General features: G+C 50.7%; 59 protein-coding genes (1 of these 59 running past the window's edge). 23 read left to right on the top strand and 36 right to left on the bottom strand.

The features are described 5' to 3' along the window. Positions 1-346: 346 nt before the first annotated feature. From JK223_RS12445 to JK223_RS12460, 4 genes are all read right to left on the bottom strand, one after another. Positions 347-826 carry a DUF943 family protein gene (locus tag JK223_RS12445; protein WP_212714503.1) on the bottom strand — a complete coding sequence of 160 codons (480 nt, stop codon included), beginning with the start codon at positions 824-826 and terminating at the stop codon, positions 347-349. Continuing rightward, positions 823-1,638 carry a DUF3289 family protein gene (locus JK223_RS12450; protein WP_212714504.1) on the bottom strand — a complete coding sequence of 272 codons (816 nt, stop codon included), beginning with the start codon at positions 1,636-1,638 and terminating at the stop codon, positions 823-825. Before JK223_RS12450 ends, JK223_RS12445 begins: the two co-directional genes overlap by 4 nt. A gap of 124 nt (positions 1,639-1,762) precedes the next feature. After that, entirely contained in the window at positions 1,763-1,945 is a 183-nt protein-coding gene (locus tag JK223_RS17190) for a DUF3289 family protein (protein WP_212714505.1), read from the bottom strand. Positions 1,946-2,729: 784 nt separating this feature from the next. Then, complete coding sequence (locus JK223_RS12460) at positions 2,730-3,593, bottom strand: YicC/YloC family endoribonuclease (RefSeq protein ID WP_212714506.1); 864 nt, start codon at positions 3,591-3,593, stop codon at positions 2,730-2,732. A gap of 145 nt (positions 3,594-3,738) precedes the next feature. Between JK223_RS12460 and JK223_RS12465 the strand changes: the two genes are divergently transcribed. Beyond that, positions 3,739-4,197 (top strand): DUF3574 domain-containing protein, encoded by a 459-nt coding sequence (locus JK223_RS12465; RefSeq protein ID WP_212714507.1) that lies wholly within the window; start codon positions 3,739-3,741, stop codon positions 4,195-4,197. A 48-nt stretch (positions 4,198-4,245) separates the two neighbouring features. Here JK223_RS12465 and JK223_RS12470 read toward each other — a convergent pair whose 3' ends face one another. Next, entirely contained in the window at positions 4,246-5,433 is a 1,188-nt protein-coding gene (locus JK223_RS12470) for a NupC/NupG family nucleoside CNT transporter (RefSeq protein WP_212714508.1), read from the bottom strand. Positions 5,434-5,979: 546 nt separating this feature from the next. Between JK223_RS12470 and JK223_RS12475 the strand changes: the two genes are divergently transcribed. The 5 genes from JK223_RS12475 to pyrE all read left to right on the top strand — a co-directional run bounded on the left by JK223_RS12475 (position 5,980) and on the right by pyrE (position 10,455). Next, positions 5,980-6,945 (top strand): HlyD family secretion protein, encoded by a 966-nt coding sequence (locus tag JK223_RS12475; RefSeq protein ID WP_249213609.1) that lies wholly within the window; start codon positions 5,980-5,982, stop codon positions 6,943-6,945. Next, positions 6,938-7,858 carry an ABC transporter ATP-binding protein gene (locus JK223_RS12480; protein ID WP_212714509.1) on the top strand — a complete coding sequence of 307 codons (921 nt, stop codon included), beginning with the start codon at positions 6,938-6,940 and terminating at the stop codon, positions 7,856-7,858. The genes JK223_RS12475 and JK223_RS12480 overlap by 8 nt, the downstream gene beginning before the upstream one ends. Next, entirely contained in the window at positions 7,839-8,978 is a 1,140-nt protein-coding gene (locus JK223_RS12485) for an ABC transporter permease (RefSeq protein WP_212714510.1), read from the top strand. The genes JK223_RS12480 and JK223_RS12485 overlap by 20 nt, the downstream gene beginning before the upstream one ends. A 74-nt stretch (positions 8,979-9,052) precedes the next feature. After that, positions 9,053-9,769 (top strand): ribonuclease PH, encoded by a 717-nt coding sequence (rph, locus tag JK223_RS12490; protein ID WP_025902426.1) that lies wholly within the window; start codon positions 9,053-9,055, stop codon positions 9,767-9,769. 44 nt (positions 9,770-9,813) lie between these two features. Then, the gene (gene pyrE, locus JK223_RS12495) at positions 9,814-10,455 is read left to right on the top strand and encodes an orotate phosphoribosyltransferase (protein ID WP_212714511.1); all 642 of its coding nucleotides are present in this window, start codon (positions 9,814-9,816) and stop codon (positions 10,453-10,455) included. Between the two features lie 38 nt (positions 10,456-10,493). On the opposite strand, the gene slmA is transcribed toward pyrE, so the two are convergent. The 3 genes from slmA to coaBC form a co-directional block, all read right to left on the bottom strand. After that, the gene (slmA, locus tag JK223_RS12500; protein ID WP_212714512.1) at positions 10,494-11,090 is read right to left on the bottom strand and encodes a nucleoid occlusion factor SlmA; all 597 of its coding nucleotides are present in this window, start codon (positions 11,088-11,090) and stop codon (positions 10,494-10,496) included. Between the two features lie 181 nt (positions 11,091-11,271). Then, positions 11,272-11,730, bottom strand: coding sequence for a dUTP diphosphatase (dut, locus tag JK223_RS12505; RefSeq protein ID WP_212714513.1), 459 nt, complete (start codon positions 11,728-11,730; stop codon positions 11,272-11,274). Beyond that, complete coding sequence (coaBC, locus tag JK223_RS12510) at positions 11,708-12,928, bottom strand: bifunctional phosphopantothenoylcysteine decarboxylase/phosphopantothenate--cysteine ligase CoaBC (protein WP_212714514.1); 1,221 nt, start codon at positions 12,926-12,928, stop codon at positions 11,708-11,710. The genes dut and coaBC overlap by 23 nt, the downstream gene beginning before the upstream one ends. Positions 12,929-13,174: 246 nt before the next feature. Here coaBC and radC point away from each other — a divergent pair, with 246 nt between their 5' ends. From radC to mutM, 4 genes are all read left to right on the top strand, one after another. Further along, positions 13,175-13,831, top strand: a complete 657-nt coding sequence (gene radC, locus JK223_RS12515) for a DNA repair protein RadC (protein ID WP_212714515.1) — start codon at positions 13,175-13,177, stop codon at positions 13,829-13,831. A 258-nt stretch (positions 13,832-14,089) separates the two neighbouring features. Then, positions 14,090-14,326 carry a 50S ribosomal protein L28 gene (rpmB, locus tag JK223_RS12520; RefSeq protein WP_025902420.1) on the top strand — a complete coding sequence of 79 codons (237 nt, stop codon included), beginning with the start codon at positions 14,090-14,092 and terminating at the stop codon, positions 14,324-14,326. Positions 14,327-14,337: 11 nt separating this feature from the next. Continuing rightward, on the top strand, positions 14,338-14,505 hold the full coding sequence (rpmG, locus tag JK223_RS12525) for a 50S ribosomal protein L33 (RefSeq protein ID WP_002436700.1): 168 nt from the start codon (positions 14,338-14,340) through the stop codon (positions 14,503-14,505). 80 nt (positions 14,506-14,585) lie between these two features. After that, positions 14,586-15,395 carry a bifunctional DNA-formamidopyrimidine glycosylase/DNA-(apurinic or apyrimidinic site) lyase gene (mutM, locus tag JK223_RS12530; RefSeq protein ID WP_212714516.1) on the top strand — a complete coding sequence of 270 codons (810 nt, stop codon included), beginning with the start codon at positions 14,586-14,588 and terminating at the stop codon, positions 15,393-15,395. Between the two features lie 4 nt (positions 15,396-15,399). Here mutM and coaD read toward each other — a convergent pair whose 3' ends face one another. The 5 genes from coaD to rfaQ form a co-directional block, all read right to left on the bottom strand. Next, on the bottom strand, positions 15,400-15,882 hold the full coding sequence (coaD, locus tag JK223_RS12535) for a pantetheine-phosphate adenylyltransferase (protein WP_212714517.1): 483 nt from the start codon (positions 15,880-15,882) through the stop codon (positions 15,400-15,402). Positions 15,883-15,893: 11 nt separating this feature from the next. Beyond that, positions 15,894-16,658, bottom strand: coding sequence for a glycosyltransferase family 2 protein (locus tag JK223_RS12540; RefSeq protein ID WP_212714518.1), 765 nt, complete (start codon positions 16,656-16,658; stop codon positions 15,894-15,896). Beyond that, positions 16,658-17,935 (bottom strand): lipid IV(A) 3-deoxy-D-manno-octulosonic acid transferase, encoded by a 1,278-nt coding sequence (gene waaA, locus JK223_RS12545; protein WP_371813130.1) that lies wholly within the window; start codon positions 17,933-17,935, stop codon positions 16,658-16,660. The genes JK223_RS12540 and waaA overlap by 1 nt, the downstream gene beginning before the upstream one ends. A gap of 131 nt (positions 17,936-18,066) precedes the next feature. Continuing rightward, positions 18,067-19,194, bottom strand: a complete 1,128-nt coding sequence (locus JK223_RS12550) for a glycosyltransferase family 4 protein (RefSeq protein ID WP_212714519.1) — start codon at positions 19,192-19,194, stop codon at positions 18,067-18,069. Continuing rightward, positions 19,191-20,264, bottom strand: coding sequence for a putative lipopolysaccharide heptosyltransferase III (gene rfaQ / locus JK223_RS12555; protein ID WP_212714520.1), 1,074 nt, complete (start codon positions 20,262-20,264; stop codon positions 19,191-19,193). The genes JK223_RS12550 and rfaQ overlap by 4 nt, the downstream gene beginning before the upstream one ends. Positions 20,265-20,812: 548 nt before the next feature. Between rfaQ and JK223_RS12560 the strand changes: the two genes are divergently transcribed. Continuing rightward, positions 20,813-21,922 (top strand): glycosyltransferase family 9 protein, encoded by a 1,110-nt coding sequence (locus tag JK223_RS12560; RefSeq protein ID WP_212714521.1) that lies wholly within the window; start codon positions 20,813-20,815, stop codon positions 21,920-21,922. Positions 21,923-21,953: 31 nt separating this feature from the next. Here the strand turns inward: JK223_RS12560 and JK223_RS12565 are convergent, their stop codons facing one another. Further along, entirely contained in the window at positions 21,954-23,039 is a 1,086-nt protein-coding gene (locus JK223_RS12565) for a glycosyltransferase (RefSeq protein ID WP_212714565.1), read from the bottom strand. 168 nt (positions 23,040-23,207) lie between these two features. Between JK223_RS12565 and JK223_RS12570 the strand changes: the two genes are divergently transcribed. Next, entirely contained in the window at positions 23,208-24,179 is a 972-nt protein-coding gene (locus JK223_RS12570; protein WP_212714522.1) for a deacetylase, read from the top strand. Between the two features lie 8 nt (positions 24,180-24,187). On the opposite strand, the gene JK223_RS12575 is transcribed toward JK223_RS12570, so the two are convergent. From JK223_RS12575 to envC, 7 genes are all read right to left on the bottom strand, one after another. Then, the gene (locus JK223_RS12575; RefSeq protein ID WP_212714523.1) at positions 24,188-25,378 is read right to left on the bottom strand and encodes an O-antigen ligase family protein; all 1,191 of its coding nucleotides are present in this window, start codon (positions 25,376-25,378) and stop codon (positions 24,188-24,190) included. Then, positions 25,356-26,264: a sugar glycosyltransferase gene (locus JK223_RS12580; RefSeq protein ID WP_212714524.1), complete on the bottom strand. Its 909-nt coding sequence runs from the start codon at positions 26,262-26,264 to the stop codon at positions 25,356-25,358. Before JK223_RS12580 ends, JK223_RS12575 begins: the two co-directional genes overlap by 23 nt. A 6-nt stretch (positions 26,265-26,270) precedes the next feature. After that, positions 26,271-27,242: a lipopolysaccharide heptosyltransferase RfaC gene (gene rfaC, locus JK223_RS12585; protein WP_212714525.1), complete on the bottom strand. Its 972-nt coding sequence runs from the start codon at positions 27,240-27,242 to the stop codon at positions 26,271-26,273. Continuing rightward, complete coding sequence (rfaF, locus tag JK223_RS12590) at positions 27,243-28,289, bottom strand: ADP-heptose--LPS heptosyltransferase RfaF (RefSeq protein WP_212714526.1); 1,047 nt, start codon at positions 28,287-28,289, stop codon at positions 27,243-27,245. Positions 28,290-28,303: 14 nt separating this feature from the next. Further along, positions 28,304-29,236 carry an ADP-glyceromanno-heptose 6-epimerase gene (gene rfaD, locus JK223_RS12595; protein ID WP_212714527.1) on the bottom strand — a complete coding sequence of 311 codons (933 nt, stop codon included), beginning with the start codon at positions 29,234-29,236 and terminating at the stop codon, positions 28,304-28,306. Between the two features lie 243 nt (positions 29,237-29,479). Continuing rightward, entirely contained in the window at positions 29,480-30,364 is an 885-nt protein-coding gene (locus JK223_RS12600) for a divergent polysaccharide deacetylase family protein (RefSeq protein ID WP_212714566.1), read from the bottom strand. Between the two features lie 40 nt (positions 30,365-30,404). Next, positions 30,405-31,706, bottom strand: a complete 1,302-nt coding sequence (envC, locus tag JK223_RS12605) for a murein hydrolase activator EnvC (RefSeq protein WP_212714528.1) — start codon at positions 31,704-31,706, stop codon at positions 30,405-30,407. Between the two features lie 252 nt (positions 31,707-31,958). Here envC and JK223_RS12610 point away from each other — a divergent pair, with 252 nt between their 5' ends. The 5 genes from JK223_RS12610 to cysE all read left to right on the top strand — a co-directional run bounded on the left by JK223_RS12610 (position 31,959) and on the right by cysE (position 35,081). Beyond that, positions 31,959-32,390, top strand: a complete 432-nt coding sequence (locus JK223_RS12610; protein WP_212714529.1) for a rhodanese-like domain-containing protein — start codon at positions 31,959-31,961, stop codon at positions 32,388-32,390. 19 nt (positions 32,391-32,409) lie between these two features. Continuing rightward, on the top strand, positions 32,410-32,664 hold the full coding sequence (gene grxC, locus JK223_RS12615; protein WP_025902403.1) for a glutaredoxin 3: 255 nt from the start codon (positions 32,410-32,412) through the stop codon (positions 32,662-32,664). Positions 32,665-32,706: 42 nt separating this feature from the next. Further along, positions 32,707-33,165 carry a protein-export chaperone SecB gene (gene secB, locus JK223_RS12620; protein ID WP_025902402.1) on the top strand — a complete coding sequence of 153 codons (459 nt, stop codon included), beginning with the start codon at positions 32,707-32,709 and terminating at the stop codon, positions 33,163-33,165. Next, positions 33,165-34,184 carry an NAD(P)H-dependent glycerol-3-phosphate dehydrogenase gene (gpsA, locus tag JK223_RS12625; RefSeq protein WP_212714530.1) on the top strand — a complete coding sequence of 340 codons (1,020 nt, stop codon included), beginning with the start codon at positions 33,165-33,167 and terminating at the stop codon, positions 34,182-34,184. Before secB ends, gpsA begins: the two co-directional genes overlap by 1 nt. 75 nt (positions 34,185-34,259) lie before the next feature. Continuing rightward, entirely contained in the window at positions 34,260-35,081 is an 822-nt protein-coding gene (gene cysE, locus JK223_RS12630) for a serine O-acetyltransferase (RefSeq protein ID WP_212714531.1), read from the top strand. A gap of 27 nt (positions 35,082-35,108) precedes the next feature. Here the strand turns inward: cysE and trmL are convergent, their stop codons facing one another. The 3 genes from trmL to cpxR are packed head-to-tail and all read right to left on the bottom strand — an operon-like array spanning position 35,109 to position 37,688. Continuing rightward, positions 35,109-35,582, bottom strand: a complete 474-nt coding sequence (gene trmL / locus JK223_RS12635) for a tRNA (uridine(34)/cytosine(34)/5-carboxymethylaminomethyluridine(34)-2'-O)-methyltransferase TrmL (protein ID WP_212714532.1) — start codon at positions 35,580-35,582, stop codon at positions 35,109-35,111. A gap of 37 nt (positions 35,583-35,619) precedes the next feature. Next, on the bottom strand, positions 35,620-36,996 hold the full coding sequence (gene cpxA, locus JK223_RS12640) for an envelope stress sensor histidine kinase CpxA (RefSeq protein ID WP_212714533.1): 1,377 nt from the start codon (positions 36,994-36,996) through the stop codon (positions 35,620-35,622). Further along, positions 36,993-37,688: an envelope stress response regulator transcription factor CpxR gene (cpxR, locus tag JK223_RS12645; RefSeq protein WP_025902397.1), complete on the bottom strand. Its 696-nt coding sequence runs from the start codon at positions 37,686-37,688 to the stop codon at positions 36,993-36,995. The genes cpxA and cpxR overlap by 4 nt, the downstream gene beginning before the upstream one ends. Positions 37,689-37,929: 241 nt before the next feature. Between cpxR and JK223_RS12650 the strand changes: the two genes are divergently transcribed. The 5 genes from JK223_RS12650 (at position 37,930) to JK223_RS12670 (ending at position 42,711) form a co-directional block, all read left to right on the top strand. After that, the gene (locus tag JK223_RS12650; protein WP_343871096.1) at positions 37,930-38,310 is read left to right on the top strand and encodes a Spy/CpxP family protein refolding chaperone; all 381 of its coding nucleotides are present in this window, start codon (positions 37,930-37,932) and stop codon (positions 38,308-38,310) included. 349 nt (positions 38,311-38,659) lie between these two features. Continuing rightward, entirely contained in the window at positions 38,660-39,562 is a 903-nt protein-coding gene (gene fieF / locus JK223_RS12655) for a CDF family cation-efflux transporter FieF (RefSeq protein WP_212714535.1), read from the top strand. A gap of 207 nt (positions 39,563-39,769) precedes the next feature. Further along, positions 39,770-40,732, top strand: coding sequence for a 6-phosphofructokinase (gene pfkA / locus JK223_RS12660; protein ID WP_212714536.1), 963 nt, complete (start codon positions 39,770-39,772; stop codon positions 40,730-40,732). Positions 40,733-40,867: 135 nt separating this feature from the next. Then, a complete protein-coding gene (locus JK223_RS12665) occupies positions 40,868-41,857 on the top strand; it encodes a sulfate ABC transporter substrate-binding protein (RefSeq protein WP_212714537.1) in 990 nt (329 codons plus the stop codon). A 71-nt stretch (positions 41,858-41,928) separates the two neighbouring features. Beyond that, entirely contained in the window at positions 41,929-42,711 is a 783-nt protein-coding gene (locus JK223_RS12670; RefSeq protein WP_212714538.1) for a CDP-diacylglycerol diphosphatase, read from the top strand. A gap of 29 nt (positions 42,712-42,740) precedes the next feature. Here the strand turns inward: JK223_RS12670 and tpiA are convergent, their stop codons facing one another. From tpiA to JK223_RS12700, 6 genes are all read right to left on the bottom strand, one after another. Further along, the gene (tpiA, locus tag JK223_RS12675; protein WP_212714567.1) at positions 42,741-43,511 is read right to left on the bottom strand and encodes a triose-phosphate isomerase; all 771 of its coding nucleotides are present in this window, start codon (positions 43,509-43,511) and stop codon (positions 42,741-42,743) included. A gap of 121 nt (positions 43,512-43,632) precedes the next feature. After that, positions 43,633-44,235, bottom strand: coding sequence for a DUF1454 family protein (locus JK223_RS12680; protein WP_212714539.1), 603 nt, complete (start codon positions 44,233-44,235; stop codon positions 43,633-43,635). Positions 44,236-44,317: 82 nt separating this feature from the next. After that, on the bottom strand, positions 44,318-45,064 hold the full coding sequence (gene fpr, locus JK223_RS12685; protein WP_212714568.1) for a ferredoxin--NADP(+) reductase: 747 nt from the start codon (positions 45,062-45,064) through the stop codon (positions 44,318-44,320). Positions 45,065-45,327: 263 nt separating this feature from the next. Next, the gene (glpX, locus tag JK223_RS12690; protein WP_212714540.1) at positions 45,328-46,314 is read right to left on the bottom strand and encodes a class II fructose-bisphosphatase; all 987 of its coding nucleotides are present in this window, start codon (positions 46,312-46,314) and stop codon (positions 45,328-45,330) included. 115 nt (positions 46,315-46,429) lie between these two features. Then, positions 46,430-47,947 (bottom strand): glycerol kinase GlpK, encoded by a 1,518-nt coding sequence (glpK, locus tag JK223_RS12695; RefSeq protein ID WP_212714541.1) that lies wholly within the window; start codon positions 47,945-47,947, stop codon positions 46,430-46,432. 28 nt (positions 47,948-47,975) lie between these two features. Further along, on the bottom strand, positions 47,976-48,830 hold the full coding sequence (locus JK223_RS12700) for an MIP/aquaporin family protein (RefSeq protein WP_212714542.1): 855 nt from the start codon (positions 48,828-48,830) through the stop codon (positions 47,976-47,978). Positions 48,831-49,254: 424 nt separating this feature from the next. Here JK223_RS12700 and zapB point away from each other — a divergent pair, with 424 nt between their 5' ends. Beyond that, entirely contained in the window at positions 49,255-49,494 is a 240-nt protein-coding gene (zapB, locus tag JK223_RS12705; protein WP_025902383.1) for a cell division protein ZapB, read from the top strand. Between the two features lie 57 nt (positions 49,495-49,551). On the opposite strand, the gene rraA is transcribed toward zapB, so the two are convergent. From rraA to priA, 6 genes are all read right to left on the bottom strand, one after another. Continuing rightward, on the bottom strand, positions 49,552-50,046 hold the full coding sequence (gene rraA, locus JK223_RS12710; RefSeq protein ID WP_212714543.1) for a ribonuclease E activity regulator RraA: 495 nt from the start codon (positions 50,044-50,046) through the stop codon (positions 49,552-49,554). A 328-nt stretch (positions 50,047-50,374) separates the two neighbouring features. After that, positions 50,375-51,706, bottom strand: coding sequence for an HslU--HslV peptidase ATPase subunit (hslU, locus tag JK223_RS12715; RefSeq protein ID WP_212714544.1), 1,332 nt, complete (start codon positions 51,704-51,706; stop codon positions 50,375-50,377). An 11-nt stretch (positions 51,707-51,717) separates the two neighbouring features. Beyond that, positions 51,718-52,248 carry an ATP-dependent protease subunit HslV gene (gene hslV / locus JK223_RS12720; protein ID WP_212714545.1) on the bottom strand — a complete coding sequence of 177 codons (531 nt, stop codon included), beginning with the start codon at positions 52,246-52,248 and terminating at the stop codon, positions 51,718-51,720. Between the two features lie 86 nt (positions 52,249-52,334). Continuing rightward, positions 52,335-53,375: a cell division protein FtsN gene (gene ftsN, locus JK223_RS12725; RefSeq protein ID WP_212714546.1), complete on the bottom strand. Its 1,041-nt coding sequence runs from the start codon at positions 53,373-53,375 to the stop codon at positions 52,335-52,337. Positions 53,376-53,537: 162 nt separating this feature from the next. Further along, the gene (gene cytR / locus JK223_RS12730) at positions 53,538-54,566 is read right to left on the bottom strand and encodes a DNA-binding transcriptional regulator CytR (RefSeq protein WP_371813131.1); all 1,029 of its coding nucleotides are present in this window, start codon (positions 54,564-54,566) and stop codon (positions 53,538-53,540) included. Positions 54,567-54,725: 159 nt separating this feature from the next. Further along, positions 54,726-56,603, bottom strand: the 3' portion of a protein-coding gene (priA, locus tag JK223_RS12735; protein ID WP_212714547.1) for a primosomal protein N'. The gene runs 318 nt beyond the window's last position; only the last 1,878 of its 2,196 coding nucleotides appear in the window; its start codon lies beyond the right edge, outside the window; it ends in the stop codon at positions 54,726-54,728.

Raw genomic sequence — 56,603 nt, forward strand, 5'->3', positions numbered from 1 at the left:
GCAGTCTCTGTGTGCAGAGTACGCCGGGCAGCAGGGAAGTGCCAGTGCCCGGGGGAAAATCAGATTCCTGCCTGATCGGTAAGCGTATTAGTCAGGTAAAAATATATTCAACACCTGTGTAAGACAGAGTCTCAGGCTTTTCTTCCTTTCAGCTAATGAGGTCGACCGGCATGAAAAGACACATTATATCCAGGACGTGAAATCGTCATCCTGGAAGAATCAGTCCGCTGAAAAAGGACCACATTCTGAATGTAAGTTTTTGGTTATCAATAATCAATGGTTTTACTATGCAATATACTTCGTGCCCGGATATAGGAAAAGTGCTACCATTATCCCTGATAAATTTTTATTTTATTTTTGTTTTAAATATTTCTCCTTTCATCAATTCTCCTGAAGGTTTGAGATAATAAGATCTTCCGCCCAGTTGATAATAAGTATAGCCATCTTTCGATTTCGTAATGTCCATGATCCAGTTTGATTTATCTATGCAGCTTTTATCACTCTTAACATCATCAAAGCATAGCAAGTAATCTGTATCGTGATCGGGGAACAATCCAGAATCTTTAGGTGCCAGCTTTAGATATGTTCCGTCGAAACGCCAAAGTGATACGGAATATACCTGTGATTTATTAAAAAACTTTTCACTATTTCTCTCCCACCATTTTATCTTTTCACTGTCAGTAAAAGGTATGTTTTTAATTAATACTTCTTTGATATCATCTGTACCATGAATGGCAAGCACTTTGGGTACATGAAAAAAATTCATATAAACAAACAGTACTATTACCAATGCAGCAATAAAAAAGATGATTTTTTTTATTCTCATCTATTCCTCTGACTATTTATTTGAAATTCCGCTTTCATGTTGGTGAAAAATGGTTGAAAACCAAACTTCTCCCACCGTTGAAGGATGAACCATATGCGGAATGCCCGGATATAATGAAACTTTCTGTTCATAATATCAATTCTGTCAAGGCCGAAATGGTCTTGTGCAGTGAACTTTACTTTTGTAATATAAGAATTATTGGTTATCTTTAATTCCGTTATTTGTATTTTTGTTGCGTAAATATCATGTATATATATACCTAACCCATTGATACAGTCAGCCCAGCGGTTGAATTTCGGCAGTATTGATTTTCTAATGGCTTGAGTCATTAAATTCTTTTCAATATCAGAAAAGCTTCTTTGTTCGGTGATTATTGATCTATCTAATGAAGATTTAATTATGTTGAGAGAAGAAAATGCTGACGATTGACCATTTATGATTAGCTCTTTATAAGCACTGTCAAGGAAAGGGCTGGAGTAATCATTTCCTCTGCCTCGATAAAAGTGATTAACGATATTTTTAAATAATTGGTGTCGGCCTAAATAATAGGCTGGCATTGACAGACGAAGAAATTCGTTGAAAAGAAGATCAACTATTTCTGATTTAGATTTAGGTCGGGATTTTCTGAATGTATTGAATATTGACACTTCCTGCCCGGTCCAGGGGTTGACGATGTCAGACACGTCATCCAGGTCGAAGCTTCCTCTCAGTTGCGTTTCAGTAAGATCCCCGTAACGCATATCGTCAGTACTGTTATCATTAAACCTGTGTTGTGTCTGATAAATAGTACACGGTAATTTCAATAGTGGCATATAAAAGTCCTTTTAATATAAATATTTCACTAAATTTAAAATTCCAATTAAAAAGCACACCGGTAAGATCAAGCATACGTATTCAGAAATTTTTTGTGATCCTGATACTATAAATTAATTATATTTATTCAACTTTAAGCGATGGCGTCAGTAAAGTGCATGGTCCTTTTTGCAGGGATGCTTGCGGTAGGGATGTTCTTAGTTGGGTTTCGGTTAACTCTCCACAGCGCATATCGCTGGCACTGTAGTCATCCATTCGCTTCTGTGTCCTGAAGAGGGTACAGGGGAGTTGCAGTGCATTTATCATGATCTGTTCCTTAGATCGTGCTGGCTAAAAAGTAGCCACCAGATGCAGAGTACGCCGGGCAGCAGGGAAGTGCCAGCGCCCGGGGGGAAAATCAGATTCCTGCCTGATCCGCTGTGAATGTTGTCAGTTAAAAATGAAGTAAACCTGGGGTGATGCGTGCGGGCAGATCCTATGGCTTTGACCTCGTCCGGACGGATATTCTCTCCGGGGATTAATGTCCTTGTCGATGCGGAGGCGGAGTATATCGTGTGGGGGACCGCATGAGTCTCTGGCGCTCGACGTCATATAACATTTCAGAAACGCACATTGTGTTTTTCTCCGTTTCCATCTTCGCCTGTGATTCGGTTTTTCTTTCCTGCCTGCTCCGGCAATATCATCGCTCAGTGACATCCGTACGAACAATTCTTTTGCGATCTCGCGGGCTTTGGATAGTCAGATTCCGGTGTATAAGCCGATTATCATGGGGCAGGATTTTCCTGTGAACTTGTCCCCGAACCTCCAGCCAGTCATCTGGCCTGCAGGCGATAGATCTCAAAGACAGTTCGTTACTGTCTGCGCGGCCTTCAAAACGCTCATTGGTCTTTATTCATGCCCCGCTATGGATATCCGTTCGCTTTGTTATTCAGAATATCTGAGAGAGGGTGGTCCAAAAGCATGTACCCAACATACATCACACCGCCAGTGTGCGCTTTGATGTGTCTTTGTGATAGCGAGTGATAACCCCAAACCCCGACAGACGGCGGGGTTTGGGGTTTTTATGCGGGGGGTGATCTGCCCTGAGTGCTTACTCGATATTCTGGATCTGTTCGCGCATTTGCTCAATCAGTACCTTTAACTCAATGGCTGAGGCAGTGATATCGGCATTGATCGATTTCGATGCCAGTGTATTCGATTCCCTGTTAAATTCCTGCATCATAAAGTCCAGGCGACGACCCACCGCTTCTTTCTTCTTCAGGATGTTATAAGTTTCTTTCACGTGGGCTTCGAGACGGTCCAGTTCTTCTGCCACATCAATACGCTGTGCCATCATCACCAGTTCCTGCTCCAGCCGGTTATTTTCCAGCTGAACATCGGCCTCTTCCAGTTTAGTGGTCAGCCGTTCGCGCTGCCATTTCAGTACTTCAGGCATGCGGGCGCGGACATTAATGACCTGCTGAGAAACGCCTTCCAGACGCTGTTCAATCATCGTCTGTAATGCTTTACCTTCGGCCTCACGGGCAGTGATGAAATCGTCCAGAGCCACTTCCAGCGCTTCCATCAGTTGCTGATTGATAGCATCCAGATCCTGCTCTGCAGCAGCCATAACGCCCGGCCAACGCAAAATATCCAGCGGATTGATACTGCCTTCATCCGTCTGCAGCTTAACCCAGTTAGCTGACTGTATAAGCTGTCGGGCCAGGCCTTCGTTAAGCATCAGCTCAGACTGCGCACTCTGGCTGGCATCAAAACGCAGTGCGCATTCAATTTTTCCGCGCGTCAGACGATGACGTATACGTTCACGGATCATTGGCTCCAGGCTGCGGAATTGCTCCGGAAGACGCATATACGTTTCCAGATAGCGCTGATTTACCGAGCGTAGTTCCCAGGTGGCACTGCCCCAGTCACCTTTGATTTCACTGCGTGCGTAGGCGGTCATACTGCGGATCATAGCGGGTACTCATGTTGATGAAGTGATGGAGCGATTATAACGGCCGGGGAAGGGGGTGCACAGAGGTATCCCGTAACAATCGGCATATCGGTTTTTCATAAAAGGCTTTACTATGTTGGCGGAGTTTACTTACAGGAAGAAAATAATGAAAAAACAGATGATTTACAGTCTGGCTATGGCTGCATTACTGGCAGGGTGTCAGCAAGATCACAACGTCCCGCATCCGGCACCATTACCACCGACAGTATCACCGGAAGTGGTCAAAAATCCGTGTGTGCATGGTTCTGTGCAGGTTCAGACGACCTTATGGTTTGGTCTCAGCCGCGCTCACGGCAGTAACATTCCGGAAAAAGCCTGGCAAGCATTTATCGATAATGATGTCACGCCACGCTTTAAAGATGGTCTCTCTGTCTATAACGCGAAAGGGCAATGGCTGGGGGATGATGGACATCTGGCGAGAGAGAACAGTAAAGCTCTGATGCTGATCCATTCTGCTGATAAAGAGAATGATCAGAAGATTGAGCAATTACGTCAAATCTATAAGCAGAGATTTGAACAGGAATCTGTCATGCGTGTTGATAATAACGTCTGCGTTGATTTCTGATTCCCGGGGCGGAGAAATCTTCTCCGCCCATAGTTTCTGTCATCCGTTTTATAAAAACAGTCCGGCAAATGCCGCCGAAAGCAGACTGACCAGCGTTGATCCGTAGACCAGCTTCCAGCCGAAACGTGACACAACATTCCCTTGCTTCTCGTTCAGACCTTTAATCGTACCGGCAACGATACCGATCGAAGCGAAGTTAGAAAATGACACCAGGAAGACGGACAGAATACCCAGCCCGCGAGGGGTAAAATCAGCAGCGATCTTTTTCAGGTCAATCATCGCAACAAACTCACTGGAGACCAGCTTGGTTGCCATAATACTTCCTGCATGCAATGCATCACTGGCCGGGATACCAATCAGCCACGCAAACGGATAAAATACATAACCCAGCAATCGCTGAAAGCTATAGCCAAACAGGCTGCTGCAGATAGCATTCACCGCAGAAATCAGTGCAATAAAACCGATAAGCATTGCGGTTATGATCATCGCCACTTTAAAGCCAGCCAGAATATATTCACCCAGCATTTCGAAGAAGGTCTGATCTTCGTGTAGCTTTTCCAGCGCGATAGGTTGCTGATCTTCAGCATGACTCAGCGGGTTAATAATGGATAGCACAATAAAGGCACTGAACATGTTCAGTATTAAGGCGGCGACAACATATCTGGCATCAATCATCGACATATACGCTCCGACAATCGAAAGCGATACGGTCGACATTGCTGTGGCTGCCATGGTGTACATACGACGTGGTGACAGATCACCCAGGATACCTTTGTAAGCAATAAAGTTCTCCGATTGCCCAAAGATCAGTGTGCTGACGGCATTGAAAGACTCCAGTTTGCCCATGCCGTTGACTTTAGATAATGCGGTGCCGATAACCCGGATAAACAGTGGCAGGATCCGCCAGTGTTGCAGAATACCAATCAGTGCTGAGACAAAAACGATAGGACAGAGTACCCCGAGGAACACAAAGGCCAGGCCCTGATTTGCCATACCGCCAAAGACAAAATCTGTTCCCTGAGCAGCAAACCTGAGAATAGTTTCAAAAAAATCAGAAATACCAGAAACTAATATCGTCCCACCCGATGAATGAAGCAGGAAATAGGATAGAGCCGCTTCAATAACCATTAGCTGAAGTATTATCCGTGGCCGGATTTTTTTACGATCGTTACTGAAAAGTAGTGCCAGAGAAAAAATGACAACAATGGCTAACAAAAAATGGAGTATATAAAGCATATCAATGCTATCCGTCTGACTGGAAAGGAGGAAGGTATTTAGCCACAACTCGCAACACATTTCACGTAATGTCTGAAATCTTATCTGCGGGGCCGGCATACTATGACAGAGAATCCGTTGCATGCTTTTTGTTCACGGGGCTTCTGTTACTACCGGAAAGGGGCGTGAACTCTGCAGGTCTTTGATAAATAGAAGGCCGCCTGACAGTAAAAAACCGTCTTATATTTTTTTATGCAATTATTTTTCAATCTTGTTCTATGTCAGGCGACGGATTTATTTAAAAGATGGTTTTTTATTTTGCCATTTCCGGAATGGATTATTAATTCAGGTTTTACCTGAGTTATCGAAATAATCCGTTGCTGATATTTTTCTTGTTGTGTTTTTTATAGTTGATTTTTAATCATCGAATGTTTATGGTGCATTTACCTTTGATGGGGTCCGGTTTTATTTTATATATACTGAAGGTTTATTTATTAATGAATAAGCCCGGTGTATGGATTATTGCCTTTCTGAACCTGACAGAGAAATATTCAGGGAGTTAAAAATATGCTATTCAAGCACAGGGACGTTATATTTCTTATTCTGATGATGAGTCTGAACGCATGCCGTATTCAGTCGCCACCGACCTATCCGGGATACTCATACGGTGAATTTATTTATCTTTCCTACGCCACTAACGAGAAAATTGACCAGTTGTGGGTCAAAAAGGGCGATCAGGTCCGTAAGGGCCAGACGTTATTAACCATGGAAGATTTTACGACGCGTAATACTCTGGAGATCAGTGAGAAGGCATATCTGGCAGAAAAGGCACGCCTGACGGATCTCATTTCCGGTGATCGGCCCGCTGAGCTGGCAGTGATCCGGGCCCAGCTTGAAAGTGCACTTTCAGAAGAAGAGTTAGCAAAAAAACAGCATACGCGTCTGCAAAAATTATATCGTACCGGGGCTGTTTCGGCAGATGAATGGCAAAAATCGGTCGCCGCTTACCGGCAAAAGAGAGCCCTGGTACAGGAGCTGAAATCCCGGCTTGATGTCAGAAATTTACCCGCCCGGGAGGCGCTGATTGAAAGTCAGCAATTACAGGTTGAATCCGCCCGATTGCAAAGAGATAAAGCGCGCTGGGAACTGCAACAAAGTACCCTCATCGCACCGCAGGATGCCGTGGTCTTCGATACCCTCTATCGCCCCGGAGAGCGCGTAATTGCCGGAAGACCGCTAATAAGTTTACTTTCACCAGAAAATGTCAGGGTACGCTTTTTTATTCCGGAAAAAGAGCTGGGGGCGTTACATACGGGAATGAGCGTTCTGCTGGTATGTGATGGCTGTAAGCAACCTTATGCCGGCCGGATTAACTACATCAGCCCGGAGGCAGAATACTCTCCGCCGGTCATTTACAGCACGGAGCACAGGGATAAACTGGTGTATATGGCCGAGGCCGTACCGGAAAAAAGCGCAGCGGCATTGATTAATATCGGGCAGCCTTTCCGTGTGGAGGTGATTCCGGATGAATGAATATTGTATTGGTGTCACCGGCCTGAATAAATACTTTGGTGACCATCATGCCGTCAGGGATTTTTCGCTGCATATTCATAAAGGCGAGATCCACGGATTCCTGGGGCCAAACGGAAGTGGAAAGACAACCTCTATACGCATGATGTGCGGACTGATAACTCCGGACTCCGGCACGGGGTATTGCCTGGGTAAAGATATTTTCAGGCAACGTGACGAAATAAAAAAATGTATCGGCTATATGAGTCAGCAATTCTCAATGTGGGGAAATCTGACAATACGTGAAAATCTTCTTTTTATGGCCCGTTTGCATAATATCAGCCAGAAAGCGCAATCCGTGGACAGAATACTCTCTGAGCTTGGCTTGAGCTCGCGGCAGCATCAGCCGGCAAAGACGCTCTCCGGTGGCTGGAAACAGCGGATGGCTCTGGCCGCATGCCTGGTACATCAGCCACAGGTATTATTCCTGGATGAACCCACTGCGGGTGTGGATCCCCACTCGCGCAGAGACTTCTGGCAGATACTGCATCAGCTCTCTGCACAAGGTATCTCTATACTGGTCAGTACCCATTACATGGATGAAGCCGAACGGTGTCACCGGCTGGCATACCTGGCCTACGGTGATTTATTAGCCAGTGGAACGGCGCAGTCGATTATCCGTCAGCAGAATCTGACGACCTTGCAGATAGCCGGCCATGGGCTCTCTGTGCTCGAAACACAGTTACGTTCCTCTCCCGGCATTGAGCACACCATTATTCGTGGAAATGTCCTGAACGTGACTTCCCGTGATAAAGAGCGTCTGGTCGCTAGCCTGTCTGCACTTGTTTCTGAACAACACACTATTTCTCCGGTCATTACCTCACTGGAAGATGCGTTTTCATGTCTGATGATATCTGATGCAAATAATAAACATTAAGTTTTCTTTTACCCGCTGGCTGGCAATCGTTATCAAAGAGTTACATGAATTAAGACGTGACAGAATCAGTATCCTGATGGTGTTTCTGACCCCGCTCGCCCAGCTGGTTATCCTGGGGTATGCCGTTAATATGGATCCCCACCGTTTGCCATCCGCATTACTGAATTATGATACCGGGCCGCTGAGTCAGGTATTTGTGAGCTCGGCGCAAAATACCGATTATTTTAATTTTCATCTCTTTCCGTCACCTGAAGAGGCTCGTAAGGCTTTTGTCCGTGGTGATATTCTGTTTATCCTGACGATACCCGAGGGGTTTACCCGCCAACTCCTGCGGGGAGAGAAACCACGGATTTTAGTGCAGGGTGATGCCGTTGATCCGCTGGCTATCAATAATGCCCTCAGTGCCCTGACCGGTGCGGCGAAAAGCATGTTCAGAAATGATCTGCCGGAAGTATTACGTACGGAGGAGGGGGCTGGCGAGTTTGAGCTGATCGTACACCGTATGTTTAATCCTGAAGGAGTGACGCAATATAATACGGTTCCGGGGATTATCGGTTCTGTCCTCAGTACCACGCTGATCTTAATGACGGCACTGGCTGTGACGCGGGAAAGGGAAAACGGCGGGATGGAGAGTTTGCTCATCTCACCGGTGAGCGGGATGGAGGTGATCCTGGGGAAAATAACCCCTTATATTATTATCGGCGCTTTTCAGTCGGTCATGATCCTCTTGTCTGCGCTTTTTCTGTTTAAGATACCAATGCTCGGTAGTGTCTTTTTGCTCTTTATCGTCCTGATCATCTTTATCTTTCTCTGCCTGGCTATCGGGGTCACCATTTCCGGTCTTGCCAAAAATCAGTTACAGGCGTTACAGCTCTCTTCGTTTTATTTTATCCCCTCGGTCATGCTTTCAGGATTTATCAGTCCCTTTATCAGTATGCCTGTCTGGGCACAGTGGATAGGGGCCTGTCTGCCATTAACCTGGTTCATACGCCTGATCAAAGGAGTCATGCTGAAGGGATATACCGGCAGTGAACTGTTGCCAGAGCTACTGGCGTTGGTATCCCTGGGGATAATCACTCTCCTTATCGCCGCCATCAGCTATCGTAAAACGCTGGACTGAGCGTTCCGGGCATAGGCAGGAGGCGGCGAAATCCGTATAATGCGCAGCCAGTTAATAGCAGCCGGAGAAAGAACATGCGTCCAGCAGGCCGTAGTGCACAACAAGTGCGTCCAGTCACCCTGACCCGCCATTACACCAAACATGCTGAAGGCTCAGTGCTGGTGGAGTTCGGGGAAACCAAAGTACTTTGTACGGCCACCGTGGAAGAAAGTGTCCCGCGTTTTCTGAAAGGAAAAGGCCAGGGATGGGTAACCGCAGAGTACGGTATGTTACCGCGTTCTACCCATAGCCGTATGGCCAGGGAAGCGGCAAAAGGGAAGCAGGGGGGAAGAACCCTCGAAATCCAGCGTCTGATCGCACGTTCGTTGCGGGCTGCTGTTGATTTACAGGCCCTGGGTGAATATACCATCACTCTGGACTGTGATGTGATCCAGGCTGACGGTGGCACCCGTACTGCGTCTATCACCGGTGCCTGCGTGGCATTGGCCGATGCACTGAATGCTCTGGTGGCGGCCGGTAAACTGAAAGCCAACCCGATGAAAGGCATGGTTGCCGCGATTTCTGTCGGTATTGTTGAGGGTGAAGCGGTCTGTGATCTTGAGTATGTCGAAGATTCAGCCGCAGATACCGATATGAATGTTGTCATGATGGAAGATGGCAGAATGATAGAAGTACAGGGAACGGCAGAAGGTGAACCGTTCAGCCACGAGGAATTGCTTAGCCTGTTGGCTCTGGCGCGTGGCGGTATTGATACCCTGATTGATGCCCAGAAGGCTGCGTTAGCGATCTGACAGACAGGCGACCCCCGGGTCGCTTTTTTTATATGAGGAATAAAATGAAACCCTGGCAACGTGAATTTATTGAATTTGCACTGGAGAAACAGGTTCTGAAGTTTGGCGAATTTACGCTGAAATCAGGACGTAAGAGCCCTTACTTTTTTAATGCAGGTCTCTTCAATACCGGACGGGATTTAGCCCGCCTGGGCCGTTTTTATGCACAGGCACTCACGGACGCAGGGATCCGCTTCGATTTACTTTTCGGGCCGGCCTATAAAGGGATTCCGATTGCTACGACGACAGCCGTGGCGTTGGCCGACCACCATGACCACGATGTGCCTTACTGCTTTAACCGTAAGGAAGCCAAAGATCATGGTGAAGGCGGACTCCTGGTCGGTAGCCCGTTACAGGGACGGATCATGCTGGTGGATGATGTGATTACCGCCGGCACGGCTATCCGTGAATCGATGGAAATTATTGCGGCGCATAACGCCACCCTGGCCGGAGTATTAATTTCACTGGATCGCCAGGAACGGGGGCGTGGTGAGATTTCGGCCATCCAGGAAGTAGAGCGTGATTATCAGTGCCAGGTGACGTCAATTATTTCCCTGAATGATCTTATCCGTTATCTGGAAGAAAAACCGGAAATGGCTGAGCATCTGACTGCCGTACGTGCCTATCAGCAACAATACGGCATCTGAGGCCTGTCATTATGACGGCGGGCGAACAGCCCGCTGAATTACTGAAGCTGCATTGCCAGCAGAGGCCAGCGGCTTTCGAAGTCTGCGGTTGGCCGGAAACGGAACTCTGATCTGACGAACCGCGAAAGTAACCCTTCACAGAATGCCAGTAACTGGCTGGCCAGCAGCGTTTCGTCGGTCATGAATCCTTCGCCTTCGCGCAGTTTCTTCTCACGCATCACCTGACGTAGCTGGACTTCAATACGCTCAAATAACTGATTAATTCTGTCCTGCAGACGATCCTGCTCAAACATCAGCGCATGGCCGGTAAGAATACGTGTCAGCCCGGGATTACGCTCACCGAAACCCAGGATCAACTGGATAATCAGTTTTAACCGCATCAGCGTTTCTTTTTCATCATTCAGAATAAGATTGATGCGGGTAATCAGACTGTCTTCGATAAACTCGATAAGACTGTCGAACATTTTTGTCTTGCTTGGAAAGTGGCGATACAGGGCGGCCTCTGAGACGCCTACATTCGCCGCCAGCTTAGCGGTTGTGATGCGCTGACTACCATCCCCGGACTCCAGCATCTGCGCCAGTGCCTGCAAAATCTCTTCGCGACGATTCCGTTTCGCGTTCTTTTTTTCTGCCATGTGTGAAAGGACCCCTGAAAATCACCTTGAAACGCTGTACCGGTTCACTAACTCCGGAGTACCGGTGCCGTGTTGAGTGGCTTTTTGACTGACCACTTTCTGTGAGCACAAAAGTTCCGGTTCATATGATCTGTCGCCAGGGAACCGGAAGATGAAAGGTACAGAAGTTGCTGCTGATAAATTACTGACGACCGGAGTGGCCAAAGCCGCCTTCACCGCGTTCACTGGTATTGAACTCTTCCACCAGGTTGAACTCCGCCTGTACGACCGGCACAAAGACTAACTGTGCAATGCGATCTCCTGGCTGGATGGTAAAGGCCTCCTGAGCGCGATTCCATACTGAAACCATAAGCTGCCCCTGATAGTCAGAATCGATCAGTCCGACCAGATTACCCAGCACGATGCCATGCTTATGCCCCAGTCCGGAACGTGGCAGGATCACCGCGGCCAGCTGAGGGTCAGCGACGTGAATAGCCAGTCCGGTTGGCAGCAGGGTGGTCTCGCCCGGCTGAAGGATTAACGGTGCATCGATACACGCCCGTAAGTCGAGACCCGCAGAACCCGGAGTAGCATAAGCGGGCAGAGGGAATTCATTCCCGACACGCGGGTCGAGGATTTTAATGTCGATTTTTTTCATCATAAAGGCGGACTATCTCGTCTAATAATTGCTGGCCAAGGAGCTGTTTTGTACTAAGGGGTAGTACTTTCTCTCCCTCCTGCCAAAAAAGGTGAAGCGCATTATGGTCACTTTTGAAGCCCTGTTCAGTCAGAGACACATCATTGGCGCAAATTAAATCCAGCTGTTTTCGTCTTCTTTTCTGCCGGGCGTATTCTTCCACATTACGTGTTTCCGCCGCAAATCCGACCACATAGGGGCGATGCTGTTCCAGTGCGGCGACACCGGCAACAATATCCGGATTTTTAACCAGTTGCAGCGTCAGTGAGTCGTCACTTTGCCCTTGTTTTTTTATTTTTTCACTGGCAATGGTCGCTGCCCGATAATCAGCGACAGCCGCTGTACTGATAAAGATATGCTGCTGACGAATATCGGTCATAACGGCCGTTTGCATATCAAGCGCCGTCGTTACGTCGATGCGCCTGACACCGTGCGGGGTGGGTAGTACTACCGGTCCGGCAACCAGCGTGACCCTGGCGCCACGTCGGGCAGCGGCATCTGCGATGGCAAACCCCATTTTACCTGAGCTGTGGTTCGTAATATAGCGCACAGGATCCAGCGCTTCCTGTGTCGGGCCTGCGGTGATCATTACGTTCAGATGTTGCAAATCTGTGACCGTACCGGCAAGGCAAATAGCATGGCGAACGATCTCTTCCGGGTCAAGCATTCTTCCCGGACCGATATCACCACAGGCCTGGCTTCCGCTGTCCGGTCCCCAGAGGTGTATTCCATGCTTCTCAAGGCGGTGCAGATTTTCCTGAGTAATCGACGAACGGTACATTTGCTGATTCATTGCCGGTACCACCGCGACAGGTGCAGCGGTGGCCAGACAGGCTGTAGTCACCAGATCGTTGGCCATACCCTGACCAATACGGGCGATAATATCTGCAGTGGCGGGCGCAATGATGACGAGATCTGCCCATTTGGCCAGTTCAATATGCCCCATTGCCGCTTCGGCGGCAGGGTCCAGCAGACTATTAAGGACCGGATAACCACTCACTGCCTGCAAACTCAGCGGGGTAATAAATTCCTTTGCGGCATCAGTCATCATCACTCTGACGTCGGCACCCCGTTCACGCAAACGGCGTACCAGTTCAGGAGTTTTATAGGCGGCGATACCACCACTGATCCCCAGAAGGATCTTTTTACCGACTAATTCCATTATTTTCGCCTCATGTTTGTCTCCGTTGCCGCGAAGTCCGCCCACAACCCCGGCATTTTATCATATTCGCCGTCCGGCAAAACGGTTTAGGGAGCAGAATGTGGCGTACGGCCCGGTTAGCAACCTGGTGCTGTTTTCCCGTAAGACGCGGTTAGCGGGCTGTGATCCCGGCCAGTCTTTCTGTCAGTGTCCATAGAATCCGCCAGGGCAGCGCACTAAAGTGCAGAGAACGAAGAGGAGGTGACGATGGAAGAGCTACGACCCAGAGAAAAACTGAGCAGATTCGGTGCGGAGGCATTAACGGATGCAGAACTGCTGGCGATATTTTTGCGTACAGGCGTCACCGGAATGGGCGTTATGGCGCTGGCAGAGACGATCCTTAAGCAGTTTGGTTCATTATATGCGCTCATGGCCGCAGGGAAAGAAAATTACCTGGCGGTACGCGGCATCGGTATCGCGAAGATGACCCAGCTTCTCGCGGTGACTGAACTAAGCCGCCGTTTTTTTCAGGCACAACTACTTACCGTGTCAGTGCTGGAAGACCCGGGAGCGACCTGGAATTATTTAGCCAGCCAGTTATCCCATCAGGAGCGTGAAATTTTCATGGTGATTTTCCTGGATAACCAGCATCGGGTTCTGTCGGCACAGAAAATGTTCACGGGTTCGCTTAACAGTGTCGAGGTGCATCCGCGGGAAATTGCCCGTGAAGCGTTGAAAATTAATGCAGCGGCATTAATACTGGCTCATAATCACCCTTCCGGAATTGCCGAACCCAGTCAGGCCGATAAAGATGTGACTCAGCGCATTCATCAGGTCTGCAGGTTACTGAACATAAGGCTTTTAGACCATCTGGTGATCGGCAAAGGACAATACGTCTCTTTTGCTGAACAGGGCTTGCTTTAGTATAAAAAGCGCGCATTCGTTGCGGGGTACAGGCGAAAAACAGTAGTTTTTCGCCGATCCGAAGAGATCTTTATCTGTTCGGGACTTGAGCGTTTGCCCCGCAGAGCGTATACTACGCCACCTTTGAGAATCTCGGGTTTGGCGTTTAGGCCTGCTCAGCGGGTTCACATTGAACTCGCCTGGATGGGTTAAAAGCCTGACGAGGCGGCCAGAACCTAAGTACAAAGCTCGAGCTGATTTGATTTTTGGAGATATGACATGTCACGAGTCTGCCAAGTAACTGGCAAGCGCCCGGTGAGCGGAAACAACCGTTCCCACGCACTGAACGCGACGAAACGCCGTTTCCTGCCTAACCTGCACTCACACCGTTTCTGGGTTGAGAGCGAAAAGCGTTTTGTTACCCTGCGTGTATCTGCTAAAGGTATGCGTATTATTGATAAAAAGGGCATCGATTCTGTATTAGCAGATATCCGTACCCGCGGTGAGAAGTACTAAGGAACTAAATCATGGCTAAAGGTATTCGTGAGAAGATCAAGCTGGTTTCTTCTGCTGGTACAGGTCACTTCTATACCACTACGAAGAACAAGCGTACTAAGCCGGAAAAACTGGAACTGAAAAAGTTCGATCCAGTTGTCCGTCAGCACGTTGTCTACAAAGAAGCCAAAATTAAATAATTTTGGTATTCTGAAAAAACCCGGCTCCGGCCGGGTTTTTTGTTTTCCGGGCCTGAAATTTTCGTGTGTAAGGAGTAACGATGCCTGAACTACCTGAAGTTGAGACCAGTCGCCGGGGGATTGAACCTCATCTGACAGGGGCGACCATACTTCATGCTGTGGTACGTAATTCCAGACTACGCTGGCCCGTCTCTCCGGAAATTCTGTCACTCAGTGATCAGCCGGTACTGAGCGTGCAGCGCCGGGCGAAATATTTGCTGCTGGAGCTGCCGGAAGGCTGGATCATCATTCATCTGGGGATGTCCGGGAGCCTGCGGGTTCTGCCGGAAGAGTTACCGGCAGAAAAGCACGACCATGTAGACCTGGTCATGAGTAACGGCAAAATTCTGCGTTATACCGATCCCCGACGGTTTGGTGCCTGGCTATGGGAAACTGATCTCACGACCAGCAGGGTACTGTCACACCTGGGGCCGGAACCCTTAAGCGAGGCGTTCACCGCCAGCGGGTTGCAGGAGAAGTCACGGCGTAAGCGCATCCCCATCAAGCCCTGGCTAATGGATAATAAACTGGTGGTAGGGGTAGGCAACATCTATGCCAGTGAATCTTTATTTGCTGCAGGTATCCTGCCGGACAGACTGGCCTGTGAGTTAACGGATAGCGAAGCCGGGACGCTTGTGGCATGTATTAAGCAGGTGCTGCAGCGGTCTATTGAGCAGGGCGGGACCACATTACGTGATTTCTTACAGACCGACGGAAAACCTGGTTATTTCGCACAGGAACTGCAGGTCTATGGCCGGGCCGGAGAACCCTGCCGTCAATGCGGCAGCCTGATCCTCAGCGGCCGGCATGCACAGCGCAGCACGTACTGGTGCCCTGAATGCCAGCGATAGTGACTTAGTCATGCAGCTTACTTAACAGCGCCTGACAGATTTCCGGGGTCACAAACCCGGAAATATCACCGTGATGCCGGGCGACCTCTTTCACCAGAGAGGAAGAGATAAAAGCATAGGCTTCGGCGGGGATCAGGAAGATACTTTCCAGACCGGGTAATAAGTGATTATTCATCAGCGCCAGCTGACGTTCGTAGTCAAAATCAGAGACGGAACGTACGCCCCGGATCAGAACATTTGCCTGCTGTTTTCCCGCGAAATCCGCCATCAGCTCACTGAAGCCTGTCACCTCGACATTGGCCAGATGAGAGGTCGCCTGTTGTGCCAGCGACACCCGCTCTTCCAGCGTAAACATCGGTTGTTTCGTGCGGTTATGCGCAATCGCCAGAATGACATGATCAAACAGCCGGGAAGCGCGGGTAATGATATCCAGATGCCCCAGAGTCAGGGGATCAAAGGTTCCGGGATAAATCGCTCGGGTCGTCATCGCGGTCTCCGTCACTTCGTCCGGGTTAATGCCCAGAGTATGGCATATTTATTAAACGTATATTGTGCATTCACCAGAGCAAGTATCCATCCCTGATGACCATCCAGAAAACCAGCCCGCAGAATGGCTGTTTTAAGCCATGCTGCAACGGTATGACTGTAGACAGAAAAAAGTCCGCAGCGACGGCCCTGTCGGGCACGTTGCTGCGCCCAGGCATTCGCATAGGCTAATTGCTTCTGTTGAAAATGATGCAGGTCGCGGCAGGTTAAATGCTGCAGATCGCCGGTCAGCCTGATGACCGTAGCACCAGGATGCTCGAGAGACTCATGCACCAGATGGGAATTATAGGTAAAGCTGGCAGGGTAAAGACGGGTGACTCTGTCCGGGTACCAGCCGCTGTGGCGCATATAACGTCCCAGGAACCAGTTACTGCGTGCCATGCTGTAAACCTGGTGTTCCTGTGGCGGTTGTGAAAGGAGCGTTTCAATCGACTGACGTAGTTCAGGAGTCACTCGTTCATCCGCATCAATCATCAGGATCATATCGCCGCTGGCATATTGCTGGGCCTGCTGACGTTGGGGGCCGAAGCCAGGCCACTGCGTACTCTGAAATACTTTGGCCCCCGCCTGACGGGCAATTTCAACGGTCTGATCGGTACTTCCGGAGTCCAGAACAACGATTTCATCGGCCCAGCTAACAGATGCCAGACATTCCTGGATCAGCTCTGCTTCATTTTTCGTGATCATTACGACTGAAAGGCGCTGGCGAGTATTCATCAGTGTGTCCGTGGCGGAAGGTAAGGTTCAAGAAGGTCGACTAAACGCTGCAATGCCCCCTGGTTCCGGCGTAAAACGTCAACGGCATGGTGACCAAGATAACGGCGGTAATCATCATCCTGCAATAGTTTACTGACCTCACGTGCCAGAGTATCGGAATCCGTTACCGTGAGCATACCCTGAGCGTCCTGCAGCTTGCTGCAGATATCTTTAAAATTCCAGATATAAGGTCCCATGATCACCGGAATGGCATGGGCCGCAGGTTCAAGGGGGTTATGACCGCCACGTTCAACCAGGCTGCCGCCAACGAAAGCCAAATCGGCAATACCGTATAACAACATAAGCTCACCCATCGTATCCCCTATCACGACCCGGGTGCTGGCTGACGGAATTTCGCCACTGCTGCGGGTGATATAGCTGAGGCCGGCTTTTTGTGTCAGGGAAATAGCCTCCGGGAAACGTTCAGGATGGCGGGGGACCAGTATCAGTAGCAGGTCAGGATATTGCTCCAGCAAGCGCTGGTGGCTATTCAGAATAATACTCTCTTCACCATCGTGAGTGCTGGTGGCTATCCAGACCGGCCGGTGCGGAGCCCATTGGCGACGTAGAGTGACAGCCCGGGCTGCCAGTTCCGGCGTGACTGAAATATCAAATTTAAGACTACCGGTCACGGCCAGATGGCTGCGTTTCAGGCCCAGTTCCACAAAACGCTCACCATCCTCAGCATTTTGGGCAGCAATAAGCGTAATACTGCGCAGCAGGCGTTGCATAAAACGGCCCAGTTTTTGGTAACCCCGGAACGAGCGTTCAGATAATCGGGCATTGGCGATAACTAACGGGATTTTCCGCTGATGCAATATATGAATCAGTCCCGGCCAGAGTTCTGTTTCCATGATAATCATCAGCCGTGGCCGAGCGGTATTCAGAAAGCGGTGTGTTGCGCCGGGTAAATCGTAGGGCAGATACACATGGTCAACGTCTTTACCGAAAGCCGACTGGGCTCGTTCTGAGCCGGTAGGGGTCATGGTCGTGACGGTAATAGGGAGCGATGGATAACGATGACGCAATGCTCTGACCAGCGGTACGGCAGCCAGGGTCTCTCCGACAGACACGGAATGCAGGACGATACCCTCCGGTCTGACTTTGCCTGCGCAAAACCCATAGCGTTCTGCCCAGCGTTTACGATAGGCTGGCGCTTTTCGGCTACGAATAAGTAATTTAACCCATATAAAGGGTTGAATCAGATAAAGAATTGTCTGGTATAAACGCAACAACATTATGTGAATTCGGCTTGGGATGTTACAGGCATGGTAGCATAAATGTCAGTAAATAGGCATTTAACGCCGGCGCTGAATAAGGCGGAATAATCTCTGTTTTCCGGGCCATACCGGCCCGGAAAAGTCAGTTATTAAGATAATAATGTCTCATAAAGACGGAATAACTGTTCTGATAAATGTTCAGGCGTATAAGGGAGGATCGTTTCCCGTGCATGCCGGCCCATGTCAGAGTGCAGAGCCTGTGAGGGCAGCAGCCCGATAGCCCCGGCCATCCCCGGGATATCCAGCGCATCGGTGATGAACCCATTATGTCCTGATTTTATAAATTCAGCGCCGCCACAATGGGTACTGGTAATGACCGGTAATCCACATGCCATCGCTTCCAGGATCACGTTCGGGAACGGATCGTAGAGTGTGGGTAACAGCAATCCGTCGGCCAGCTGATAAAAGGGTAATGTCTGAGGTTGCATACCGGCAAAATGCACCCGCTGTTCACATCCCAGCGACTGTGCAAGCTGACGATAGCGTTGCTCCATTTTATCTTTGCCCACAACCAGCAAATGACTTTCGGTGGCAGAAATGGCTTCAATGGCTGCTTTCAGCCCTTTTCTTTCGAAACCGGAACCGACAAAAATCAGACAATGCGCCTGTAACGGAATATGGTGTTGCTGGCGTAGTTGTTGCCGTTGTTTTTCATCTGCCGGCCGGAATTTCTGGTGATCGATGGCATTATAAATGACATGGATCTTGTCTGCCGAGACGGCAAAGTCTTCAATGATTTCCTGCTTCACCATATCGGCATTACAGATGACGGCCTTGAGATGCGGAGAGGTGTACATTTCATGCTCTGCCTGCATGACGTACCGGTGGTAGCGGTCCGCCATTAACTGGCGCTGTTTCCAACGCGACAGAATACGTGAGCGCTGCAGTAACCAGCGGCGATGTACGCCATCGCCGGCCCGGTAAATGTCGCAACCGGCGATACGTTCATGGCTTTGAACAATATCAAATGCCTGCTGTTGCCAGAGCTTTCTGGCGGCACTGGCGAACCCCCGCTCCCGGCTGATACGCCCCCATTTCATCGGGTTGCACAGATGTATTTTCCAGTCCGGGTGCGCATCGCCCTGCCACTGGCGGGTAATGACGTTAAGCTCCATATCTTTATGATTTAATGCCTCGAGGGCCCTGGAGACAAAACGTTCGGCACCGCCATCCGGGCGATATTTCTGACGGACGATGGCCAGACGTATTTTTTTCATTTCAGTAGATCCCGCGCCGCAGTGAGCACTGCTTCAACCGGAATTAAATCCAGGTAGCGTTCAGTGGTGTTGGTTTGAATGTCATCCGGGTCAGGTAACGGACCAAAATCTCCGGCCCAAATCGTTTCCCCTTTTCCTTCCCAGGGGTGCCAGAATGTCAGCTTGGAGGGGCCAAACAACGCGACATAAGGCGTATTCAGGGCAGCGGCCATATGCATCGGTACAGAGTCGACACCGATAAAGAGTTCCGCCTGATCAATTAACGCGGCTAACTGCGGGAGCGTCATTTTTCCTGCCAGAGAAACAATATGCTCACCGTGGCTGAGTGACTGAATTCTGCCGGCCATCTCAGTTTCTGCCTGGTCGGGGCCGGATGTCAGGACTATCGAATAGCCGTCAGCGGCCAGTTGTGTGATCACTGCCGCCATTTTTTCGTCCGTCCAGCATTTAAAAAACCAGCGGGATGACGGATGTACCACAATATACCGGCCGGTAATCTGTACCTGTTTCAGTAACTGACGTATGGCGTCGGCATCGGCTGGCTGATAGCTCATGGTCACTTCACTGCGGATATGCGGCAGAGCAAGAGGTTCCAGCAGGGAAAGGTTTTGTTCCACCGTATGCATCTTTCCGTGTCCGGAGACCGGGACCCGTTGCGAGTGGCAGAATCGCCACAGTGCGCCCTTCCGTTTCGGGTAATCAAATCCCAGACGTTGTTTAGCGCCGGTAAAGCGGGTGATCAACGCACTCCGCCATTGATCAGCCAGGTTAATGACTAAGTCGTAATGTTGTTTTCTGAGTAACCGTAATAAACGCCACTCATGAGCGATATGGCGCATTGGACCCAGCTTTTTCCAGGCTCTGTCGATGGAAAAGCACCGGGTAATAAGCGGGTTATTGATCAGCATAGCTTCTGTTTCTTTATACAGAAGAACATCGATTCTGGCACCGGGATAACTGGCACTGAGTGTTTTGATCACCGGAGTCGTCAATAACATATCACCATGATGGCGAAGTTTAATGACCAGTATTCTCTTAGGGGAAGTAGATAGTGCCGGCGTATGACTCATACCTGTCGCTTTTCTTAAATTAAAAAAATCCCATTAAGGGTCTCTGCCTGATAGCCTGGGTCAAATCTCAGTATGTTGCAGTATTCGACCCATTATCCCGCCATTAGTTCGCCCTGACTTGTTTCAGGCGCAGGATACGATCATCCACAGAATAACGAATACTTTTTGATAAACGACACTGTATCAAATAAATATGACAGCGGGGGAATGTTGCGGGAAAAATCCTGTTACCGCTGATGAATTATAACGCTTTATCGGCAGATTCTGTCAGTGTTAGCATCATGCAGGAAGGGATAAGGATAATTACCGCCCTTTTTTCAGAGGGAATACTTATGTTCCCGGAATTCATCGCACGAAAGATATCGGTCAGCCGGAGAAGGGGTAGTATTATTTTCGGGTTTATTCCATCATGCGAAGCACGTGCTTTCCGGCAGGAAATTCGCAGTGATTTCCTTCGGCTCCCGTGTTTTCAGAGGGTTGGCATTTCCTTTTGATTTATATTGGTTTTTTATAGTGATACGCGATTGTCAGGGGCGAGCCAGTCAAAAATGAGAGAAACAAAAAAAAATAAAATCAGGCTGGTGAATGCCTGGTTAAGTGTTTTCCATCGTCATACCGCAAGCTCTGAAGAGAAGGCTGCACAACTTTCCCGCAGAGAGTTCCGTTCTATCCTGGTGTATTCCACAACCGCCCTTGGCGATTACATGTTTAATACACCCGCATTACGGGCAATCCGCCGGCGTTATCCGGAGGCCAGAATCATCCTGGTCGCTCACCCTAAATATGAGCAATTGCTGAAAGAACGCGAATTCTATGATGATGTCGTGTTCTGGAACAATAAGATCGGCACACTGGCGGGATTTATTCGCGAAGCGAAAGTGTTCTCTCCTGAGCTGGCCGTCATGCTGCATTCGCATATTCCTTACGATATTCTTAGCGCGGCGATGTTGGGTTGCCGTTATCTGGTGCGGGATAATTACGGGAAAGATATCGGGGAACTGTCACGCTGGCTGGTGTATGGCGTGGATCAATGTGAAGGGCATATTATCGGCCGAAAAATGCAACTGGTATCGGCCCTGGGATGCGATACCTCGGATGTGGATATGGCCCCGCCTTGTGCTTATGTTCCGCAGCCAAAATCACCGTCAGTCTTCCGGGTGGGTTTTCAGTTGGGAGCCTCAACACGCATCCGGTGCTGGCCACCCGCATATTTTGCTGAACTGGCCGGAAATATTTTACGTGAGTTCCCGGGCAGTGAGATCGTGCTTATCGGTTCGCCCGCAGAGGCCGATCTGGCCCGGCAAGTCATGGACGCCTGTGCCCCGTCGCTCAGAGAGGCGGTGACCAGTTTCGTCGGTAAAACAACCTTACCTGAACTGCTGGGGGTTATCTCCTCAATGGATATGCTGGTCACCGGTGATACCGGGCCTCTGCATCTGGCTATCGCCCTGAAAGTACCGACATTGAGTCTGTTCGTGACGGAATCGCCTGAAAACAGTGGTCCCTATCAGGACCGCCATTTGCATCGTTGTATTTATCTGCCTGCCTCCGACCCGCGGGTCACCGATAAAGACGAGCCGCTGAAGGCTATTTCTGTTGCGACGGTATTCAGCGAAGTGACGGAAATGAAGCGCTCACTGTCACTGCCTCAGCCGTAATCACCCGGCCCCCTTATCAGCGCAGGGGGGCTTACTGATTAATCAGTGCGATATATTGGCGGCAGACTGAGTCGAGCCGATATACAGCGAATGATGTTTCAGTCAGGGGGACAGGATGGCTGTCGATAAATGCGATCTTCTCTGCCAGAGATTCCGGTGTCAGATCCGAAAGCCCGGCCGCTAACGGCCCGGTTAAGATTTCTGCCGGTCCGCCAGGACAGCGCGTACTGACCACCTGTGTACCGCAGATCAGTGCCTCTGCCAGCACATTACCAAAACCTTCGCTGTCTGAACTCAGGATCAGCATCCTGGCATTTTTTATCCATCGATACGGATTACTGTCGAATCCCCGGAATATCACCTTGTCAGTAATACGGAGTTCTTCAGCCAGTGCCTGAAGCTTGCGTTTACTCTCTTCACTGCCTTCCCCGAGTAATACCAAAGGCCAGGGCAGGCCGCTCAGGGCATAGGCGCGTAACAAACGATCGTGGCGTTTCACGGTATGGAAACGCCCGACATGCAGCAGATAACTTTTTGGCGGGTAGGGTACCGGCTCAACTGCAGCGTCCCGGATAGCAGGGAAATCAAAGGGATTAAAGATAACCCTCTCTACTGCCGGCACGACGGAGAACTGCTGACAGAGATCGTCTGTCACATACTGTGAAACGCCGATGATCTTTCTGTGGTGATATACACGGTGTATTTTTCTGACTTTTAGCCAGCGCGAGGCTCCGGTACGGTGGCCGAGATACGACGATGAGAAAACGCCGTGCAGACAAAACCAGGTTTTACCGGGGTCAATCTTGCGACTGCGTCGGACAATACGGTCGGTTTTATGCAGATGGGACAGCACCAGATCGACGGGGCCGCGTTCTGCCGTCAACTTACTGAAGGCATGATCAAGCTGACGGGCCCGGCGGGACAGTTCTGTCAGTTTGCGCCAGGGGACTTTCGCGGTATCTTCGGCCACCCGGTAATCCAGGCCATCGGGCAGTGTAAAATGACAGACATCACGCAGAGAAATCAGTGAGACCCGGAGTCCTTGTGTAAGAAACCCCTGCGCCAGCGTTAAAACCACTTTTTCGGCACCGCCGCCGGGCAGACCATCAATAATCATCGTGATATGATGTTGTGACACTGTTTATATCCTTCTGTGAGAACGCGCGGTTATCGAAACGGGTAAAGAGAACCTCTGTCCCGTCCAGTGACGAAAGCCGGCCGGAATCTCCTGTGAGCGTATGCAAAAATACCAGAAAAACCGCCAGGTAAACATCAGAGATAATTCATGACCAGACCTGCTTTTCTCATCACAATCGATACCGAAGGTGACAATCTTTGGCAAAATCACCGGGTAATCGCCACGGAAAATACCCGTTTCCTCTCCCGTTTTCAGCAACTCTGTGAGAAATATCAGTTTAAACCGACCTGGCTTACGAACTATGAGATGGCAAAAGACCCGGCATATGTGGAATTTGCCAGCGATGTCATTGCCAGAAACCAAGGGGAAGTGGGGATGCATTTGCATGCCTGGAACAGCCCCCCGGAGTACCCGCTGACCGATGATGACTGGAAATGGCAGCCTTATCTGATCGAGTATCCGGATGATATTCTGGACGCCAAAGCCCGCTTTATGACGGAGTTACTGGAAGAGTCTTTCGGGGTTGCGATGAAAAGTCATCGGGCCGGGCGCTGGGCTTTCGACGAGCGTTATGCGGCCGTCCTGACCCGATTGGGGTACTGTGTCGACTGTTCTGTAACGCCGCGCGTTAACTGGCAGTTTACTGCCGGAGCCCCCCAGGGTAACGGCGGGACAGATTATACCCATTTTCCCCGGCAAGCCTATTTCCTGGACCCTGAGGATATTTCAAGAGCAGGTCCCGGGACATTGTTAGAAATACCGATGAGTACAGACTACAAGCACTCACCGGGGGTCCGGCGGATCAAACAGGGGGTCGATAAGATCAGGGGCCGGCAGCGCTCTCCGGCGGTTTATTGGTTGCGGCCGTCCAGAGATAATCTCAGTGCCATGCAACGGGTCGTGGAACGTAATCTGGCATCGGGCAGTGATTATGTGGAGTTTATGCTGCACTCTTCTGAGTTTATGCCGGGTGGCAGTCCGACGTTCAAAACAGCGGCAGATATCGAAACCTTGTATGAAAACCTCGAACAACTGTTTGCCTGGCTGCAGCCACAGACCACCGGCATGACACTGTTTGAATATTATACTGCCCGGATGCAGGCAGGAAAGCGCCTGTAGTCCCGCGCCTATCTTCGCCTGATCACTGAGCTATCAGGCGAAGACAATGGCGAGGAAGATAAAGCATAGCCGACGGGGAACCAGAACAGATACCAGAACTCTTGTGGATTCCCGATGACAAACATCCCCTGTGTTGTATAAAAAAGCATGCTGAAAATCATGAGTATTGCACCGCAGTGATATTCCTGCTTAGGCGTTTTAAGCGCAATAGTCAGGGCGTAAAGCAGTAACGAAAGCAGTAATCCGCCGCCGATAATGCCGCCTTTGAGTAGTGTCCCGATGTACAGACTGTGCGCCGTATGAATATGCTCCCCGGAATAATTAATAAAGTGTAATTGATAACTGAATCCGTTACCGATGAGGTAATGACGGGAAAAGAGTTCAAGACTGTGTTTCCAGATGCTGAAACGCAGGAAAGACTGTGTATATGCTTCCTCTGCCCGTAAACGGATCAGCGTGCCCAGCTCAGTAGTTTCTATAAAAATGGCTGATAAAATAATGATTGCTAAGGTAATGGCAATATTCTTACGGTTCAGCCCCGGTAATCCCTTACCGATAAAATACGCGATAATTAATGACAGGAAGGGCCCCCTGCTTTGGGTGAGCAGGATAAAGAAAATGAACAACCCCATGCAGGGAAACAGTAATTTATTTTTTGTTTCCTGATAGAGTGATATTGATAGTATTAAGGCAATACAGGCCAGTCCCGACAGATCTATTACATTTTCTGCTGTCGGATTATGCTCTGTCACCGGGCCACGATGAAGGATAACCTGAAAGTTAGAGAGCAGCAGCCAGGTAAACACGATCGTAAATCCCAGGATAATCAGGCCCAGAATTCGCTTTCTGTCCGGTGAACTGAGAACCATCGCGGTCATAGTGATATAGAATAAGATATAGAGACTGTGAGTCAGGGTCGCCGTGATATTCCCCGGGTCTGCCGACCAGAGATTACTCAGCGTGAAGTAAAATAAAAAAGCAGCGACGATCAGCAATCCCCGGAGGAGTGCAAGGTTAGTTCTCAGGGCATGAGCCGCCGTCTTATTGACGATGACGTGAAAGAGAAAAAAAAGGATCGCCAGGTGTAAAAGGTTATTGGTTTTTGTTGAACCATTAAACAGTGTGTTGAAAAATAAGAAGGCGGTAAAAAAAAAGGTGTAAGGTAAGAACGATCTTTTACTGCCTGGAAAAGAAATCATTCCCGTTTTCCTTTTTGAATATAGAATCAGGTATCGCACTCTGAGGCGATAAATTAATGACTTTTACTTCATTTTTTCTTAATATTTCACTGGCATGTTTTAATGAGGGGAGTATCGTCTTTTCCAGGAAAGTATCCAGTAATGTCGGAAGTTTATCCTGATTATCTTCATAAAATCTGGGCTGGTTAAAATTATTCATATCAAGCCCGATGATATATATCTTTTTAAATCCACAGAACGATAATATTTGCAATGCCCAGTAAATAACCGTCGCGGCATCGGCAATGCCCTGTCTTATGTCGCTATTAAATGCAATGTCTTCTCTCTCCTGACTGTACAGGAGCCCTGGAGGTGGCCGCAGCGTCTGCCTTATGTCTTTTATCGGGACAAAAGGCTCGAAAATTCTGTAACTGATATCTTCTATCGGGATTAAAGTGCACTTTATCTGTTCGCGTCCGAAGTTATTAACTATGTTTATAATTCCGTGCACTGTGGTGAACAGTTTCAGGGCTGGATCTGCAATAATGTGTTGGACTATCTGCGGCCTGTCATTAAAAAAACCCATATCGACGATGATGTAGAAACGGAACTGTACTTTTTTATTCAGGTGATATGCCCCGTTGACCCCCATTGCCGGGATGGGGGGGAACAGATCAAAATTGAGTGAATTTACCGATGGCCCCGTCGCAGAAAGCAGTATTTCACCCTGATACCGGGCAGCGAATTCAGACAGTCCGGTCACCGGAATCTGCTGCTGCTTGTAGGAGACCGAGATGATCTCCCCGGTAACGGCCCGGCGGATTTTAACAAAAGGCCAAAGCGTTTCATTATGCCGGAAGGATCTTGGGTGAGAATAACGGTATAGCTGCTTATAGAAAGAGCTCATCTTTTTTCAGCAATCCAGTAAAGTCTGTATTGTTTTATCCACCGCATCGGCAGTGATATCGCCCATATCGTTCCCGGCAGGCGGACGCAGTGCTATCTGGTTTTTACCGTAACCGCCAATTAACCCGGGGTCTGTCGGGCCATATAACGTAATGTTAGGGCGGTCGAGCGCCGCGGCCAGGTGGCTAAGGCCCGTATCCACAGAAATAATAACTTTTGCGCCGGCCAGTTCGCGGGCAACGTCTGCCAGTGACAGTTTCGGTAACACCGTGACCTGATCGGAGCCGGCCGCCAGCCGTGTAGCACGCTGATATTCGGCATCTGTACCCCACGGGAGTTTTACCGCATAACCCTGCCGGGTAACACGACGAATAAGCGCCTGCCAGTGTTCTTCCGGCCAGTGTTTATTATCACGGGTCGTGGAATGCAGAAAGACCATGTATTCTCCCGCATCCTCCGGTAAATCATGAATAAAATGGCTGGCTATGGCGTAATCGCCCCGCGTTGCCGGTTTTTCATACCCCAGGCTTTTGGCAAATAATTCGCGTGTCCGTTCAACGGCATGTTGCTGCAAAGGAACGGAATGCCGCTTGTCATACCACCAGCAGGCGAATGGTTCACGTACACTGCTTTTGTCAGCCCCGTGTTTTGTACCGCGGGCCAACCGGGTCACCAGCGCAGCGCTTTTGATAAGCCCCTGTGCATCAATAATAGCATCATACTCACGCTGCCGGAGGCGCTGTCTGAAACGGAAACGCTCTTCGCGCTGTTGCATTCCGAACCAGTGTTTACGCCAGCGCCTGATAGCGACCGGCAGCACCTGATCAACCGCAGGATGCCACCCGGGGATCTGGCTGAAATTTTCTTCAACGACCCAGTCAAAACGAATACCGGGGATTGCCTGCATGGCATCGGTTAATGCCGGCAGGGTATGAATGACATCTCCCATGGAAGATGTTTTAACAATCAGGACCTGCATTTATTCTCCTGCGGAGCTAAGTAATAACGTCAGCTCATCCATAACACGTGCAGGGGTAATATCAATCAGACTCTGATGATAACCAAGGTCAGTGTCGCCTTTTCGGACTTTATGATAGCCGGTGATCAGGCGGATCACCCGGGCCTTGTCTGATAGCGGAGGCGTAAAATCGGGGCTGCTGGGGCCATATAACGCGACCAGGGGCCGGTCAAGCGCAGCAGCAATGTGCATCAGTCCGGAATCATTACTGACCACCGCTGCGCATCTTGCCAGCAACACCACCGCCTGCTCCAGGCTGGTTTTTCCGGCCAGATTATGGCAACAGGCATTGTCATCATCATCCAGACTATGGCGGATATCTTCCCCGACATCGTGGTCTTTCTCTGAACCGAACAGCACGACCCGGTAACCCCGGGCGATCAGCTTCTGGGCCAGCACAGCATAATGATAATGTGGCCAGCGTTTCGCCGGACCGAATTCGGCACCCGGACAGAAACCGATGACAGGCCGGTCACCTGGCAACGAGAATAAACCGGCGATTTCTGTTTTTTCGGATTCACTGACGGAGAGCTTTGGCCATAACAGTGGCTGAGGCAGATCGGCGGCGGAGGCGAGGGTCCCCGCGTCATATGCCAGTGCAACATAGCGCTCTACCATTAACGGAAAGGCGGTCTTGTTCAGCGTCCTGGCATCGTTAAGCACGCCATAACGCATTTCTCCGCGCCAGCCGGTACGTGTTTTTATCCCCGCAAAGAAAGGAACCAGTGCGGATTTAAACGAGTTGGGTAATACATAAGCCCGGTCATAATGACTGCTACGTAGTGATCGGCCAAGCTGTTTCCTTTCCCCTAATGCCAGAGCACCATGCCCGAGGGGCATAGCCAGAGCCTCATTCACTTCAGGCATTCTCGACAATAAAGGACGACACCAGGCCGGAGCCATCACATCAATGACGGCATCCGGATAGCGTGTCTTCAGTGTGCGATAGAGACTTTGTGACATCATCATATCGCCAACCCATGAAGGGCCGATCACCAGTATTTTCATCGCTGCAAGGTCTCTTAAGCTTTATTATTCAGCCACGCCATATACTCTGTCACACCTTCAGCCACGGTTTTGAAAGGCTTGTCATAGCCTGCAGACCGCAGATGAGTGAGATCGGCTTGAGTATATTCCTGATAACGTCCTTTCAGCTTTTCAGGGAAAGGAATGTATTCCACTTCACCCTCACCGTGCCAGGCCAGCACTGCATCGGCAACGGCCTGGAAAGACTCTGCACGTCCGGTACCGCAGTTATAAATACCGGAGACATTGTTTTCCCAGCACCACAGGTTAACGGCCGCAACATCCTGGACATAGATAAAGTCACGCTGGAAGTTTTCGCTTCCGGCGAACAATTTCGGGTTCTCACCCTGATTAATCTGGGTATTCAGGTGAAAAGCGACGCTGGCCATACTGCCTTTATGTCCTTCACGCGGACCATACACATTGAAATAACGGAAACCACAGACCGGTGATTCTACTTCCGGCAGAATGCTGCGTACATAATGATCGAACAGCATTTTTGAGTAACCGTACACATTCAGTGGTGCTTCGTACTGGCGCTCTTCGATGAAATTGTCATTCCGGCCACCATAAGTGGCGGCAGAAGAGGCATACAGAAACGGGATCTGGCGCTCGAGACAGAAATGCAGCAGCTCTTTTGAGTACTGATAGTTATTATCCATCATATACTTACCGTCCCACTCCGTGGTTGAAGAGCAGGCTCCCTGATGGAAAATAGCCTCGATAGGGCCAAAATCGTCACCCGCCATCAGGCTGACAAGGAATTCTTCCTTATCCATATAATCACTGATATTCAGATCAGCCAGATTGACAAATTTTGTACCATCTTTCAGGTTATCTACGACCAGAATATCGGTATATCCACGGTCATTTAGCGCTTTAACAATATTGCTGCCGATCATGCCGGCGCCACCAGTTACGATAATCATAAGCGTGCCTTTCAGTAAGGACGTAGAGTCCGGAGAAACAGGGTGATATCGCTGAATGATACCATTTCACGCCGGGTAAAGGCAGAGGCCGTCATACCGTGTAACGTATCGCGGCGCACGGTAAAACATTTTTCAGAATAGATGAGGCCGGGAAAGACAAGGCGGATGACCGGGACGGTAAGGTGTCACCTTTGCATTCATTACAGCACCCTTACCGCCAATGGGTAAGGGTGCCCGTTACAACTAAAAGAGGGTGCGAAGGTCGCGGATAAACTGACTGTTCTTCACGCTGTTATAGATGATTGACACTCCCTGAGACGGAGGTGGCGGGGTTAATTTCTGTGTTGTGCGGCATTGCTGTGTCAGATCAGACACCGCAGGCACATGCTTTTTCGTCCCGCTGTGCGTGTTTTGTGTCATGGCGGCGTTGCCCTGTGACGATAACGGACTTTCATTCAGCAATTGGCTGGGCCGGACCAGGGTGATATCCGCAGGGAGATTTGCCAGCATCTGTTGCAAAACCCTCACTGTGGCCGGATGGGGATGCCCGATAGCAATGGCAGAACCATTTCGCCTGGCAAGCGCAATCGCCCGTAAAAACTGCTTACGGATATCCGCATCGTTCTGCGTATCGTCCAGGAAGACGTTGCGCTTTAGTACCCGGACATGAGTTCCTTTAGAGGCAGGGATAGACTGACTGTTACCGATAGTCATGCTGTCGAGGAAATAAAAGTTGTAGTGGTTCAGTACCTGCATCACTTTTATCATGCCCGGCAGGCTGGAGGTCATTTTACTGCCCATATGATTATTCAGCCCGACCGCATAAGGCACGTGCTGCACAGCCAGCTGAATAATTCTGGCGATCTGATCGCTGCTCATGTCCGGAGTCAGGGTATTTTTTTCCAGTGGCTGCTTACTCAGGGGGGCCATGGGTAAATGGATCAGGACTTCATGGCCTGTCTGATGCGCTTTGATGGCCATTTGCCTGGCGTGCGTGGCATCCGGCAGCACGGCGACTGAGAGGGGCGCCGGTAGTTGCAGCACTTGATTTTCTTCTTTAGGACGATAGCCGAAGTCATCGATGACAATCGCCAGCTTACCGGCCAGCGCAGACTGACAAATCAGCATACCACCCAGAAAAGCGGCTATTTTCAGAGTCTGTGACACATTATTTCCCTAACCAGCTGAGAGGATTGACGGCCTGTCCCTGTCGACGAATTTCAAAATACAGCGCAGAAACCCCTTGTCCGCCACTGGTCCCGACCAGCGCGATGGGCTGACCTGCGCTGACCTGTTGACCGACATTGACCAGGGCGCTTTGGTTATAACCATACAGCGTCATATCACCTTTACCGTGTTCTATCACAATCACCAGCCCGTATCCTTGCAGCCAGTCAGCCATAATGACACGTCCGTCGGCAATCGCTCTGACATCAGAACCTTCAGGTGCGCTAATGACTAAGCCTTTCCAGCGTAGTTCACCCTGCAAGGTTTCACCAAACCGATGTAACAGTTTGCCCCGCACCGGCCACGGATACTGGCCGGCGGGACGTCCCAGTCCCCCCGTACGGGCCATCAGTTCACGCTCACCCGTGGTCGGCTGGTAACTGGAGCCGGAGGCTTTCGCCTGCGCCTGACGCTGGCGTACCTGTTCGGCTTCCCGGGCTTCCTGCTCAGCCCGGGCTTTGGCTATCTGTTCTGCCCTGGCAATTTTTGCCTGCAGGCGACTTTCGTTCTGGCGCATTTCCACCAGGTCAGCCTGATCTTTTTCCAGCGAGGATTCCAGAATCGTCAGCGTACGCTGTCGTGCGCTTCTGGCCTGCTCCAGTCTGACCTGCTGGGCCTGATACTGCCGGAGCAATTGTTGCTGTTGCTGCTGTTTCTGTTCCAGCACGCGTTTTTTCTCTGCCAGGTCTGCGCGGGTCTGTTTCAGGTCCGCAATATTTTGCTGACGTGCCTGATTAAGATAGGTGAAATACGTCAGAATACGGTCATCACGTTGACCGGCTTCACCACTAAGCAGCAGTTCGAGACCGCTGTGCTGTCCCTGACGGAATGCAGCATCCAGCTGTTGAGCCAGCAGATCTTCTTCGCGGTTTTGCTTATTTTGCAACGTGGTAATGTTACGCGCCAGGTCGTCGATATCGCGATTGATTCCGTCGAGCGTCAGTTGGGTCTGCCGCAATTGCCGGCTTGCCTGGGCGATGACTTTCTCCTGACTTTGCAGTTGATCCAGCAAGTTACTGCGCTGAATTTTCTGAGTCCGGACACGTTTTTCTTTGTCAGCAATATCCTGCCGGATAGAGTTCAGCTGCGCCTTACTGTCGTCGGCAGTCTGGCCTGGCAAAGGAAAGCAAACGATGCCCGCATAAAGCAGGCTCATGACCAGCGGGAGCAGTTTCCGGGACAACGGGTGTTGGCAGGATCCTGTTTCTGGCGAAATGCGGATTTCAGGCTTTTTTTTCGTCATAAGAATACGATTATTTCACGATGCCTGACGCCTTACCAGCGCCGCCGGAGGGATTTAGTGTTTGTATCCGCCCATTAATGGCATAATCAGACAACAGGTAAGGGTTGAGCGCTTAATTGCAGTATTTATCGGCCAGGTCTCACATAAATTGAGCCTTCGATGGTGTTAGTGTCTGTACATGCCGGACTGCACAGGTATACTCAGAACCCTTATATTATCTTATTTTTGTCCGGTCTGGAGTTGTTACCCCTCATGCAAGATATTATGGAATTTGCACACAATCACCTGGTGCTTTGCCTCGCCTGGGTTGTCTTATTAGTCCTGGTGATTGTTACTACCTTTAAGGGGCTGTTTTCAAAAGTTAAAACGATCAGTCGTGGTGAAGCGACGCATCTTATCAATAAAGCCAATGCGGTAGTGGTTGATGTGCGTTCACGTGACGATTTCCGCAGAGGTCACATTTCCGGTGCTGTGAATCTGGCGACGGCTGAAGTGAAAAAAGGCAATCTGACTGAAATCGAAAAGTTTAAAGATCAGCCAGTGATTGTTGTCTGTGCTACCGGACAGTCCGCCGGTGAAGCTGCGGCTCAGTTAAGCGCTGCCGGTTTTACTCAGGTTTCGGTACTGAAAGAAGGGATCAGTGGCTGGAATGGTGAAAACCTGCCGCTCGTTCGTGGAAAATAATTTCGCAGAGGTGCTGACAATGGCAATAATCGATATTTACACTAAACAAACCTGCCCGTTCTGTCACCGTGCAAAAGCACTGTTAGAGAAAAAAGGGGCGGCGTTTAATGAGATTCCTATTGATGGTGATGCCGAAAAACGTGCCGGAATGATCGAGCGCAGTGGGCGAACCACAGTACCTCAGATTTTTATCAATGGAACACATATTGGCGGTTGTGATGACCTGTATGCCCTTGAGGCTGAACAGGGTCTGGACCCTTTATTACAAGCCTGATTTCCGGGCGGGACTTATTTCAACTTAACAGGACCAAGTACCATGTCAGAACAAAATAACAGTGAAATGACTTTCCAGATCCAGCGTGTCTACACCAAAGACATCTCTTTCGAAGCGCCAAACGCACCACAGGTTTTCCAGAAAGAGTGGGAACCTGAAGTTAAACTGGACCTGGATACAGCATCCTCACAACTGGCTGACGGTATTTTTGAAGTCGTATTACGCGTGACCGTAACGGCGACAGTCGGTGAAGAAACTGCTTTCCTGTGTGAAGTTCAGCAGGCGGGTATTTTCACTATCTCCGGAATTGAAGGAACCCAGATGGCTCATTGCCTGGGTGCCTATTGCCCGAACATCCTGTTCCCTTATGCGCGTGAGTGCATTTCAGGTCTGGTATCCCGGGGGACATTCCCGCAGCTGAACCTGGCACCGGTAAATTTTGATGCATTATTCATGAACTACCTGCAGGAACAGGAAGGTAGTGCTCCGCAGGAAGCCTGATGAATAGTCGCAGTGATTCTGTCAGTGTTATCGGTGCCGGTTCCTACGGCACCGCTCTGGCCATTACGCTGGCGCGTAATGGCCACCCGGTTGTTTTGTGGGGACACAACCCGCACCATCTTGAACGTCTGCAGGCCGACCGTTGTAATACGGAGTTTCTGCCGGATGTGACCTTCCCTGATAATCTGCTGATTGAACCTTCGCTGGAAAAAGCGGTGGCAGCCAGCCAGGATATCCTGGTGGTAGTGCCCAGCCACGTCTTTGGCCAGGTACTGCAACAGATCCAGCCTTTGCTGGAAGCCGATTCGCGTCTTGTCTGGGCCACCAAAGGGCTGGAAAGCGAAACCGGCAGGCTACTGCAGGATGTGGCCCGGGATATCCTCGGCCAGGCGATCCCGTTGGCGGTGATTTCCGGGCCGACCTTTGCCCGTGAACTTGCCGCAGGGATGCCTACCGCAATTGCGCTGGCATCGGCAAGCCCGGCATTTTCCGAAGCGTTACAACAGAAGCTGCATTGCGGAAAAAGCTTTCGTGTGTACAGCAACCATGACCTGGTCGGTGTACAACTGGGCGGCGCAGTGAAAAATGTGATTGCTATCGGGGCCGGAATCTCTGATGGTATAGGTTTCGGGGCAAACGCCCGAACGGCGTTAATCACCCGTGGCCTGGCTGAAATGAGCCGCTTAGGTGTTGCGCTCGGGGCAGATCCGGCCACATTTATGGGCATGGCCGGGCTGGGGGATTTAGTTCTGACCTGTACGGACAATCAGTCACGTAACCGGCGTTTTGGTATGTTGCTTGGGCAGGGTAACAGTGTCGATGTGGCAGAGAAAAGCATCGGCCAGGTCGTCGAAGGTTACCGGAACACTAAAGAAGTTCGGGTACTGGCGGCCCGTATGGGCGTTGAAATGCCAATCACCGAGCAAATTTATCAGGTGCTGTATTGCGGGAAATCTGCCAGAGAGGCAGCCCTGTCTTTACTGGGTCGTGAAAGAAAAGATGAGAAAGAGGCGCTCTGAGCAAAGCGCTGACTTGAGTTCCATCACTATGTTTGTAAGCGCCTGTCCGGGCGCTTTTTTATCGGGAGTTTAACGATGTCGTCTGAAGAATTAGCGCAAATCTGGGAAAGCATCATTGCGGAAGCCAGAAGTCTGGCGGAAGGTGAACCTATGCTTGCCAGTTTTTTTCATGCGACACTGCTTAAACACGAAAATCTGGGCAGTGCCCTGAGCTATCTGCTGGCCAATAAACTGGCTAATCCGATTATGCCGGCCATCGCCATCCGGGAAATTGTCGAAGAAGCCTACCGTAAAGACCCGTCGATGATCTTCTCTGCCGCCCGGGATGTTACTGCTGTCAGTCAGCGTGACCCTGCGGTCGATAAATACTCTACGCCGTTGCTCTATCTGAAAGGGTTCCATGCGCTTCAGGCCTACCGTATCGGTAACTGGTTATGGAAAGAGGGCCGTCGGTCACTGGCGGTTTATCTTCAGAATGAGATTTCCGTATCTTTTGGTGTGGATATCCATCCTGCTGCCACTATCGGTTGCGGTATCATGCTGGATCACGCTACAGGCATCGTGGTCGGGGAAACGGCCGTCATCGAAAATGATGTCTCTATTCTGCAATCTGTCACGCTTGGCGGAACCGGTAAAACCTGTGGTGATCGTCATCCGAAGATCCGCGAAGGGGTGATGATTGGGGCCGGCGCGAAGGTTCTGGGTAACATTGAAGTCGGCCGGGGGGCGAAAATCGGGGCGGGTTCAGTCGTATTGCAACCGGTACCGCCTCATACGACGGTCGCCGGGGTACCGGCAAGGATTGTCGGCAGGCCCGCCAGTGAAAAACCGGCTATGGATATGGACCAGCATTTCAATGGCACTATCCCGGGGTTTGAATACGGGGACGGCATTTAACGCCGACCCATACAGCGCCGGCGTTATTTACGCTTTAACAAGCGCGCCGGCATAGTCCAGTTGCCGCCAGGCTTCATACACCACGACAGCTACTGAGTTTGATAAATTCATGCTCCGGCTCTGCGGCACCATCGGAATACGTATTTTCTGCATCGCGGGTAAACTTTCCAGTATTTCTGCAGGCAACCCCCGGCTTTCCGGGCCGAACATCAGATAATCTCCGGCCTGCCATGCCACCGCACTGTGGGCCGGTGTACCTTTAGTGGTCAGCGCAAACAAACGGGCAGGGTGTTCACTGTCGAGAAAGGCCTGATAATTTGCATGGCGGCGGATAGCCGTAAATTCATGGTAATCCAGGCCCGCACGGCGCAGGCGTTTATCATCCCAGGTGAAACCCAGGGGTTCGATTAAGTGCAATGAGAAACCGGTATTGGCACACAGACGAATGATGTTACCGGTATTAGGTGGAATTTCTGGCTCAAATAAGACGATATTAATCATAAAGGGCTCCCGCTCACGAGAGCCGCAGAATAACAAATTATTCGCGTACAGAGTATAACGGTAGCCAGATAGTCAGACGTAATCCGCCTAACGGACTGTCATCCGCTTTAACCCAGCCGTGGTGTTGTTGCAGTGCGGTATCAACAATCGCCAGCCCAAGGCCTGTGCCCCCGGACTCCCGATCCCTGGCTTCATCCGTACGGTAAAACGGCCTGAATATTTGTTCTCTGTCCTCAGGGCTGACACCCGGCCCGTCATCGTCCACATGAATAGTGATACCGGAACGGTCAACAGAGAATCCCACACTGATATGTGAATGGGAGTAACGTAATGCATTACGGATAATATTTTCTAACGCACTCTCCAGGGCATGAGGGTTACCGTACAGTGGCCAGGGTCCCGGCGGATAAGGGATATCCATCTTTTTCCCCATTTGTTCCGCTTCAAACTGCGCGTCTTCCAGCACCCCATTCCATAGCTGGCTGGCTTTCATCGCTTCGCTGACCAGCGCATTGTTGTGCTGGGTGCGGGAAAGCACTAATAAATCATTGATCATACCGTCCAGACGCTGGGCTTCTGTTTCAATACGAGCAAGTTCCTTACTCTCGCCCGACCGGCGACGGAGCAGTGCGGTTGCCAGCTGCAGGCGCGTCAGTGGCGTTCTGAGTTCATGGCTGATGTCCGACAGTAAGCGTTGCTGGGCCGTCATCATACGTTCAAGTGCACTGATCATCTGATTGAAGCTGGCGCCTGCGGCCAGGAACTCTTGCGGGCCTGACTCCAGTTCCGGATGCTGTCTCAGGTTGCCCATGGCGACTTCGTCTGCGGCATACTTCAGCTTTCGGGCCGGTTTCGCCAGGCTCCATGCCAGCCATAACAGAAGTGGTGCGCTGATAAGCATGGTAACAATCAGCAGCAACAGAGGCCGGTCAAACAGGAGGTTAATAAAATCCAGCTGCGAGCTGGTGGCCGGGCGAACCATATAGAGCTGGTAATTATCTTCACCATCCTGGACCGAAAAAGGCCCTACCATTTCGATACGGCCATAGGTTTTCTTTTGCGGATGATCGGCATTATCTGACTGACCGATAAAATTACGGATAATCTGCATTTCATTGTGGCGGGCACCGATGACACGCCCCTCTGAGGTGACCAGCAGAAGATGCTGGCCCGGCGGGGCCCATTTATCGATAGCCCGATAGAGCCTGCGCCACCACATAAGATCATTGGGCGGGTCCTGTGCCAGCTCTGCTTCCACATGCTGCTCTATCATCACACCCTGCCGCTGCTCGCTTTCCAGCAGCGATGTCATCTGGCGTGAGTCGAGTTTCGGCAGCATAAGAACCAGCATCAACACTAATGCCAGTGTTAACCAGAATATAGCGAAGATGCGGGTAGTCAGGCTGCTGATCATGAAGCGGAAACCATCAGGTAGCCTCTGCCGCGCAACGTTTTAAACCACGGATGACCGTCCAGACGTTCCGGAAGCTTACGTCGCAGGTTAGAGATATGCATATCAATGGCGCGGTCAAAGGGCGTCAGGCGTTTACCCAATACTTCCTGGCTCAGATGCTCCCTCGAGACGACCTGGCCAAGATGCTGCGCCAGTAAGTAAAGCAGTGTGAATTCAGTTCCGGTCAGCTCCAGCACCTCTTCCCCAAAGCTCGCTTCCTGACGGCCCGGATTAAGTTTCAGCTGATCAACCTGTAATGCCGGAGAGGCGTTATCGGTATGTTGCTGCTCACTCCAGTTTGAACGGCGTAAAATGGCACGGATTCTGGCTACCAGTTCGCGGTCGTTAAACGGTTTTGGCAAATAGTCATCAGCCCCCAGTTCCAAACCCAGAACTCTGTCCAGCTCGCTGCCGCGTGCTGTCAGCATAATCACCGGGGTCTGGTGCTGCTGGCGGAGTTCTTTTAAAGTATCAATGCCGTTTTTCCGTGGCATCATCACATCTAATAACAGCAGGTCAATGGAGTTATCCAGCAGAGAAAGTGCTTTCTCGCCGTCGTCCGCCACTATGATTTCAAAGCCTTCCATCTCGAGCAGTTCTTTTAATAAAGACGTTAGCTCACGATCATCATCAACCAGCAAAATTTTATTCATTATGGTTTCCTCCGCAGGAAAAATACCGTGTTCCATGGTGTTCAGGTTGTCACTTTACGTAGTTTTACACCCCCTGACGGATGTTTGCAGCCACTCGATTACACTGGCTTTCGTTGGGTTGAGAAACGCCAGTTCATCTCCGGAGTCAAGGATGCGCCAACTTATTTTCGCCGCACTTTCGTCACTGGTTATTGCAGGTTATGCATCGGCACAAGACGAGGTGAATGATTCGGCACCGTTCATGACTAAGGCTGCTGAAAGTATGACTGCTGATAGTATGGCGCAGAATCTTCAAAATCATATGTTTGATGGTATTGAATTAACCGAACAGCAGCGTCAGCAGATGCGGGATTTAATGTTTCAGGCCCGTCAGATGCAACCTGAACCGTTTCTCAGCGAGATGATACAGCAGTACCGGTTAGTGACGGCGCCCTATTTTGATGAAACCGCGGTGCGTATGCAGGCCGAAAAGATGGCACAGAGATACGTGAGCGAGCAGGTAGAGATGGCCCGGGTCCGCCACCAGATGTTTACTCTGCTAACCCGCGGGCAGCAGGCAACCGTACAAAAGAATTTTGAGTTACGCATCGATGATATGCGTGGCATCAGCCAGTTACCGTAACCAGCAGCGCTGATTACCGTAAAGCAGTACCAACAGTATGCCGTACCCTTTTCCTTGCCATAGACACCATCCCTGTCTTCCCCCTCAGTCATGAGGGGTTTTTTTTGTCTGTTATTTACTGACCCCGGGGGTGGGCTGTCCGCATATACGGTGACGGGCATCAGGCCGGGCTGACAGTCATGGCACGAAAAAAACCGTTTTTTCACCTGCAACACTTGTTACACTGATAAAAAGTGAGCAGTAACAGGGGCGTTACCCTGTGTTCTGTCTGTGGTCTTCCCGACGGGAAGTCGCTGCGGTCCTTTAAATAAATCACTGTTTCTTGATGTTCAAACGTTCAGGAAGGTTTATGGTGAGTTCTTATGCCAGACTGGTGACCTCGGCAGCTATCGCTGCGACGGTTCTTGCCTGTGTGCTTCTGGTGGTTAAAACGATAGCCTGGTGGTATACCGGTTCGGTCAGTGTATTAGCAGCACTGGTCGATTCACTGGTAGATGTTGCTGCGTCATTCACTAACCTGCTGGTGGTACGTTACGCCTTACAGCCGGCTGATGATGATCATACGTTTGGTCACGGCAAGGCCGAATCTTTGGCAGCGCTCGCGCAAAGTATGTTTATCAGCGGGTCGGCGTTATTTTTATTTCTGACCAGCATCCAGCACCTTATTACTCCCGGTCAGCTCAGAGCGCCGGTTATCGGGGTGGTTGTCGCGATCTGCGCACTGGCTTCAACCCTGATATTGGTTCTTTTTCAGCGCTGGGTCGTCAGTAAAACGCAAAGTCAGGCTATCCGCGCCGACATGCTGCATTATCAGTCTGATGTCATGATGAACGGAGCCATTGCGCTGGCGTTGATCCTTAGCTGGTATGGTGTTTCCTATGCCGATGCCCTGTTTGCTTTCGGGATCGGTATCTATATCCTGATCTCCGCGATACGGATGGGGTATGAGGCTGTTCAGTCTTTACTGGACAGGGCACTGCCTGAAGACGATCGTCAGCAGATTATCAGACTCGTAACCCAATGGCCGGGCGTCTGTGGTGCACATGATTTCCGAAGCCGCCAGTCAGGCGCCACCAAATTTATTCAGCTACATCTTGAAATGGCAGATGATTTACCGCTGAGAGCTGCTCATGATCGGGCCGATGCACTCGAAAAAGCCCTGAAGGATATTTTCCCGGCCGCCGATGTGATCATCCATCAGGACCCGTCGTCCTCGGTGGCTGAGGATAAACGAGGGATGTTTATTATTTAGCATAAATATCAAAATGTTAAATTTTGCGGTGGCCCGGAGAAACGTTATTATTGTCACATAATCGTGTTGAGTGACCTGAATCAATCCGGTCATAAACGTTTGGTATATGATAGAGCGAAATGAATTCTAATTGTCGACGCGGATACAGATAATGGTCGCGTTGAGTGCAAAGATTAACCCTTAGTTTCAGACTATCCAGAGGTTGTCATGATCAAAAAAATCGGTGTATTGACCAGTGGCGGGGATTCCCCTGGCATGAATGCAGCTATCCGCGGCGTGGTCCGTGCCGGATTAGGAGAAGGGCTGGAAGTTTTTGGGATCTATGATGGCTACCTCGGATTGTATGAAGACAGGATGGTCAGCCTCGATCGCTACAGTGTTTCGGACCTGATTAATCATGGCGGGACGTTTCTGGGGTCCGCTCGTTTCCCGGAATTTCGTGAAGAATCGACCCGTATGATTGCAATGGAAAATATGAAAAAACGCGGGCTGGATGCGCTGGTAGTGATCGGTGGTGACGGTTCTTATATGGGGGCTAAGCGACTGACTGAGATGGGCTTCCCCTGCATTGGCTTACCGGGCACCATCGATAACGATGTGGCAGGAACGGACTACACCATCGGTTACCATACGGCTCTTGAAACTGTGGTTGAAGCGATAGACCGTCTGCGGGACACTTCTTCGTCTCATCAACGTATTTCGATTGTTGAGGTCATGGGCCGGCATTGCGGTGATTTAACACTGGCTGCAGCGATTGCCGGTGGCTGTGAGTTTTTTGTGACGCCGGAAATTCCGTATACCCGGGAAGAGTTACTGGCTGAGATTAACGCCGGGATTGCGAAAGGTAAGAAACATGCCATCGTTGCCATCACCGAACTTATCTGTGATGTCAGTGAACTGGCGCGTTATATTGAAAAAGAGACCGGCCGGGAAACCCGTGCGACGGTACTGGGCCATATTCAGCGGGGCGGGGCACCCTGTGCTTACGATCGGATTCTGGCTTCGCGTATGGGGACTTACGCGATAGACCTGTTGTTACAGGGTTATGGCGGTCGTTGCGTCGGTGTGCAGAACGAAAAAATGGTACATCACGATATCATTGATGCCATCGAAAATATGAAGCGTCCTTTCCGGAAAGATGTGCTCGAAACCGCCAAGAGATTGTATTAATTCAATAAGCTGCCGGCAGTTCTCTGCCGGTACGCGTCTTTTATTCGTTTGAGATATAAAAACGATTTTTTAGTTCTTTAAGTTATTTTTCCGGTTATGCCACCCTGTCTCTCTATAACACCAGGGGGGCGAAAAATGAAGAAATGGCATGTGGGTCTGGCATTACTGATGGTTTCCGGAAGCACGCTGGCAAAAGATTATCAGTTGCTGAATGTCTCTTATGATCCTACCAGAGAATTTTATGAGCAATATAACAAAGCGTTCAGTGCTCACTATAAACAGGAAACCGGCGATAATGTGATTATTCGTCAGTCACATGGCGGCTCCGGCAAGCAGGCGACCTCAGTAATTAACGGTATCAGAGCGGATGTGGTCACTCTGGCACTGCAATCGGATGTGGATGCCATCGCTAATAGCGGCCGGATTAATAAAGACTGGATCAAGCGCCTGCCTGATAACTCTGCTCCTTACACCTCAACCATTGTTTTCCTTGTCCGCAAAGGAAACCCGAAGCATATCCATGACTGGAATGATTTGATCAAGCCTGGTGTGGCCGTTATTACCCCGAACCCGAAAACGTCCGGCGGTGCGCGCTGGAACTACCTGGCAGCCTGGGGTTATGCACTGGATAATAATCACGGTGACCAGCAGAAGGCTCAGGCATTCGTTAAAGCACTGTATAAAAATGTTCAGGTGCAGGATTCCGGTGCCCGTGGTGCGACTAATACCTTCGCAGAACGCGGCATCGGGGATGTCCTGATCGCCTGGGAAAACGAAGCCTATCTCGCAAAAAATAAGCTCAAAGACCAGGATTTTGAAATCATCACCCCGAGTGAGTCTATTCTTGCAGAGCCTACGGTGGCCGTTGTCGACAAAGTGGTTGATGAACGTGGTACCCGTAAAGTGGCGGAAGATTATCTTAAGTATCTGTATTCCAAAGAAGGGCAGACGATTGCGGCCGAAAATTACTATCGTCCGCGTGATCCGCAGGTTGCGAAACAGTTCGCGTCACAATTCAAGCCGGTTAAGCTGTTTACGGTCGATCAGAAGTTCGGCGGCTGGCAGCAGGCTCAGAAGACACACTTCAGTGATGGCGGCACTTACGACCAGATCATGAAACCGTAACTATCACGGTAAGTGACTTTCCCCCTGATTGACGTAACATAGAGATTCGATAAATCAGGGGGATAATGGAGATGAGTGTTTTTACTGGTAAAAAAAAACGATGGTTTAGCATCGCTGTTGTAACGTTATTGGTTTTACTGACGGCTCTCTTTTTTGTGCACCGCAAAGATCAGGATCACTCCGGGGTGTTATGGAAATTTGTCAGCCAGCAGTGCGTTCCGGACATGGAAAAGAATAACAATCCGGCCCCTTGTAAAAAGGTGGATATGACCGGAGGGTACGTCCTGTTTAAGGACCTTGTCGGTCCATTGCAATACCTGCTTATGCCGGTCAACAGGATCACCGGTATCGAAAGCCCGCTGTTACTGCAACCCAACACCCCTGACTTCTTCCTTGCCGCCTGGCGGGAACGGCATCTGTTGTCAGAAACCTACCATGCGCCTATCCCGGACGATGACCTGGCAATGACCATCAACTCGGTCTCAGGACGAACGCAGAATCAGTTACATATTCATATGTCCTGTCTGCGCCCGGATATTGCAGCACAGTTAGCAAAATCCGCATCCGGTTTCGGCCCGGAATGGCAGAGCATTACCCTGCTGTCACATCCGTATCAGATCAGGACGCTGAGTCAGCAGGAACTGGCGCAGGAAAGCGTCTTTATCCGCGTGGCGCATGAAATTCCCGGAGCATCCTCACAAATGGGGGATTACGGACTCGCTCTGACGTCGTTACCTGATGGTAAGCTGGTATTACTGGCCGTGAAGAAAGAATTACTGAAAGGGAATACCGGGTCTGCTGAAGAGTTACAGGATCATCAATGTGCGATCCTTAAATCTGCCAGCGGTGCCTGAGGCACCGCCGGACATTACCGCCGCCGGTTTTAACCGGCGTTTTTGGCTGCTGCCGCGGCATTGACGATCACAGCAAACGCATCTGCTTTCAGTGACGCACCACCGACCAACGCACCATCAATATCCGGCTGAGTGAAGAGCTCAGCCGCATTTTTATCGTTTACAGAGCCACCGTACTGAATGATGACTTGCTCCGCAATGGCCGCATCTTTCTTAGCGATGTGCTGACGAATAAACTGGTGAATAGCCTGCGCCTGTGCAGGGGTGGCAGATTTACCGGTGCCGATAGCCCAGATAGGCTCATAAGCAATTACCGCATCTTTGAACGCGTCAGCACCCAATGCATTCAGCACGGCATCAATCTGACGGGCACACACTTCTTCTGTCTTGCCAGCTTCATTTTCAGATTCAGTTTCGCCAATGCACAGCACCGGGATCAGGCCTGCTTCTTTTAAGACAGCAAACTTTTTGGCGATGAACTCATCACTTTCTTTATGGTAAGTACGGCGTTCTGAGTGACCGATAATAATATATTTTGCACCAATATCTTTTAGCATTTCCGCAGAGATGTCACCGGTGAATGCGCCGGAAAGATTGATATCGACATTTTGTGCGCCGAGAGAAATATGGCTTCCTGAAAGGGCATGCTTCGCCTGATCGAGGTAGATCACGGGAGGGGCAATGGCAACATCGCAGCCATCAACACCCGATAATGCTTTACGCAGACCGTCGATCAGATCGCCAGTCATTTGTTTGTTACCATTCAGCTTCCAGTTACCCATAACTAATGGATGTCGCATCATATCCTCCGCATTTACGCGATTCGTTAAATACTACTGCCGTCAGGCAATGGTGTCTGTGGAACAGTATAAAGCTCAAATTTCTTAACTGCTTTGTTTTTCGTCATAAATCAGCGTCAGATCAGGAACCCCGCAAAATAAGCCTGACAGGCTCGATTGCCAGCGTCATTTCTCTGTCTCCGGGATACGAGACGACATAACGTAACGCGCCATCGGCATCGATATATCTGCCTTTCTCTTTACCGTTTTTTAATAATGAGTCCAGTTTTAGCCGGCTTTCCTGAAGGGATAACTGAGGTGAAAAAAAGTGGATCAGGGCCGCCATATAACCGGTCGCCTGCTCACGGGAGAGTTTGTCTGTGCTATTTTCGGGAGAAACCCAGGTCATCTGTATCGTTTTGATTTTACCGCTTCCGGGTTCCAGGGCCGTGGAGGAGTAAAGGGTTTCGTCTATCCGGCTGGCGGCCAGGATAACGGTATTTCCGTCATCTCCGGTGTCGATGGTGCGGTATTCGGGGAGCGGCGTTTGCGGATTAGCCAGATTAAATTTTTCCCGGAATTGCGCAATGGTATGGCTGAAAACCGGGGCGCCGGGGAGAACATACGGTGCAACCGGCGGAGGATTTCCGGCAAAAGCACACCCGGAAAACAGCCAGAAAAACAGGAAATAATACGCCCCGCGAGGGACGTTGTTGAGTCGTTTGCTGAGGATGTTTTTGATCACTGGAGGTTAATCCACCTGGTTTAGCGTGACAAAAGCGATATCTTTCCACTGCCGGATATCTTTCGGATAGCCCGGCGTCAGGTTACCAATACAACTCACTGGTGATGTGGCCCGGTTTACGTCGCAGATGCGTTAACATTTTACGGGTTGATTTCAGTAAATCACGCGTTTCTCTGACCATCTGCGGGTTACCGCACAACATAACATGGCTGGTTTCTGCAGTCAGTGAGAGACCCGTGGCATTTTCCAGCGCACCACTCTCAATCAGTGCCGGTATCCGTCCGTGCAGACTTCCCTCGCTTTCTTCACGGCTGACAACGGTTTGTATCTGTAATTTGCCATCGTATTTTGCCTCCAGCGCCTGCATTAATGGCAGATAACTTAAATCTGCGGCATAACGGGCCGCGTGTACCAGCACAATGCGCCGGAAACGGTCCAGGCCTTCACCCTGCTGCAGGATTGACAGGTAAGGGCCGATAGCCGTCCCCGTTGCCAGCATCCATAATGTGTCGCAGTCCGGTATTTCGTCGCAGACGAAGAAACCGGCGGCGTCCGTTGTCACCATCACCGGATCACCGGGCGTCAGCCGGTGTAAAGACGGGCTCAGTTTGCCGTCAGGAACATTGACCAGATAAAACTCAGCCTGTGGATTATCCGGTGCATTCACATAGGAATACGCACGCTGGACCTTTTCGCCATCAATTTCCAGAGCCAGTTTTGCAAACTGCCCGGCAACAAAAGGTCTGACCGGTGCCTGTACGACCAGACTAAATAATGCCTCTGTCCAGTGTGTGACAGAAATGACTTTACCTTCACACCATTCTGCCATAGGTTGCTCCTCAAAGTTCAAGACAATAGATGACAGAGCCATCATCCCTTTGATGGTGCCGGTTTTCCACCCTTTGCGTACACGAAAGCTCATATCGACAAACTCTGATACCTGTCAGGGGAGAACAGTATTTATGCCGGGAGTGCCGATACCTGACTGCCGGCAGAGAAGAGCAGGGGGATCCTCTGGCGGGATGTGAGTAGGATGACAGATGATCACTCCCGCTGAAGGCCGTGATCATCCGTTGCAGAGGGATGCTACCGTTAAGGCTGGCGGTCAGGCCGATGGATCGATTGAATACGGCGGACGGTGCCGCATTTTCCGCGGATAAGCAGGGTCTCGCTGGTGGCGATATTTCCTGTGCGGGTGATCCCTTTCAGCAGGTCACCATCGGTGATACCGGTCGCTGCAAAGATCACATCATCGTCCCGGACCATCTGCGACAGCGTCAGCTTTTTGTTTGCCTCAATCCCCATACTGGCACAGCGCGATAATTCCTGTTCACCTGCCTGCCGGTTTTCTTGATTGTCCCCTTTAACCTGATGGCGGGGCAGCAGACGGGCCTGCATATCACCGCCGAGCGCGCTGATGACCGCCGCGGAAATGACGCCTTCCGGCGCTCCGCCAATACCATACATCACATCCACCGCCTTATCAGGCATACAGGTCAGGATAGATGCAGCCACATCACCGTCAGGGAAGGCATAGACCCGCAGGCCAGCCTGATGGAGTTGTTCGATCAGTTCCTGATGCCGTGGCTTGGCTAATACGGCGACGGTCAGTTCGCATAAGGGTTTCTGCAAGGCATCCGCGATCCGGGCCAGATTCACGTGGAGTGGCAGGTCGAGGTCGATGCAGCCTTTCGCTCCGGGACCGGTGACCAGCTTCTCCATGTACATGTCAGGGGCATGCAGAAAGGCCCCTTTATTCCCTATAGCCATCACCGTCAGTGCATTGGACTGTCCCATCGCTGTCATCCGGGTACCTTCGATAGGATCGACGGCAATATCAACCTCATCACCGTGTCCGCGGCCGACCGGCTCACCGATATAGAGCATGGGCGCTTCATCGATTTCGCCTTCACCAATAACAATCTGACCACGGATATCCAGGGAGTTAAGCGTAGTGCGCATGGCATTCACGGCGGCACCATCCGCAAGGTTCTTATCGCCACGTCCAAGCCAATGATGACCCGCCAGGGCCGCGGCTTCTGTAACACGGGCGAATTCGAGGGCTAATTCTCGTTTCATTGTCGGTTTTATCTGCAGAAAAAGGTCAGGTAGTGTACCACAGGCAGGAAATCGGAAATTTACAACTTATGGCCCGCAGAGGAACTGCGGGCCGGAAGTTAACGTGCTTTAGTGACTACACTTCTTTTTCGTCTTCCCAGCCACGGGCGCGGGAAACGGCTTTTTGCCAGCCGGCATAACGATAGTTACGCTCGGTCGTTTCAATCGAAGGGCGGAACTCGCGTTCAATTACCGATTTTTCGCGCACTTCCTCCAGGTCTTTCCAGAAGCCTACCGCGAGACCGGCCAGGTACGCAGCACCTAAAGCGGTAACCTCGCGGACTTCCGGACGCTCTACCCGGGCACCCAGAATATCGGCCTGGAATTGCATCAGGAAATTATTTGCTACCGCACCGCCGTCAACACGTAATGACTGTAAGCGTGTCCCTGCATCATTTTGCATGGCTTCCAGGACATCACGGGTCTGGAAGGCTATAGACTCCAGCGTTGCACGGATAATATGGTTAGCATTGGCTCCCCGGGTCAGCCCGAAAATCGCACCACGGGCATACGGGTCCCAGTAAGGCGCACCCAGTCCGGTAAATGCCGGTACCATATAGACGCCATTAGAGTCCTTAACCTTGGTCGCAAAGTATTCAGAGTCCAGGGCATCGTTGAACAGGTTCAGCTCATCCCGCAGCCACTGGATCGAGGCGCCGCCAATAAATACCGCGCCCTCCAGGGCATAGTTCACTTCTCCGCGAGGGCCACAGGCGATAGTGGTCAGTAATCCGTGTGTGGAGGTGACGGCCTCTTTCCCGGTGTTCATCAGCATAAAGCAGCCCGTACCGTAGGTATTTTTGGCCATGCCCGGCTGCACACATAACTGACCGTAAAGTGCGGCCTGCTGATCCCCGGCGATACCGGCGATAGGAATACGGGTGCCCCCTTTCCCCCCGATGTTTGTCTGGCCGTAAATCTCCGAGGAAGCTTTAACTTCCGGCAGCATCGCGCGCGGGATATCCAGGATATCCAGCATTCTGTCATCCCACTGCAGTTTATGGATATCAAACATCATGGTTCTGGAAGCATTGGTATAGTCGGTGATGTGCACCCGACCCTGGGTCATTTTCCAGACCAGCCAGGTATCTACGGTACCAAACAGCAGTTCACCCTGTTTCGCCCGTTCACGGGCACCGTCCACATTGTCCAGAATCCATTTTACTTTGGTGCCGGAGAAGTAAGGGTTGATCACCAGTCCGGTGGTATCCCGGATATACTCCTCAAGGCCTTCTTTTTTGAGTTTTGAGCAATAATCAGCGGTACGCGGGTCCTGCCATACAATGGCGTTATACACCGGCTTACCGGTTTTTTTGTCCCAGACGATGGTGGTTTCACGCTGATTAGTGATACCGATAGCCGCAATCTGATCAGAGCGGATGTCGGCATGAGCTAATACTTCCACCAGGGTTGAACTTTGTGATGCCCAGATATCCATCGGGTCATGCTCTACCCAGCCGGTTTTCGGATAGATTTGCGTAAATTCACGCTGTGAAACTGCGATAATATTTGCGTTGTGGTCAAGAACGACGGCCCGTGAGCTGGTGGTTCCCTGATCCAGTGCAACGATGTATTTATTCTCGGCGTTAGTCATAATCTGTTCCTGATGAAATCACTTAGGTTTACGCTTTACGCTGTTCAGAGCGTGACAGAGAGTCTTCTGAGGCTTTAGTCGCCGGAAGCGGAGCATTCACCGGTAAGTAGCGACCGATAAAATTACGGTAGATAAACGCCCCTAAACTTGCACCGATCAGCGGTCCGAAGACCGGTACCAGGAAATAAGGGATCGTTTGTCCGCCAGTGAAAGCGACTTTTCCCCAACCTGCCAGCGCGGCGAACATTTTCGGACCGAAGTCACGGGCAGGGTTCAGGGCGAAGCCAGTCAGTGGGCCCATTGCGGCACCGATAATCGCGACCAGTAAGCCAATTAATAACGGCGCCAGGGGGCCGCGTGGTAATCCGTTGCCATCGTCAGTCAGTGCCATAATGACAGCCATTAATACCGCGGTGATGACCAGTTCGACGAAAAAGGCCTGAGCAACGCTGATATGCGGGCTGGGATAAGTGGAAAAAATGCCCGCCAGATCCAGGCTGGCCACACTGCCACGTACCATCTGGTGAGTTTGTTCAAAATCGATAAACAGGCTGCGGTACATCGCATAAACCAGGGCAGCGGCACAGAACGCTCCCGCGACCTGAGCGATAATATAAGGGATAACTTTACGGCCTTCAAAGTTGCCAAACAGGCAGAGCGCAACGGTGACGGCGGGGTTAAGGTGTGCGCCAGAGATCCCTGCACTCACATAGACGCCCATGGAAACGGCCAGACCCCAGACAATACAGATTTCCCATTGTCCGAAGCTTGCACCTGCCAGTTTCAATGCAGCTACACATCCGGCACCGAAAAACAGAATCAAACCGGTGCCGATAAATTCGGCTATGCATTGCCCTGTCAGTGTGTTCGTTGTTTGACTCATGATGAATTCCTTCAGTGAGATTAAATTAATCGGTGTTATGTGTCCGCTCCCTGGGCCACCCGACTTTTCTTGTAGGGTTGATGTAAATTTATCGTTAACGAGCAAAAACGATAAATACCGAACTCAAAATTTGTGTCCCGTGTCAAAAAAAATGAGCGAATTCGAGTATTTTGTTAATTCCCGGGCCGTCAGAAGAGGGTGGGGCCGGGGATTTCTGACGCTTTCCCGGAAGGTGTTCCCGAAATACCGTGGTTTTTCACCGAAAAAGTGTTACAGACTGCTCCGGAAATCACCGGGTAACTGGACTTGCTTAATCAGGCTTCATACAATCAGGTGATGGTTGCCGGCTTCAGGAATTTTACAGGGTTTGTAGGGTTGTGGCCGGCACATCAACGCCTTGCGATCTATAGGAGAGGTTATAAAAATGTCATTTGAAATGTTCGAAAAACTGGAAGCAAAAGTACAGCAGGCGATTGATACTATCACCCTGTTGCAGATGGAAATTGAAGAACTGAAAGAACAGAATAATACGTTAAAGCAGGAATCACTGCAGGTTGCCGGCAACCATGACTCTTTAACGCGTGAAAACCAGCAGTTAAAAGAAGAACAGCAGCAGTGGCAGGAACGTCTGCGGGCTTTGCTGGGAAAAATGGATGAGGTTTAATTCTGTCATGGAATGAACCGTGAATCGGGTGCCGGGGCACCCGTTTTGCCCGGGGGATCAGGCTTCTTCCGTTGCCCCTAGCGGGTTTTCCGAAAGAATGATGCCGGTGTTATCAGCGTAGAGATAATCACCCGAGAAAAAAGTCACACCGCCAAAATTCACACGGATATCACTTTCCCCGATACCCTCACCTGCGGCACCTGCCGGGATAGCAGCCATCGCCTGGATACCGATATCGAGTTCTTCCAGCTCATCAACCTGGCGTACTGAGCCATAAACGACGATACCTTCCCATTCATTCTGCGTCGCCAGCTGCGCAAGCTGCGCATCAATTAATGCACGTCTGACAGAGCCTCCGCCATCGATCAACAGCACGCGCCCCAGTCCATTCTCTTCGAGCAGATCATAGATCAGGCCATTGTCTTCGAAGCATTTGACGGTGGTTATCTGACCACCAAAAGAAGTGCGACCGCCAAAGTTTGAAAACAAGGGTTCAACAACATTCACTTCTTCATGGTAAATATCACACAGTTCAGAGGTATCGTATTTCATAGCCGTATCATCTGGTTGCCAGAGGAAGGGAAAGTATATCGTGTTCTGTCCACGGATAGCAAAAAGCATCCAACGTTATTGACGGTACCAGCATAAAAGCAGGTGATACCTGCCGGTGTACCGGATGAACACTGCCCGAATACCGGCTGGCATTCCGGTAGCGGAGACCGGCGATGCTGCACGTCCCTGGCCCTGCTGCCGTCGGGTCCGGAATGCCAGTAAACCCTCCTCAGACACGACGGTGACATAAAGAGGGGAGAGATTTTTATCAATAAAAAAAAGACCGCTGCACCTGAGATGCAGCGGTCTGAACATCGCTTACGTGAAATTACAGGATGAAGCGGCTCAAATCCTCATCCGCCACCAGTTTATCCAGGTGTTCGCTGACGTAGCTCGCATCAATCGTCACGGTATCGCCCGGACGTTCACTGGCATCAAAGGAAATATCTTCCATCAGACGTTCCAGCACCGTGTAAAGACGACGGGCACCAATGTTTTCTGTCGTTTCATTGACCTGCCATGCTGCTTCGGCGATACGACGGATACCGTCGTCGGAGAACTCAATGGTAACGCCTTCCGTGGCCATCAACGCTTTATATTGAACGGTGACTGAAGCACTTGGCTCGGTCAGGATACGTTCAAAATCATTTACTGTCAGCGCCTGCAACTCAACGCGGATAGGTAAACGACCCTGCAGCTCAGGGATCAGATCTGACGGGCTGGCAACCTGGAATGCGCCTGAGGCAATAAACAGAATATGATCGGTTTTCACCATGCCATGCTTGGTCGATACGGTACAACCTTCGACCAATGGCAGTAAATCACGCTGCACCCCTTCACGTGAAACATCCGGGCCTGAAGACTGTCCGCGCTTACAGATCTTATCGATTTCATCGATAAACACGATGCCATGCTGTTCTACGGCATCGATGGCTTCCTGCTTCAGCTCTTCCGGGTTGATCAGCCGGGCAGCTTCTTCTTCAATCAGCAGTTTCAGGGCTTCTTTGATTTTCAGCTTACGGGACTTCTGCTTTTGTCCCCCCATGTTCTGAAACATGGACTGCAACTGGCTGGTCATCTCTTCCATGCCAGGAGGCGCCATGATCTCGACGTCCATCGGCGATGCAGCAAGATCAATTTCGATCTCTTTATCATCCAGCTGACCTTCGCGCAGTTTTTTGCGGAAAGACTGCCGTGCCGCTGAAGGCTCGCCGGATTGTTCAGGCTGCCCCCAGTTATTTTTGGCCGGTGGGATCAGTACATCAAGAATGCGTTCTTCCGCCTGTTCTTCGGCCCTGACTTTATTGCGTTCGATAGCCTGGCTACGGATCATCTTGATCGCAGAGTCAGTCAGGTCGCGGATAATCGAGTCCACTTCTTTACCGACATAGCCGACTTCGGTGAATTTTGTCGCTTCTACTTTAATAAACGGTGCGTTGGCCAGCTTAGCCAGACGACGGGCAATCTCGGTTTTACCGACGCCGGTCGGACCGATCATCAGAATATTTTTGGGCGTCACTTCATGGCGCAGCTCGGCATCCAGCTGCATACGACGCCAGCGGTTACGCAGAGCGATTGAGACAGCGCGCTTAGCACCATCCTGACCAATGATGAACTTGTTCAGCTCACTGACTATTTCGCGGGGAGTCATTTCAGACATATAAAAAATCCTTACGGCCTGGACGTCAGTTCTTCGATAGTGACGTTATGGTTGGTATAGATACAAATATCACCCGCAATTTCCAGCGCTTTCCCGGTAATATCTTTGGCACTGAGCTCTGTGTTTTCCAGCAGAGCGCGGGCAGCTGCCTGTGCGTACGGGCCACCGGAACCAATGGCAATTAAATCATTTTCGGGCTGGATAACATCACCGTTACCACTAATGATCAGTGAGGCATTTTCGTCGGCTACAGCAAGGAGGGCTTCCAGACGGCGAAGCATACGGTCGGTACGCCAGTCTTTCGCAAGTTCTACGGCTGCTTTGACCAGGTGACCCTGGTGCATTTCCAGTTTACGCTCAAACAGTTCAAATAATGTGAAGGCATCGGCAGTGCCCCCGGCAAAACCAGCAATGACCTTATCGTTATACAGACGACGTACTTTTTTGACGTTGCCTTTCATTACGGTATTGCCAAGCGTGGCCTGGCCGTCACCACCAATAACGACCTGGCCATTGCGTCGAACACTTACAATCGTTGTCACGGGCCACCCCTTTTCATAGTGAAAAAAAGACTCCGCGCAGTGCGCGGAGCAACTTAAGGGGATATATGGGGGGGATGGAAATGTTTTCAACCCCCGGCAGGGAGAGTTATACAGTTTGCATGCCCCGCACCACGGAGCTGTTTAACGATACTTTCGACTTTCGTATGTTCTGAATAAGGGCCGATCACGACGCGGTTCCAGCCGCCGCCGGTGGTGATACGGCTTTCAAACCCTTCAAATGCCAGAGAGGCCCGTGCGGACTCTGCCTGGGCAGTTCCCTTAAAGGAGCCACACTGTATCAGCCAGCGTTTTCCGGAAGCCGCAGCCGTCTGTTTTACCTGCTCCCGTGGGGCAGGGGTGACATTTTGTGACGGTGTGGCTGCTGTGACGGGGGCTGCAGCCTGAGACTGGCGTTCTGCACGTTGCTGACGATCTGCCTGCTGTTGACGTTCCGCTTGCTGCTGACGTTCGAGGCGTTGTTCGCGTTCCGCTTGCTGCTGCCGGGCTAACTGTTGTTGTCGTTCGAGACGTTGCTGGCGCTCTGCACGCTGTGCCTGCAGCAGTTGCTGTTGCTGAAGATTCTGCTGTTGCTGATAGCTCTGTGGCTGCTGGTAGCTTTGCTGCTGGCGTAGCGACTGTTGCTGCTGGTAGTTTTGTTGCTGGCGCAGGGTTTGTTGTTGCTGTGCCGGAGTTTGCTGATTCCACGGCACTTCGTTCAGCTGTGTCGGTTGCTGACGCATGTCTTCAGCCATCTGCTCCAGCAACTGACGTTGTTCATCGGTCAGCTGAGTCTGCGAGTGAATTTCTCCGCCGGCGGTCGGTTCGGTCGGTGTTGCCACCGTAGTCTGCCGATCTTCGAGCTCTTTGATGTATTTCCAGCGCTCTTCGGGTTTAGGCGGTAAGCCGGTACCGGCATTTTTGTGCGGAATAATTTCCTGTAGCTCTTCTTTTTTATGGTGGGCAATAAACCATAAACCACCGATAAAGCTCACCAGCACGGCAACGGCCAGTACGATAATCAGTGGGGGAAGTCCTGAGCTGGATTGCTTCTTTTTGCTCCGGGAGGTGTTTTTTTTGCGTTGCGTCCCTGTTGAACGCCCGCGGCCTACATAGTCTTTTTGTGCCACATTCGTTCCGATAAGTTAAAAAATCAGCCTGCCGGGCGAATCGCCCGAAATATTATTCAATGGCAATAATTACCCCATTTTACTCAAGGGGATGAACTTTGACCAGTAAACTCTGCATCAGACGTTGACTGAAAACAGGGCGATATCGCCGCGATTTCCCGGCTATCTGGCGGGTGTTACTGTCGATTGACGTACCGTCAGACCCGCCTCCAGTAAACGTGATCCGCCGTTGACCCGTTTTCCCTGAATAATTTCTATCAGTAATGCGGCTGCTTCACATCCGATGCGAAAACGTGGCTGAGTGACGGTGGTCAGGGGGGGATGACTGTACTGCGCAGCGTCAATATCATCGAAACCGATGACTGACAGCTGTTCAGGAACGCGGATCCCCATCAGAGCGGCCTGATGCAATACACCCAGCGCCATGCGGTCATTATGGCAAAAGATGGCATCAGGAGGGTCGGGCAATTGCATCAGATAGGTCAGTGCATCGCAGCCGGACGCAAAGGAGAAATCTCCGCGTGCCAGATAACGGGGCTCCACCGGAATATTGCGGCGGCTTAACGCCTGAATATACCCCTGTCGCCGGTAACGGCAATGCGACATGGTATCCGGGCCGGTGATACAGGCGATTTTCTTTAACCCTGAGTCGAGTAACCAGCTTACGGCGTTAAACGCTGCCGTCAGATTATCAATATGCACGGTCGGAAATGCGAGGTCGGCAGAAAATTCATTGGCCATCACCAGCGGAGGTAATTGCTCGCGGTACGAAAGCCCGGATAACACCGGAACCTGAGAGCCCAGTAAAAGCAATCCATCTATCTGGCGGGTGAGAATTTTGTCCAGAAAACTGACTTCCTGCAAATTCTGGTGAGCGCAGTCGCCGGTCAGTACCAGATAGCCTGCTGCGGCCGCGGTGACTTCTATGCCACGGATGATTTCATGAAAAAAAGGGTCACAGATATCAGGCACCAGAATTAACAGGATTCCGGAATCATTACTCTTTTGATGACGGGGGTTAAGCGTGGAGGAATAGCCCAGCTCGTTCATCGCCTGCATGACTTTATTTCGGGCAGAAGGGGAGACTTTATCCGGAGAGGTTAATGTCCGTGACACCGTGGCGGTGGAGACACCGGCTTTTTTTGCGACATCTTTCATGGTGGTACGGTATGAAGGCAGGTTCTCTTCCACAGCTCAGGCTCCCGGGATAACAGTCAATATCGTTGCGGCAGCCAGTGCCGCCCTGTTCTATTGTTAGCAGAATATCGGCGAATACTGTTATCTGATTTGTAATAAAACGGGGGGCCTGTTGATTATTCACGTGCGATGCCGCAAACATATCCGCGCATCTTAGCTTTCGGTCGGGTCAATATCCAGGGTCCACTTTACTTTCCGTATTGACGGTAAGGCCAGTATTAAGGGCATTGAGTGTTGCAGTATGCGTTGTAACTGTTTACGGGACGGGTGTTGCAACAATAGCTGCCATCGCCAGCGCCCGTTGCGTTTAGCCTGAAGTGCCGGTACCGGCCCCATGATCCAGAAATGTTCATCCTTTAGCGGCGTGGCTTCGAGTAAATTTCTTAACTGTAATAGCGCATTCTCTGCCTGCTGAGGATCAAAATCCTCCGCACGGAACAGGGCATGACTGGAAAACGGCGGCAGGCTGAGTTGCTTACGCTCCTGCAATGTCTGGCGGGCAAACGAGAAATAGCCCTGATACAGCAAGGTGTGCAGCAACGGGTGTTCCGGATGATGGGTCTGTAATACCACTTCGCCTTGTTTCCCTGCCCGTCCGGCGCGCCCGGCCACCTGGGTATATAACTGCGCAAAACGTTCTGTCGCACGAAAATCGGCAGAGAAAAGGGCACTGTCGACATCCAGTAAAGCCACCAGCGTGACATCCGGGAAATGGTGGCCTTTCGCCAGCATTTGTGTTCCGGCCAGAATACGAGCACCACCCTGATGAATATCGTCTAAATGCTGCTCCAGGCTCCCTTTCCTGCTGGTAGTATCCCGGTCGATTCGGGTCACGGGGATATCCGGGAACAGGGTTTTCAGTTGTTCTTCCAGTTGTTCTGTGCCCATACCGACCGGTACCAGGTGCGTCGAACCACATCCCGGACACTGATAAGGGATGGGTCGTTGACTGTCACAATGGTGGCAACGTAGCGTGCGGTTAGTTTGGTGAAAGGTATAGTAACGTTCACAACGCTGGCACTCTGCCAGCCAGCCGCAATCATGGCAGAGCAGGGCAGGTGCATATCCCCGACGGTTCAGAAACAGCAATACCTGGTTATTCGCACTCAGGTGTTGACGCATTTTATGGATCAATGCCGGAGATAACCCGGATTGCAGACGGACCGATTTTAAATCAATCAGTTGCTGCTGTGCCTGGCGTGCATTTCCGGCACGCTGTGTCAGCGTTAACTGATGATATTTTCCTGTCGTGACATTATGCAACGTCTCCAGCGCAGGGGTGGCAGACCCCAGGATGATGGGAATATTTTCCTGATGGGCGCGAAAAACAGCCAAATCCCTGGCGTGATAGCGCCATCCTTCCTGTTGTTTATAGGAACTGTCGTGCTCTTCATCGATGATAATTACCCCGGGTCTGGCCAGCGGGGTAAAAAGTGCGGAACGGGTACCGATGACAATCGCTGATTCTCCCTGACGGGCCCGCAGCCAGACATTTAAGCGTTCAGTATCGTTGAGGGCGGAATGGAGGACATCCACCGGCGCATGAAATCGTTCGCGAAAGCGGGATATGGTCTGAGGGGTGAGTGCGATCTCCGGGACGAGTACCAGTGCCTGTTTTCCCTCAGCCAGAATATTTTCAATGACACTGAGGTACACTTCTGTTTTACCCGAGCCGGTAATACCGGCCAGTAGCCAGGCAGAATACCGGGTGTCCTGGCTGCGGATAGCACCCACAGCCGTGGCCTGCTCGGTGTTCAGACGCAGTCGTTCACCTTTGACCCTGAATGACGGCCGCCAGTCCGTCAGCTCCGCCGCCTCTTCGGTCAGCTCACAGAGTCCTTTTTTACGCAGGGCCTGTAATACAGGATCACTCAGGTCATGCTGGCTGAGCTCATGACGAGCGACGGGACCATTGCGTAACAGGGCGAGTGCCTGCTGTTGTTTCACCGCACGTTTCAGGCTCTCCGGGACAGTGGCTTTGCCCTGATCGGTGCTCCGCCATTGCCAGACGGTGGGGAGTGCGGCCTCACG

It is taken from the genome of Tatumella sp. JGM118, assembly GCF_018257515.1.
In the GTDB taxonomy this organism is placed as follows: Bacteria; Pseudomonadota; Gammaproteobacteria; order Enterobacterales; family Enterobacteriaceae; genus Tatumella; species Tatumella terrea.

Bases quoted from the DNA above. Each gene is read 5' to 3' on its own strand.
- JK223_RS12445 (WP_212714503.1), bottom strand. From the start codon at position 826: ATGAGAATAAAAAAAATCATCTTTTTTATTGCTGCATTGGTAATAGTA.
- rfaC (WP_212714525.1), bottom strand. From the start codon at position 27,242: ATGCAGGTCCTGATTGTTAAAACATCTTCCATGGGAGATGTCATTCAT.
- cpxR (WP_025902397.1), bottom strand. From the start codon at position 37,688: ATGAATAAAATTTTGCTGGTTGATGATGATCGTGAGCTAACGTCTTTA.
- envC (WP_212714528.1), bottom strand. From the start codon at position 31,706: ATGACGAAAAAAAAGCCTGAAATCCGCATTTCGCCAGAAACAGGATCC.
- gpsA (WP_212714530.1), top strand. From the start codon at position 33,165: ATGAATAGTCGCAGTGATTCTGTCAGTGTTATCGGTGCCGGTTCCTAC.
- mutM (WP_212714516.1), top strand. From the start codon at position 14,586: ATGCCTGAACTACCTGAAGTTGAGACCAGTCGCCGGGGGATTGAACCT.
- tpiA (WP_212714567.1), bottom strand. From the start codon at position 43,511: ATGCGACATCCATTAGTTATGGGTAACTGGAAGCTGAATGGTAACAAA.
- JK223_RS12470 (WP_212714508.1), bottom strand. From the start codon at position 5,433: ATGCTTTATATACTCCATTTTTTGTTAGCCATTGTTGTCATTTTTTCT.
- rph (WP_025902426.1), top strand. From the start codon at position 9,053: ATGCGTCCAGCAGGCCGTAGTGCACAACAAGTGCGTCCAGTCACCCTG.
- pfkA (WP_212714536.1), top strand. From the start codon at position 39,770: ATGATCAAAAAAATCGGTGTATTGACCAGTGGCGGGGATTCCCCTGGC.
- rpmB (WP_025902420.1), top strand. From the start codon at position 14,090: ATGTCACGAGTCTGCCAAGTAACTGGCAAGCGCCCGGTGAGCGGAAAC.
- cpxA (WP_212714533.1), bottom strand. From the start codon at position 36,996: ATGATCAGCAGCCTGACTACCCGCATCTTCGCTATATTCTGGTTAACA.
- JK223_RS12540 (WP_212714518.1), bottom strand. From the start codon at position 16,658: ATGAATACTCGCCAGCGCCTTTCAGTCGTAATGATCACGAAAAATGAA.
- JK223_RS12600 (WP_212714566.1), bottom strand. From the start codon at position 30,364: ATGCTGATTTGTCAGTCTGCGCTGGCCGGTAAGCTGGCGATTGTCATC.
- zapB (WP_025902383.1), top strand. From the start codon at position 49,255: ATGTCATTTGAAATGTTCGAAAAACTGGAAGCAAAAGTACAGCAGGCG.
- rraA (WP_212714543.1), bottom strand. From the start codon at position 50,046: ATGAAATACGATACCTCTGAACTGTGTGATATTTACCATGAAGAAGTG.
- fieF (WP_212714535.1), top strand. From the start codon at position 38,660: ATGGTGAGTTCTTATGCCAGACTGGTGACCTCGGCAGCTATCGCTGCG.
- trmL (WP_212714532.1), bottom strand. From the start codon at position 35,582: ATGATTAATATCGTCTTATTTGAGCCAGAAATTCCACCTAATACCGGT.
- grxC (WP_025902403.1), top strand. From the start codon at position 32,410: ATGGCAATAATCGATATTTACACTAAACAAACCTGCCCGTTCTGTCAC.
- JK223_RS12560 (WP_212714521.1), top strand. From the start codon at position 20,813: ATGAGAGAAACAAAAAAAAATAAAATCAGGCTGGTGAATGCCTGGTTA.
- hslU (WP_212714544.1), bottom strand. From the start codon at position 51,706: ATGTCTGAAATGACTCCCCGCGAAATAGTCAGTGAGCTGAACAAGTTC.
- JK223_RS12450 (WP_212714504.1), bottom strand. From the start codon at position 1,638: ATGCCACTATTGAAATTACCGTGTACTATTTATCAGACACAACACAGG.
- rfaQ (WP_212714520.1), bottom strand. From the start codon at position 20,264: ATGAGTCATACGCCGGCACTATCTACTTCCCCTAAGAGAATACTGGTC.
- JK223_RS12610 (WP_212714529.1), top strand. From the start codon at position 31,959: ATGCAAGATATTATGGAATTTGCACACAATCACCTGGTGCTTTGCCTC.
- JK223_RS12670 (WP_212714538.1), top strand. From the start codon at position 41,929: ATGAGTGTTTTTACTGGTAAAAAAAAACGATGGTTTAGCATCGCTGTT.
- secB (WP_025902402.1), top strand. From the start codon at position 32,707: ATGTCAGAACAAAATAACAGTGAAATGACTTTCCAGATCCAGCGTGTC.
- JK223_RS12465 (WP_212714507.1), top strand. From the start codon at position 3,739: ATGAAAAAACAGATGATTTACAGTCTGGCTATGGCTGCATTACTGGCA.
- cysE (WP_212714531.1), top strand. From the start codon at position 34,260: ATGTCGTCTGAAGAATTAGCGCAAATCTGGGAAAGCATCATTGCGGAA.
- JK223_RS17190 (WP_212714505.1), bottom strand. From the start codon at position 1,945: ATGATAAATGCACTGCAACTCCCCTGTACCCTCTTCAGGACACAGAAG.
- coaBC (WP_212714514.1), bottom strand. From the start codon at position 12,928: ATGGAATTAGTCGGTAAAAAGATCCTTCTGGGGATCAGTGGTGGTATC.
- rpmG (WP_002436700.1), top strand. From the start codon at position 14,338: ATGGCTAAAGGTATTCGTGAGAAGATCAAGCTGGTTTCTTCTGCTGGT.
- JK223_RS12575 (WP_212714523.1), bottom strand. From the start codon at position 25,378: ATGATTTCTTTTCCAGGCAGTAAAAGATCGTTCTTACCTTACACCTTT.
- JK223_RS12580 (WP_212714524.1), bottom strand. From the start codon at position 26,264: ATGAGCTCTTTCTATAAGCAGCTATACCGTTATTCTCACCCAAGATCC.
- waaA (WP_371813130.1), bottom strand. From the start codon at position 17,935: ATGTTGTTGCGTTTATACCAGACAATTCTTTATCTGATTCAACCCTTT.
- JK223_RS12565 (WP_212714565.1), bottom strand. From the start codon at position 23,039: ATGATTATTGATGGTCTGCCCGGCGGCGGTGCCGAAAAAGTGGTTTTA.
- JK223_RS12700 (WP_212714542.1), bottom strand. From the start codon at position 48,830: ATGAGTCAAACAACGAACACACTGACAGGGCAATGCATAGCCGAATTT.
- JK223_RS12665 (WP_212714537.1), top strand. From the start codon at position 40,868: ATGAAGAAATGGCATGTGGGTCTGGCATTACTGATGGTTTCCGGAAGC.
- glpX (WP_212714540.1), bottom strand. From the start codon at position 46,314: ATGAAACGAGAATTAGCCCTCGAATTCGCCCGTGTTACAGAAGCCGCG.
- radC (WP_212714515.1), top strand. From the start codon at position 13,175: ATGGAAGAGCTACGACCCAGAGAAAAACTGAGCAGATTCGGTGCGGAG.
- JK223_RS12570 (WP_212714522.1), top strand. From the start codon at position 23,208: ATGACCAGACCTGCTTTTCTCATCACAATCGATACCGAAGGTGACAAT.
- fpr (WP_212714568.1), bottom strand. From the start codon at position 45,064: ATGGCAGAATGGTGTGAAGGTAAAGTCATTTCTGTCACACACTGGACA.
- glpK (WP_212714541.1), bottom strand. From the start codon at position 47,947: ATGACTAACGCCGAGAATAAATACATCGTTGCACTGGATCAGGGAACC.
- rfaD (WP_212714527.1), bottom strand. From the start codon at position 29,236: ATGATTATCGTAACTGGTGGCGCCGGCATGATCGGCAGCAATATTGTT.
- coaD (WP_212714517.1), bottom strand. From the start codon at position 15,882: ATGACGACCCGAGCGATTTATCCCGGAACCTTTGATCCCCTGACTCTG.
- JK223_RS12485 (WP_212714510.1), top strand. From the start codon at position 7,839: ATGCAAATAATAAACATTAAGTTTTCTTTTACCCGCTGGCTGGCAATC.
- JK223_RS12475 (WP_249213609.1), top strand. From the start codon at position 5,980: ATGCTATTCAAGCACAGGGACGTTATATTTCTTATTCTGATGATGAGT.
- JK223_RS12460 (WP_212714506.1), bottom strand. From the start codon at position 3,593: ATGATCCGCAGTATGACCGCCTACGCACGCAGTGAAATCAAAGGTGAC.
- pyrE (WP_212714511.1), top strand. From the start codon at position 9,814: ATGAAACCCTGGCAACGTGAATTTATTGAATTTGCACTGGAGAAACAG.
- JK223_RS12650 (WP_343871096.1), top strand. From the start codon at position 37,930: ATGACTAAGGCTGCTGAAAGTATGACTGCTGATAGTATGGCGCAGAAT.
- slmA (WP_212714512.1), bottom strand. From the start codon at position 11,090: ATGGCAGAAAAAAAGAACGCGAAACGGAATCGTCGCGAAGAGATTTTG.
- JK223_RS12550 (WP_212714519.1), bottom strand. From the start codon at position 19,194: ATGAAAAAAATACGTCTGGCCATCGTCCGTCAGAAATATCGCCCGGAT.
- dut (WP_212714513.1), bottom strand. From the start codon at position 11,730: ATGATGAAAAAAATCGACATTAAAATCCTCGACCCGCGTGTCGGGAAT.
- JK223_RS12480 (WP_212714509.1), top strand. From the start codon at position 6,938: ATGAATGAATATTGTATTGGTGTCACCGGCCTGAATAAATACTTTGGT.
- rfaF (WP_212714526.1), bottom strand. From the start codon at position 28,289: ATGAAAATACTGGTGATCGGCCCTTCATGGGTTGGCGATATGATGATG.